This is a genomic window from Acidocella aquatica, assembly GCF_030160635.1.
In the GTDB taxonomy this organism is placed as follows: domain Bacteria; phylum Pseudomonadota; class Alphaproteobacteria; order Acetobacterales; family Acetobacteraceae; genus Acidocella; species Acidocella aquatica.
The window spans coordinates 55920-111045 of the sequence record NZ_BSOS01000005.1; the positions used below are offsets into that span (position 1 = coordinate 55920).

Below are 55126 nucleotides of genomic sequence, written 5' to 3' on the forward strand. Positions count from 1 at the left end.
CTGATGAAGAGACCGGCCTGGGCGCGCTGGAAGCCCTGTGGCGCGAGGCCCTGGCCGCCACCGAGGCGCTGGTCGCCGCCCTTAACAGCGCACCAGTCTCGCCCGCCACCCGCCAGCAAGCCACCCGCATTTTCTCCGCCTGGGAAGCCGGTGACCTCACCCGCCAAATGGACGCCCCGGTGCATAAAACCGAAGGCGCCACAAAGGAAGTTGACATCACCGCCGAGACCCTCACCGCCTACCTGCGCGACCGCTTCAACGAACCAACCCTCGAAGTCACCAGCCTCACCCCGCTCGCCGGCGGCTTTGGCAAGCAAACCACCATCTTCGCCACCAAGGGCCAAGCCCTCTCCGGCGAATTCGTCATGCGCCGCGACCTCGGTGAAAACGCCGGACTCGATAACGACTGCCATTTGATCGTGCGCGAATACCCCGTCATCCGCGCCGCCTTTGAGCGCGGTTTCCCCGCCCCCGACGCCCTCTGGCTCGACACAGAACACCGCCTCCTCCCCGGCGGAGATTTCATCATCATGCGCAAATCCGAAGGCGTCATCGGCGGCAATTTTTTCGGCGCCAGCACCGAAATCCCCGCCGGCCTCGCCGACGCTTTGGCCGATGAAATGGCCAAACTCCACAACCTCGAACCCCTGCGCGAACTCGGCAACCTCACCGATTCCATCCAGACCGATCTGTGGGACATGGACCTCACCGCCTGCATCACCCGCTACATCGCCAACTGGTACAGCTTCTACCTCGCCGAATCCCACATGCCTTCGCCCGCCATCACCGCCATCTACGGCTGGCTGCTCGAAAACGTGCCCCACCGCACCGGCAAACCCAGCCTCCTCCACGGTGACATCGGCTTCCACAACTTCCTCTTCCACGAAGGCAAAATGAGCTGCCTGCTCGATTGGGAATTCGCCCACCTCGGCGACCCCGCCGAAGAACTCGGCTACGTCAAAGTCACCGTAGGCGCCTCACTCGACTGGGAGCGCTTCATGGCCCGCTACCACGCCGCCGGCGGGCGCGAGGTCGACGCAAAAACCCTGCACTACTTCCAAATCTGGGCCTTCATGCGCAACGCCACCGCCGCCAATATCTTCGCCTCGCGCTTCAACGACGGCCTCGTCAACGACCTCAAATTAACCGTCCTGCCCTACCTCCACATCCCCAACTTCATCCGCGGCGCCCAAGCCCTCATCGACACCTACCCAGCCTAGATGAGCGCTGACTGGGGCTGGAAGTTTAGAAAGTGAGGCCAAGGGGCTTTGCCCCCAAGACCCTCACTAATGCCGATCGAAGGGCGCGGCCCTTCGCGGGGTTTCAAGGGGCAGAGCCCCTTGACCTTGCTTTCTTAAAACTCCCAGTCCCAGTCAGCGTTTATCAAAGGCCATGTAGATCCGGTCGGGGCCGTGGGCGATGTAGCTGGTCATCCACCGGTAGCTGGCGTCACCGCGTGTGGCGCGGAAGTTTTTCAGGTTTTTTGTCAGTGCCTGAAACGCGAGGCGCAATTCACCGCGCGCGAGCTGGTTGCCGATGCACAAATGCGGCCCGGCGCCAAACGCCAGGTGCGATTGCGCATTGGCCCGCTCCAGGTTGATGATCTCCGGCCGTGCGTATTGCGCCGGGTCGCGGTTGGCCGCGCCGTAGCGGACTTCGACGATCGAGCCCGCGGGGATGATCACGCCCTGAATTTCCACATCCTCGGCGGCCTTGCGGAAGAGTGTTTGCACCGGCGAGCGTGTACGCAACACCTCCTCCACGAACGGCTTCACCAGCTCCGGCCGCGCGTGCAGTGTTTCCGCCAGTTCCGGCTGTTCGATCAACACTTTCATGCCGCTGGCCAGCGTTGTTGTCGTGGTCTCGTTTCCCGCGATCAGCAGTTGGTGCAGAATCCCCAGCAGCTCCCGCACTTCCAGCCGCCGCCCATCTGTCTCGGTATTCGCCAGATGGCTGATCAGCGTCTCATTAGGTGTCTTGCGCACCTGTTCGATCACGCGCGCCAGATAATTCTGCATGTCGATGAGATGGCTGGCGATCTCGATCTCGCGCTCCGGCGTAATCAGCGGGCTCACCGATTCCACTGACACATCCGACCATATCTTGAAATCCGCCATGTCCTCCTTGGCGATGCCAAGCTGCTCGGCGATCACGAACATCGGGAGCCTGATGGCGAACGCCGCCAAAAACTCAATCTCGGTTTGCGCGGGCATCTCGCCGATCAGCGTAGCTATAATCTCCCCGATCCGCGGCTCCAGCCCGGCCACGCGCACCGAGGTGAACACCTTATCCACCAGCGTGCGGTAGATGCGGTGTTCCGGCGGATCATTGCTCACCAGCGTATCCATCGGCAGCCAGCCGCGCTCGGCATACATGCGGTTCACCTCTTCCATCACGCTGCTCTCGCGCGTGGTGTTCAGCCCGGTGCGGTTGCGCAGCGCCTTCACATTCATCAGCGCCTTGCGCACATCCTCGTAGCGCGTCAGCACATAATTGCCGGTCAACGGGTCTTTATAAACGGGCGTGCGCTCGCGCAGGCGGTCATAGGCGGCGAACGGGCAGAGCTGCACCGCCGGGTCGGCGAAGCTCACGGGTTGCGCTGTGGTGTCGGGCATGTTTTTTTCCTCCTCGATAGTCAGCGCGCTTACTATATTTCATTCCCCGCCGCCATCCCAATCCCCAGCCCGGCTGATCGGGAAAAATAATAGTATGCTAGGTAATAAATTTTATCTCCGCCGCCGCTTTAGCCATTGCCCGCCGGTGGCGGCCGTTTATGTTTGGTGCCAGAGGCAGCAAGGGGGAGTGAAACACCATGGCGAAAACAGAGCGCATACCGCAGCGCGACATCTATGACCTCCCTGATTTTCCCTCGCGCCGCACGGCTCCTTATCTCATCCAGCAACTCGCCCGGCTTATGGCCACCGACTACCACACCCGCGTCGCCGCCACCGGCGTCGCCCCCGCGCAGGCCTATGTGCTGCGCGAGCTCTGGCGCAACGAACCGCTCTCGCAGGTCGAAATCTCGGAGCGACTGGACATCGGCAAGGCCACGGTCGGCCAGTCGCTGAAGCGGCTGGAGCGCGCGGGCTTCATCGAGCGCAGGCGCAACCCTGAGGATGGCCGGGTCATCATGGTCCACCTCACTGAAAAGGGCCGTGGCGCGCGCGCCCCCCTGGCCGCCGCCGCGGTGCGGCAAGTCCAGGACATCGCCCAGGTGCTCGGCGCTGAAGCTGCCCGCGCCCTGGAAACCCAGCTCGAACTCCTGGTCACCGAACACCGCAACCGCCTGAAACGCTGAAGGGAGCTGGCGGCATGATCCAATTTCATTACTGGCCCAGCCCGAACGGCCAAAAAGTTCTTATATTTCTTGAAGAAACCCGAACCGGATACGAGCTGGCGCCGGTCAACATCATGCAGGGCGAGCAGTTCAACGCATCATTCCTCGCGATCTCGCCCAATAACCGCATGCCCGCAATTGTTGACACCACCCCCCTGGGCGGCGGCGGCCCGGTCTCCGTTTTCGAATCCGGCGCCATCCTGCTCTACCTCGCGCGCAAAACCGGCCGGTTCTGGCCATCCACCCCGGCGGGTGAGGCGGAGATGTTGCAATGGCTGATGTGGCAGATGTCCGCCCTCGGGCCGATGGCCGGCCAGGCGCATCACTTCAGCCATTCCGCGCCGGAGAAACTACCCTACGCCATCAACCGCTACATCACTGAAACCGCCCGGCTCTACGCGGTGCTCAACCGCCGGCTGGCCGGGCGCCCCTACGTCGCGGGCGCGGACTATGGCCTTGCCGACATGGCGATCTACCCTTGGGTCGTGTTCCACAAAATGCACAGCCAGAACCTTGATGATTTCCCCAACATCGCGCGCTGGTCAGCACTTCTTGCCGCCCGCCCGGCGGTCATCCGCGCTTATGAAATCGCAGCGCCCTATCTGGCCCAATCCGTCATGTCCGAAGACGCCAAAAAACACCTGTTCGGCCAGACCGCTGAATCAACCAGAGCCAGGAATTGAAGCAGCCAGAGGGAAGTTTTCACATGAGCTATTACACCGAACTGGAGACCGCGAAACACTGCGGCGGGTTGCGCCTCGTCACCACGCGCGGCATTCCCGGCCCCTGGGGCGAGGCCGCCAAGAGCATCATGCACGTCAAAAAAATCCCCGTCGTGCATGTCGCGCAAGATGGCGGGCAGGAAAACGCCGAACTCGCAGCCTGGGTTGGCGTCAACAACGCCCCTGTCGCCATCTGGGAAAATGAGCGCCCGCGCACCGGCTGGGCAGAAATCCTGCTCCTGGCCGAGCGCCTCGCGCCCGCGCCGCCGCTCATCCCGTCAAACGAAGCAGACCGCGCAACTATGTTCGGCCTCGCCCACGAAATCTGCGGCGAGGACGGCTACGGCTGGAACCGCCGCCTGATGTTTTTCGAGGGCTGGAGAGCCTTCATGCAGACCGAGGCAGGCACCCTGGGCCGCGAAAGCTTCGCGCGCATGTGCGCCAAATATGACCCCGGCACCGAAATCACCCGCGTCCGCCAGCGCCTTATTGACATTCTGGCGATGCTCTCCGCCCGTCTGGAGCAACAGAAATCCCTCGGCAGCCGCTACTACATCGCCAACCAGCTCAGCGCGGTGGACATCTACTCAGCCTGCTTCGCCGCGATGGTCAAACCGCTGCCCCTCGCGCAATGCCCCACTACGCCGGAGATGCACGCAGGCTACCACGAGCAAGACCCTGACATCCTCGCCGCCGCCGGCCCGCGGCTGCTCGATCATCGTGATTATATCTACAACACCTATCTCGAACTGCCGATGCGCTTCTGAGCGCCCCGCCCCTTCGCTCCACGCATCGCGAAAACTGTAGGAAAATAGGCATGAATGTTGAAGACGCCGTCGCCAGCCGCCACTCCACACGCGGCTTTCTGGAGCGCGAGGTGCCCCCGGCGCTGATCCGCAAAATCATCGCCGCCGCCACCCGCGCCCCCTCCGGCGGCAATCTGCAACCCTGGCATCTGCACATCCTCGGCGGCGAACCGCTGCAAAACTTCAAGGCGCTGATGCAGGAGCGGTTGGATGATAAAACCCTGCGCGAAGAGCCTGAATACCACGTCTACCCGCCCGCCCTGGTGCCGCCCTACACCGAACGCCGTTTCGCAGTGGGCGAGGCGCTCTACGCCCGCCTCGGCATCCCGCGCGACGACAAACCCGCCCGCCGCCGCTGGTTTTCCCGCAACTTCGCCTTCTTCGGCGCCCCGCTTGCGCTGTTCTGCACCGTGGACCGCCTGATGGGCCCGCCGCAATGGTCGGATCTGGGCATGATCCTGCAAACCATCATGCTGCTGCTGCGCGCCGAGGGGCTGGACAGCTGCGCCCAGGAGTGCTGGGCGCTCTACCCGCGCACCATCGCGCAATTTTTCAACCTGCCGCCCGAGCGCATGGTTTTTTGCGGCATGTCCATCGGCTACGCCGACCCGGCGCAGCCCGCCAACCAGCTCCTCACCTCCCGCGCGCCGCTTGATGAGGTCGCGCAATTCATCGGCATCTGAGCCAGAGCCTGATCGCTTTAAGTGCGATCAGGCTCTGGCTGTTTTTCTGAGGGCGATTCACGCTTTCGGCTCGCTCGATTGAGCGAACCTCAAACGATCGCACTTTAAGGGCGATTTCAGCCAAAACCCCTGAAGCGCGGGCATTGACTTTAAAACGTCATTTGCCGCGCTCGGAATCGCCGATTAAGGGCAGGGCATGAAAAAATTATTTTGCTCCGGACTCTTCGCCGCGCTGGTTTCCATGGCCCCCGCCGCCGCGCAGGCTGCGCCGCTTTATCACCTGGTGCAAACCGTGCCGCTGGGCGGCGGGATCAAATGGGATTATCTGCATTTCGATGCCGCCTCGAACCGCGTCTATATCTCGCACGGCACGGAGCTGACCGTGGTGAGCGCCGGCACAGGCGGCGTCATCGGCCATGTCACCGGGCTTTCGGGCAGCCATGGCGTCGCGATTGATACAGCATCAGGCTTTGGTTTTGCCGATAGCAGCAAAACGCGGACGATCAGCGTGTTCAGCCTAAAAACTCTGGCGGTGAGCAAGACCATTCCGGCGCTGGAAGATGCCGACGGCATGGTGTTCGATCGGCCGAGCAATCAGGTTTTCACCGTTGGCGGCGATGCCAATGCCCTGCTGGCGGTGGACGCCACCCATGACACGGCGCTCTCCACCATTCCGCTCGGCGGCTCGCCGGAATCCCAGGTAAGCGATCAGGCCGGTTCGATCTACGTCAACATCAACGACAAGAACGAGCTGGTGCGCATCAGCACCAAGACCGACGCCATAACCGCGCGCTGGCCGCTGCCCGGTTGCGAGGGGCCGGTGGGCCTTGCGATCGACACGGTGAACCATGTGCTGTTTTCCTCCTGCGCCAATGCGGTGATGGCGGTGGTGAACGGCGATACCGGCGCGATTTTGGCGACCCTGCCGATCGGCAAAGGGACGGATTCCGCGGATTTCGACCCCGCCCGCAAACTGGCGTTCTCCAGCAACCGGGACGGCACGCTCTCCGTGATCTCCGAGGTTTCACCAACGAAATTCGTGACGCTCCCCGCTGTGCAAACGGCGCCGGGCGCGCGCACGCTGGCGGTTGATGAGACCTCCGGGCGGATTTTTCTGGTGACGGCGAAAGTCGTATCCGCCGGTCCGCCCCGGCACCCGGGCGGCGCGCCTGACTACGCCTTCGCGCCGGGAAGCCTGAAGCTGCTGGTTTTCGCGCCGAATTCCTAGAGCCTGATCGCATTAAGTGCGATCAGGCTCTAGCCGTTTTTCTGAGGGCGATTCACGCTTTCGGCTCGCTCGGTTGAGCGAACCTCAAACGATCGCACTCTAGAGTGCCGCCGTTGCGTCCAAGCCGTCTTAGGTTCAGCGCCCAACGTCATAGGGATGGTCTTGCGCAATTACCCGCTCTCTCCTGATAATTCCTGGTCAGCCACGATGTGCAGCGCCGCGATATAGCCGAAGGTGAGCGCCGGGCCGATGGAGGCGCCGGCGCCGGGGTAGGTGCGCCCGCAGAGCGAGGCGGTGGCCGTGCCGGTGGCGTAGAGGCCCTTGATGGGGGTGCCGCCCGGTTGCAGCACGCGGGCGTGTTCGTCGGTCACCAGCCCGCCCCAGGTGCTGACATCGCCGGGGTAGATGGCGACGGCGTAGAAGGGCGGATTTTCGATGGCGCCGAGGTTGGGGTTGGGCGTTACGGTGGGGTCGCCGTGGCTGTTGTCAAAAGCCTTGGCGCCGCGCGCGAAATCAGCATCAATGCCGTCGCGGCAGAAGCCGTTGAAGCGGTTGACGGTGGCGCGCAGGCCGATGGGGTCGATGCCGCATTCGCGCGCGAGGGCATCGAGCGTGGCGGCCTTTTTCATGTAGCCGCTGCTGAGCCAGTTTTTTGGGGTTTTTCCAGCGGCGCTGCCCCATGGATAACGCTCGCGGTGGCGGCTCTCGATGATCGCCCAGGCTGGGATGCCTTTTCCGGTTTCGGCGTGGCGCCGGTAGAGGTTTTGGCCAACTTCCATGTAGGAGGCGGCCTCATTGGTGAAGCGCATTCCGTTTTGGTCGACCATGATGGCATGGGGCAGGCTGATGTCAAAATGATGCCCGAAGGGCAGGGGCGTGCCGTCGGCGGCGGTGGCGCCGGGGGGGAGCTGTTCGCCGGGGGTGAGCGAGGAGACGCCCCATAATGCTTCGTCCATGCAGTCCACCGCGGCGCCGAGGCTGATGCCAGCCTCGATCATTTCCCCGGTGTCGCCGGGGCCGGCGTTGGTGGTTTGCGGGTAGACGGGCTGGCGGCCATATTGCGCGCGCATCGCCGCGTTGCGGGCGAAACCGCCGGAGTTGAGCAGGACCCCGCGCCGGGCGTGGATGCGCATGGTGCGGCCCTGGTGCGTTGCCTCGGCGCCGATGACGCGGCCTTGATCGGTGAGAAGCCTGATGACGGGCGTCTCCGTCCAGATGGGGATGTTTTCGCGCACGGCGATTTGCAGCATCCGCCCCTGCCAGGCGGCTCCGCCGCCGCGCAGGTCCTGGCCGGTGAATTTCATGCGCAGCATGCGCAGGGCAAGGCGCAGGGCGGCGAGGCGCGAGGACCAGAGGCGTTTGACCAGGATGAGGCTGCTCAATTCATCCATGGTGAAGCGCACGGGCGGCATTTTGGAGAGGGCCAGCCGGGTTTTCCAGGGGCCGAGCTCGTTGAGGTCGAAGAGTTCGGCGAGGAGGGAGCGGCTGGTTTGTTCGGCGCCGGGAAGGTCGCTGTGATAGTCGGGCCAGAGTTTCGGGCGTTTGAGTTTCATGCCCTTGCGTTCGAGGTATTCGATGGCTTCGGGGCCGTGGCGGAGAAAAGCCTCGCGGCGGGCGGGGGTGGTGGCGGGGCCGTCGTGCCAGATCGCGGCGTCGAGATATTCCCTGGCGCGCTCATGTGAATCGGCGATGCCGGCGCGGGCCATGAGGTGGTTGCCGGGAATCCAGAGCACGCCGCCGGAGATGGCGGTGGTGCCGCCGATTTTGTCGCATTTTTCGACGATCAAGGGCTCCAGGCCATGATCCCTGGCCAGGAGTGCTGCGGGGAAGGACCCCGCGCCGCTGCCTACGATCAGCAGGTCAACGGTTTTGTCCCAAATCTCAGTTGTCATTGGCATCCCGCGATTGTGACGAGCCTTGGCGGGTAGGCTAGCGTACGATTGGCGGGAAGACCAGCGTGGTGTGCGGGGGGTGCTTCACGTGAAGCAGGGCGTGCGATTTCGTTATAACTTGTTGTTAGTATTATTAAATTTTTCGCTTGCACCCCAATTTGTGCGGGTACATTACGAAAAAACAACGAATTCCGGGTTGTGAGAGGTGTCTTGCTCTCTGGCCGCGGGGGGGACAGTATCGGCTGGAATCTATTCATTTCAGGCAGGTACGGGACCGGCGATGACCCTTGGCAATTATTATGAAGCGACGAAACGCGTCGAACTGAGCACAGGCCCGCTGGAGGGGGATCTCACGGCCGATGTGGCCATCATCGGCGGCGGGATCACCGGGGTTTCGGCGGCGCTGCATCTGGCGGAGCGGGGCTATAAGGTCGCGCTGCTGGAGGCGGAGCATATCGGCTGGGGGGCCTCGGGGCGCAACGGCGGGCAGGCGCTGCCCGGGTTTGCCGCCGGGCAGGGCAAGATAAAGGCGCTGGTGGGGGCGCAGCGCGCGAAAAGCCTCTGGGATATGTCAATGGAGGGCGTTGCGCTGCTGCATGAGCAGATCGCGCGGTTCGCCATCCCGTGCGATCCGGTGCGGGGGTATCTGCATGCGGCGATGAAGCCCCGGCAGGTGCGCGAGCTGGAGGAGACGCAAGAGGAGCTGGCCGAGCTGGGGGCGCCGGTGGGGCGGATTTTGCGCGGGGCGGATTTGCGGGCGCGCCTCGCCAGCCCGAAATATCTGGCGGCGCTGGAGGATGGGGTTTCGGGGCATATTCACCCGTTGAACTATACGCTGGGGCTGGCGGCGGCGGCGCAGGCGGCGGGGGCGCAATTGTTTTCGCAGACGCGGGTGACCAAAGTGGAGCCGGGCAGAACGGTGCGGGTGCATACGCCGCGCGGGGTGGTCCAGGCGGGGTTTCTGCTGACCGCCGGGGGGGCGTATCTGGGCGATTTGATGCGCCCGCTGGCCGGATACATCATGCCGGTGGGCACATATATCATGGCCACCGAGCCGCGCGCGGATGTGCGCGAGATGATCCCCGGCAATGAGGCGGTGGCGGATTTGAACTTTGTGCTCGATTATTTCCGCCGCTCGGCCGATGAGCGGATGCTGTTCGGCGGGCGGGTTTCATACTCGACGCTGCCGCCGCCATCGTTGAAGCATTCCATGCTGAAGCGGGCGTTGCGGGTGTTTCCGCAGCTGGCGGGGGCGCGCGTTGAGTATCTGTGGGGCGGGAATGTGGACATCACCCAGAGCCGGGCGCCGCATTTTGGCCGGCTGGCGGATAATATTTTATTTTGCCAGGGGTTTTCGGGGCATGGCGTGGCGCTGACCGGGCTGGCGGGCAAACTGGTGGCCGAGGCGATCGCGGGGCAGGCGGAGCGCTTTGATGTGTTCGCGGCGATTCCGCATGCGCGCTTTCCGGGCGGGCGGGCGTTGCGGGTGCCGGCGCTGTTGCTGGCGACCACATATTTCCGGCTGCGGGACATGTTGTAGGGCGCGGCGAGGCTAAATATACACATCCTCATGAATCCGATTTTAATTACCGGTGGCGCGAAACGATTGGGCGCCGCGATGGCCAGGGCGCTGGCGGCGGCGGGGTATCCCGTGATGATCCATGCTCACAGCTCCGGGGAGGAGGCTGATGCGTTGGCCGCGGAGCTGGGGGCGCGGGTGGTGCTGGGCGATCTGGCGGACCCGGAGGTGCCGGCGCGGCTGGTGGCGGAGGCGGGGCCGCTTGGCGGCCTGATCAATAATGCGTCGCGGTTTGTGTTCGATACGGTGGGCAGCACCTCGGCGGCGCAGATGGCGGCGCATCTGGGGCCGAATTTGGTTGCGCCGGTGCTGCTGGCGCAGGCGTTTGCGGCGCAGCGGCCCGAGGGCGGCGTGATTATCAATATGCTCGACCAGAAGTTGAGCAATCTGAACCCGGATTTTTTCTCCTACACCCTGGCCAAGGCGGCGCTGGCGGCGGCGACGGAGATGATGGCGCTGAGCCTGGCGCCCAATATCAGGGTCTGCGGCATTTCTCCGGGGCTGACGCTGCCGGGGCCAAAACAGTCAGCGGAGAGGTTTGAACGGGCGTGGCGGGAGAATCCGCTGCGCCGGGGGGCGGTGCCGGAGGATATTGCCCGCGCGGCGGTGTTTATTTTGCAAACCCCCTCGCTGACCGGGACTGTGATTACGGTGGATGGGGGAGAACACCTGACGCACCGGCCGCGCGACATCGCGTTTCTGGCTGTTGAGTAGAAATTAGTATATATACAAAACTAATTATCCAAGGAGGCTTCGATGTCGGTCCGCAAATTCCTGCTTCCGGTCAGTAGCTCGGCCTCGGCCGAGGCGGCGCTGCATGCGGGGTTGATGCTGGCCAAGATGTGGAACGCGCATCTGGAGGTGCTCTATATCAGCGCGGATTCACGCGAGATCGTGCCGATTGCCGGGGAAGGGCTGTCGGGGGCGATGATCGAGGAGATGATGAGCGCCACCGAGCGCGAAAGCGGCTCGCGGGCGGCCAGCCTGCGCGAATTGTTTTATGCGGTGACCGAGGAGCAGGTGGTGACCGTGGGCGATGCGCTGCCGGGGCGCAATGAGCCCAGCGCGAGTTTCACCACCATGACCGGGCGCGAGGACCAGGTGGTTGCGCATAGGGCGCGGCTCTCGGACCTGACGATTGTGCCGCACCCGCTGGCCGGGGAGGATGTGGCGGCGGCGGATGCGCTGCATGCGGTGATATTTGATTCCGGGCGCCCGGTGTTGCTGGCGCCCGTGGTGCCGCCGGAGAGCATTGGCAAGCGCATTGCCATCGCCTGGAACGGGACCGCGTTCGCGGCCTCGGCGCTGGCCTCGGCGATGCCCTTTGTGCGGCAGGCGGAGGCGGTGTGCATTTTGCACTCGCCGGAATATTTCCGCCCTGGCCCGAGTGCTGTGGAGGTGGCGGAATATATTTCCCACCATGGGGTGACGGCGGAAATACGGACGTTTTATCCGCGCAACCGCGTGGTGGGGGCCGGGCTGCTGGCGGGGGCGGTGGAGTTTGGGGCGGATATGATGACCATGGGCGCGTATTCGACGACCTCGCGGTTGCGGCAGTTGATTCTGGGCGGGGTGACGCGGCATGTGCTGGAGAACGCGACGCTGCCGGTGTTGATGAATCGTTAGATCAATCTTGGTTTAGCCTGAATCACCCGATTCAAGCTAAACCAAGATTGATCTAACGCATGGGCTGCGGGCAGGCCGGTGCTCCTGTTGCGTCAGTTTCGCTTCCGCGCCTGGACCAGGGCCAGTTGCAGGGCATTGTGCAGATGCGCGGCCGAGGCTGCTTGCGCGGCGGCGCCGTCGCGGGCTTCGATGGCATCGAGAATCGCCTGCATTTCGCCTGCCCCGTCCTTGTCGCGGCCGGGCGTGGCGATGGTGGTGGCGCGCAGATGGGTGATCCGCCCGTTCAGGGAGGTCACGACATCCCATGCGACATCCCGGCCGGCGGCGAGGAACATTGTCTCGTAGAATAAGGTCGTGGCGGCCAGCACGGCGGCGAAGCTGCCCGCCGCATAGCCCGCGCGCACGGCATCAAGCGCCTGGCGCATGCGGGTGATGTCGGCCTGCGTGGCCTGGGCGGCGCAGTATTTCGCGGCCATGGCTTCGAGGATCGAACGCAGCTCATAGATCTGGGAGATTTTTCCGGGGTCGGGGCGGGCGACAGCCGGGCCATGGCCGGGAATGCCCTCCACGAGCCCCTCCGATTCCAGGTGGCGCAGCACTTCGCGCACGACGCTGCGGCTGACCCCCAGGCGCTCGCACAGGGCGCGTTCCACCAGGCGTTCGCCGGGCTGGAATTTAAGCTCCAATATGGCGGTGCGCAGCTTCTCCAGCGCGAGCTGGCGCAGGGTTTTGGCCGAGCGGTCTACGAGCAGGGCGTCCGTGTTGTTATCCATACCCGATGTTACCTCCCTTTATCCGTTGCCGGGTATAATCCAAAATTAACAAATATCACTGCCGGTCACTTTTTGGCTTTACATCCGGATTGTCGTGAGATTATGGTATACCATAACATTGCAAGATAAAATAGGAGCCTGAGCGTGCCCCTCAATTTACGGAAAATTGTCACATATACCGAGGATGTCCACAGCGAGGGCGGCCGCCTGGCCGCGGCGCCGTTCCGCTTGTTCGGGGTTGCGGCCGTGCTGGCCAATCCCTGGGCCGGGCGGGGGTTTGTTGAGGATCTGGCGCCGGAGATCCGTGAGATCGCGCCGCAGCTCGGCGCCCTGCTCACCGGGCGGATTTTGGAGCTGGCTGGCGGCGGTGAGGCTGTGGAGGGTTATGGCAAAAGTGCTATCGTGGGCACCGGGGGCGAGGTCGAGCATGCGTCGGCCCTGATCCACACCCTGCGTTTTGGCAACCATTACCGCCGCGCGGTGGGGGCTAAATCTTACCTCGCCTTCACCAATACGCGCGGCGGGCCTGGCGCTTCCATCCAGATCCCGCTCATGCACAAGAACGACGAGGGCATGCGTTCGCATTATCTGACCGTGCAGTTCAGCATCGATGATGCCCCGGCGCCGGATGAGATATTGGTTGCCTTGGGCGCGTCCATCGGCGGGCGGCCGCATCACCGCATCGGTGACCGCTATCAGGACCTTGCCGAACTGGGCGATCTGAATGCTTGATGGTTTCAAGCTCGGCCGGGTGAACGGCACCAGCTATTACCGGACGGGACGCGGGCCGGTGCTTGTGCTGATCCATGGTGTTGGCATGCATGCCGGGTTCTGGGCGCCGCAACTGACGGCGCTGGCCGAACATTGGGATGTGATCGCCTATGACACGCTGGGCCATGGCGGCAGCCCGTTGCCGCCGGAGCATCCCACCCTGGCTGATTATAGCAACCAGCTGCGCGATCTGCTGGATGGTCTCGGGATTTTTCAGGTCTGTGTCGCCGGGCATTCGATGGGGGCGCTGATCGCCCTCGAGTTTGCCCTTAGCCACCCGGCCCGTGCCGGGGCCGTGGTGGCGATGAATGCTGTTTATTGCCGTACGCCGGCCCAGCGCGAGGCCGTGGTCCAGCGCGCGGCGCTGCTGCGGGGCGGGGGCATTGCCGATATGTCGTGGCGCCAGGCGGCGCTTGACCGCTGGTTCGGCGCGCCGGTGCCGCCGGGGCAGCTTGAGAATACCGCCTGGGTGGGCGCGTCGCTCGCCGCGGTTGACGCGGTTGGCTATGCCCGCGCCTACGCTTTGTTCGCCAGCGCGGATGCGGCGCATGCCGGGCGGCTGCGGCAGCTTGCGGTGCCGGCGTTGTTCCTCACCGGCGAGGAGGACCATAATTCCTCGGCTGAGATGTCGCGCGAGATGGCGCGCGAGGCGCCTTTTGGCAGCGCCGTGGCGCTGCCCGGCGAGCGGCATATGATGAGCCTTACGTCTCCTGGCGTGGTCAATGCCGCTCTCACCCATTTTCTCTCATCGCTTTCGCTGACGCAGGCCGCGCAATGATGCGCCACCCAAATAAAACTCTGAAACGCACGGAGCCTCTGACATGAAATTCTCTCTCTTTGTCCATATGGAACGCCTGACCCCCGGGCAGAGCCATACCGAGCTGTTTCGCGAGCTTGAGGAGCTGGTCTGTCTGGCGGAGGCTGGCGGCATGGAGGCCGCGTGGATCGGCGAGCATCACGGCATGGAGTTCACCATCTCGCCGAATCCGTTCATCCAGATCGCGTATCTGGCGGCAAAAACCTCGACGATCCGGCTTGGTACGGGCACGGTGATCGCGCCGTTCTGGCATCCGATCAAGCTTGCGGGCGAGGCCGCGATGACCGACGTGGCGACCGGCGGGCGGCTTGATCTTGGCATTGCGCGCGGGGCCTATAGTTTTGAGTATGAGCGGCTGCTCCCCGGGCTGGATGCGATGGGGGCCGGTCTGCGGATGCGCGAGCTGGTGCCGGCGGTGGAGAAACTGTTCGCGGGGGATTACGAGCATGATGGCCAGTTCTGGAAATTTCCCAGAACCAGCGCCGTGCCCAAGCCAGTGCAGGCGGGTGGTCCGCCGATCTGGGTTGCCGCGCGGGACCCTAATTCGCATGAATTCGCCGTGGCCCATGGGTGGAATGTGCAGGTGACGCCGCTGGCCGCGGGCGATGGCGAGGTGGGGAGCCTCATGGAGCGGTTCAACGCGGCCTGCGCCAACCATCCGGAGAGGGAGCGCCCGCGCATCATGCTGCTGCAACATACCTATGTGGCGGCCGATGCGGCTGATACCGTGCGCGGCGCCGAGGAGATGAGCCGGTTCTACTGCTATTTCGGCGCCTGGTTCCAGAACAGGAAACCCATCACGGAAGGGTTGATGGAGGAGCTCTCGCCCGAGGAAATGGCCGCTATGCCGCAATACGCGCCGGATGCCGTGCGCAAGGCGCTGGTGATCGGCACGGCGGATGAGGTGGTGGCGCGGCTGAAAGCTTATGAGGCGCTGGGTTATGACCAGTATAGCCTGTGGATCGACAGCGGCATGAGCTTCGCGCGCAAGAAGGCCTCGCTCACGCGCTTCATCGAGCAGGTGATGCCGCATTTTGCCGCCACCACCCAGCAAGCCGCCGCGGAATAAGGCCGATGCAGCGATTCCTCCAATATATCAACGGTGTGTTCGAGGAGGGGGCCAGCAGCTTTGAGAGTCTCGACCCGGCGAGCGGGCAGCCCTGGGCCTTGATGCCCGCCGCCGGCCCGGCGGATGTGGACCGTGCCGTGCGCGCCGCGCATGATGCGCTGCATGCCCCTGCCTGGGCGGGGCTCACCGCCTCGGCGCGCGGGGGGTTGCTGCGCCGGTTGGGCGATTTGCTGAGCGAGGCGGCGCCGCGCCTCGCCGCGCTGGAAACCCGCGACACCGGCAAGATCATCCGCGAAACCGGCGGGCAGATCGCCTATATCGCGCAATATTACCATTATTACGCCGGGCTGGCGGATAAGTTCGCGGGGCAGCATGTGCCGGTGGACAAGCCGGATATGGAGGTGTTTCTCCGCCGCGAGCCCATTGGCGTTGTCGCCGCGCTGGTGCCCTGGAATTCGCAGCTTTTTCTCTCCGCGGTGAAGCTTGGCCCGGCGCTGGCGGCGGGCTGCACGGTGGTGTTGAAGGCCGCCGAGGACGCGCCCGCCCCGCTGCTTGAATTTGCGCGGCTGGTGCATGAGGCCGGGTTTCCGCCCGGTGTTGTGAATATCATCACCGGCACGGGCGCCGATTGCGGCCAGGTGCTCACCAGCCATCCGCTGGTGGCGCGCGTCGCCTTTACCGGCGGGCCGGAAACGGCGCGCCACATCGTGCGCAACACGGCGGATAATCTGGCCTATGTAACGCTTGAGCTGGGCGGCAAATCGCCGGTCATCGCCTTCGCGGATGCCGATCTGGATAATGTCTGCAACGCCGTTATCTCGGGAATTTTCGCGGCCAGCGGGCAGAGCTGCGTGGCGGGGTCGCGCCTGCTGGTGCAGCGCCCGCTGCTGGCGCCGCTGCTGGCCCGGCTGTGCGAGAAGGCCGCCGCCATCCGCATCGGCGCGCCCGATGATACGGGGACACAGATGGGGCCGCTGGCCACCAGGCGCCAGCAGAGCCGCGCGCTTGCCCTCGTGCGCGAGAGCGTTGCGCAGGGGGCGCAATTGCTGTGCGGCGGAAGCGTGCCCGATGGGTTTGGCGGGGGCTTCTATTTCGCGCCGACCATTCTGTATTGCGAAAATTCCGATCTGCCATGTGTGCGCGAGGAGTTTTTCGCGCCCGTGCTGAGCGTGCTGGCGTTCGACACCGAGGAGGAGGCGATTGCGATCGCCAATGACAGCAAGTTCGGGCTTGCCGCCGGGGTGTTCACCCGCGACCTCGCCCGCGCGCACCGGCTTGTGCGAAGTGTCCGCGCCGGGGTGGTTTGGGTCAACACCTACCGCGCGATCTCGCCGATGGTGCCGTTTGGCGGTTTTGGCGAGAGCGGGCTGGGGCGCGAGGGCGGGGCGGAAGCCATCCTCGATTATACGCGCACAAAATCGGTATGGCTCAACCTCTCCGATGCGCCGCTGCCCGACCCATTTGTGATGCGTTGAGGAAAATGCAAAATGTCTTCTGAAATGCCGTATTATGAGATGCGCACCTACCGGCTGAAGACAGGCATGGTTCCCGCCTATCTCAAGCTGGTGGAGGAGGAGGGCATCGCGATCCAGGTGGCGCATCTGGGCCAGTTGGCCGGGTATTATGCCACCGAGATCGGGCCGCAAAACGAGGTGGTGCATCTCTGGGCCTATTCCAGCCTTGATGAACGTGAAACCCGCCGGGCCGCGCTGATGCGCGATGCGCGCTGGCTTGCGTTTATCCCCAAAATCCAGGCGCTGATCGAGACGATGGATACGAAAATCCTGCGCCCGGCTGCATTTTGGCCGTTGCCCGGTGCAAGCCCGGGCGCGGTGCCTGAACTAATCAACAAGGAGGCGTAATAATGAGACGTGTTTTAGGTTTGGGCGTGCTTATGGCTCTGGGGACCGCGCTTTCAGCGCATGCGCAAAACAGCATGGTGTTCACCAGCTGGGGCGGAACGACGCAGGATGCGCAGAAGAAGGATTGGGCTGTTCCGTTCACCGCCAAAACCGGCATTGCCGTGGTGCAGGACGGGCCGACCGATTATGGCAAGTTCAAGGCCATGGTGCAGAGCGGCAATGTCTCGTGGGATGTGGTGGATGTTGAATATGACTTCGCCGTGCGCGCCGCGCAGGATGGGCTGCTGACCCCGCTCACCCTCACCCCGGCCGAGACCGCGAGCATCGACCCGCGCTTCCTCACGCCCGATGCGGCGGGGTCGTTTTATTATTCGTTCGTCATCGGCTACCGCACCAACGCATTCCACGGCGCGCAGCCGAAGACGCTGCAGGATCTGTTTGACATCAAGAAATTCCCCGGCAAGCGCTGCTTCTATAAATGGTCGGCCGCCGGGGTGCTGGAAGCCGCCTTGCTCGCTGACGGCGTGGCGCCGGACAAGCTCTACCCGCTTGACCTGAACCGCGCCTTCCGCAAGCTGGACACCATCAAGAAGGATATCGTCTGGTGGGGCACGGGGGCGCAGTCGCAACAGTTGCTCGCTTCGGGCCAGGCGCCGATCGGCCTGGTGTGGAACGGGCGCGTGCAGGCGCTGGAGCAGGAAGGCGCGCCGGTTGCGATGAGCTGGGACCAGAACCTGACCACCGGCGACATGCTGGTGATCCCCAAGGGCGCGCCGGACACCGCGGCGGCACAGAAATTTATCGCCTTTGCCACCAGCGCCGGGCCGCAGGCGCAGTTCGCCACTGATACGGGGTATGCGCCGATCAACAAGGGGTCGCTGCCGCTGCTGGACAAGGCGGCCTATGCCGCGCTGCCGGATGCGCACGCGGCCACGCATATTGACCTCAACATGCAGTATTGGGCGGCTCATCGCGACGAGATCGCGGCGCGCTGGTACGCATGGCAGACGCAATAGCCGTGAAGGGGGTGAGGGCGGCGCAAGCCGCCCCGCCACCACCCGCGCCGCGCCGGCTGCGCAATGGCTTCGCGCCCGCGGTTCCGGGCCTTGCCTTTTTGCTGCTCTGTTTCATGCTGCCGGTTTTGGCGCTGCTGCTGCGCAGCCTCACCCAGCCGCAATGGGGCCTCCAGAATTATGCGGCGCTGCTCGCCACCAGCACCTACGCCAATGTGTTGTTCAATACGTTTGCCGTGGCGGGACTGGTGACAGGCATCAGCGCTCTGCTCGGCCTGCCGCTGGCGTGGTTTCTCGCCGTGGCGCCGCGTTTCTGGTCGCAATTGGTGTTCGGCATCGTCATCCTCTCAATGTGGACGAACCTGCTGGCGCGCACCTATGCCTGGATGGTGTTGCTGCAGGATACCGGGATTATCAATAATTTCCTGATCTGGACCGGGATCATTCAAAATCCGCTGCCGCTGTTCGGCACCATGGCGGGGGTGGTGATCGGCATGGTGTATATCATGCTGCCCTTCATGGTGCTCTCGCTGCGCGGCCCGCTGGCGGCGCTGGATGCCAGCCTGTTTCAGGCGGCCTCGCTCTGCGGCGCCTCGCGGGTGCAGGCGTTCACGCAGGTTTTTCTGCCGCTGCTGGCACCCGGGCTGGCGGCTGGCGGGCTTATCATCTTCGTCATGTCGCTCGGCTATTACATCACGCCATCGCTGCTGGGCGGCGCGCAGGATATGATGCTGGCCGAGCTTATCGCGCAGCTGGTGCAGACACTGCTCAACTGGGGTCTGGCGGGGGCGGCCTCGTTCCTGCTGCTGGTTCTCACACTATCACTCTACGCGGTGCAGATTCGCTATTTTTCGCCCCGCCGCGGCAAGGAGGGCTGACGCATGCTGATGGATTTCGCACGGCTGGGCTGGATGCGCTGGCTGCTCTGCGCGACGGCGGGGGCCTGCACCCTGTTTCTGCTGGCCCCGCTCGTTCTGCTCATCGCCCTCTCGTTCGATTCCTCGCCCTGGCTGCAATTTCCGCCGCCGGGGTGGACATTGCAATGGTACGCGCAGGTGTTCCACGATCCTGACTGGCTGGCCTCCTTCATCACCAGCCTGGAGGTGGGGAGCTGTGTCACGGTACTTTCGGTGTTGCTTGGCCTGCTCTGTGGTTTTGCCATCACCAGGGGGCAGTTCCGGGGCCGGGAGATCCTGCGGGGGTTTTTCCTCACGCCGATGATCCTGCCCAGCATCGTGCTCGGCATCGCGCTTTATTCGGCCTTTTTGTGGCTGCACATCGCGGGCAGTTTCGCCGGTTTTGTCATCGCGCATCTTGTGCTCGCCCTGCCGTTCTCGGTTGTCGCCATCACCGGCGCGCTGGAGCAGACTGATAAATCGCTTGAGGATGCCGCCATGCTCTGTGGCGCGGGATTGTGGGAGGCGCGCGTGCGCGTGATTCTGCCGGCGATTCGCCACGGCCTGTTCGGCGCGGCGCTGTTCTCGTTCCTCACCTCGTGGGATGAGGTGGTGGTGGCGATCTTCATGGCCAGCCCGACGCTGCAAACCCTGCCGGTGCGCATGCTGGGGGAACTCAGGCAGGATCTCTCGCCCGATATCGCCGTTGTCTCTTCCTTGCTTGTTCTGGCGACCGCCCTGCTGATGGGACTTGCCGCTCTGTTCCAAAAGGAATCCGCACGATGACCCAAGCGTTTCTCGAACTGCGCAATATCCGCAAGAATTTTGACAGCTTCACCGCGATTGATGGTGTCTCGCTGCAAATTCCGCGCGGCGAATTCGTTACGTTTCTCGGGCCCTCGGGGTCGGGCAAGAGCACCACGCTCTATGTGGTCGCGGGCTTCATCGAGCCCAGCGCCGGGGAGGTGTTGCTCAATGGCCGCTCGCTGCTCGGGGTGCCGCCGAACCATCGCGATATCGGCATGGTGTTTCAGCGCTACACATTGTTTCCGCATCTCACCGTGGCGGAGAATATCGCGTTTCCGCTGCGTGTGCGCAGGCGGCCGAAGGCCGAGATCGCGGCCAAGGTGGATGAGATGTTGCGGCTGGTGCATCTGAGCGCGATGCGCGATCGCAAGCCGGCGCAGCTTTCGGGCGGGCAGCAGCAGCGCGTCGCCCTGGCCCGCGCGCTTGCCTATGATCCGCAGATTTTGCTGATGGATGAGCCGCTCTCGGCACTCGATAAAAAGCTGCGCGAGGACCTGCAGAGTGAAATCAAGCGGATTCATGCGGAAACCGGTGTTACCGTCATCTATGTCACGCATGACCAGGAAGAGGCGCTGCGCCTGTCGGACCGGATTGTTCTCTTCAACCATGGCGGGATCGAGCAGATTGGCACCGGCGAGGATTTATACCAGCGCCCGGCCAGCGCCTTTGCCGCTGGGTTCATCGGCAATTCAAATTTCATCGATATCGAGGTGCTCGAGAATCGCAACAATATAGGGGACGTGCGCTGCCCTGATGGGTCGACCCTCTCTGGCGTGCCGCTCATGGGCCGCACGCAGACGGGCAAGGCCCAGATCATGCTGCGCCCCGAGCATATCCGGCTCACGGCGGAGGCTGAGGGGATTGGCGGGCATGTGACGGATGCGGCGTTTCTGGGGGATGTGATGGCCCATACGGTGCTTACGGGCTGGGGGCAGGAGATCATGGTCCGCACGCCGCGGCAGATGTTCATGGGCCCGCCGGCCGGTGTGGGCGATGCGGTGCGGCTTGGCTTTGCCCCGGCCGATGCGTTTCTGTTTGTTCCCCATTAGCCGCCTCGATGATTATGTCAGGATATAGCCATGATTGAATCCCGCACTCGTTTTCGTGAGGCCATGTCCCGCCTGGGGGCGGCGGTGAATATCATCACCACCACCGGGCCGCTGGGTGATACGGGCTTCACGGCCTCGGCTGTCTGCAGTGTCACCGATGACCCGGCCACGGTTTTGGTTTGTATGAACCGTGCCAGCCGGCAGCATGACATTTTCCAAAAATCCGGGGTGCTCTGCGTCAATATCCTGGCGCCCGCGGATGAGGACATGGCGGCGATTTTCGCGGGCCAGCCTGATTTGCCGATGCCGGAACGTTTCGCGCGCGCCAGCTGGCTCCGGCTGGCCACCGGCGCGCCGGTGCTGGAGAGTGCCGCCGCCGCGCTTGATTGCCGGATCAGCCAGGTGCTGGAGGTGGGATCGCATAGCGTGATATTCGGCCTGGTCCAGGCGATTCATCTGGGCCCCGCAACGTCCGGGTTGATTTATCACCGGCGGACATATCACCGGCTGGTCTCGGACAAATCAGCCTGAAATGCTCCGCAACGGCCGGTGCGCTTTTGGTTTGAGCCGCATTTCAGCGCCTTGACATGGCGGGGCGCGCGGGTTCAATCGCGGGTGAGCCGGGCGCCGATGAACCGGGGCTTTTCGCGGTGTATAAAAATATCCGGATTTTTTGAGGGAACCAGAGAGCGACATGACCAGCAAGGATTCCGTCCCCGTCCGGCAGGCCGCCACCGTGCTCCTGGTGCGTGACGATCCGTTCCAGGTGTTGATGGTCGAGCGCCATGCGAAGGCGTTTCATGGATCGGCCATGGTGTTTCCCGGCGGCGTGGTCGAGAAGGCCGACTGGGCGGAGGACTGGCTGCCCTATCTGCAGGGCGGGGAGGGCCTGGACGCCGCCGAGCGCGCCGCGCGCGTTGCCGCCTGCCGGGAGATGTTCGAGGAGGCGGCGGTTCTGCTCGCCACTGTGTCAGCGCAGGATGTTAACCCGGCACTTGGCTTTTTTGAGATGATCAGCGTCAGCGGCGGCAAGCTCCGGTTGGATGCGCTCACCCCGTTCGCGCATTGGATCACCCCCATCGGCGTGCCCAAGCGGTTCGATACGCGCTTCTATGTCTGCCATGCGCCAGAGGGGCACGATGCTGTGTGCGACGGTGTGGAGACCGTGAGCCTGGAATGGCTCACCCCCGCCGCGGCGGTTGAACTCCCGCTCTCCGGCCCGCGCATGATCGCCTTTCCCACCAAGCTGAACCTGCAACGCCTGGCCGAAAGCGCCAACGCCCAGGCGGCGATTGATGCCGCGCGCATGCGCCCGGCCTATGTTACCCAGCCGGTGATGCTGCAGACCGAGCGCGGCCCGCGCGTGCGCATTCCCGCCGAGGCCGGCTACGCCGTGACCGAGGGCCTGCCCATAGGGCACTGAGGCAGCCCGGCCACGGGAAAATTTAATGCGTTCCCGATTGCGCCAGCACATACTGGCAATCAGCCAGGGACGGATAAAAGGTGAAGTTCAGGAACCGGTCGCCGTTTGAATCGATGATGTGCATCACCACGATTGACGCGCCGTTTGCGTCGCTAACCCGGGTTGAGGTCACGGTTTCCCCGATTCCCTGGTAAGCGGCCTGTGTCCCCTCCGGGGTTGCCAGATAACCGATGCCGTCCGCCGGGGCGGCGACCGCCATATCGAGGCATTTGGTGTTGCTGGCGTTTACCTCGTACCAGTCAGCGGCGCGGGCCTGGCCTGCCGCCACCGCCAATAAGCCAGTCATAAGAAGATAACGGAGCATCCTCACCGCCTTTTATAAAATCCGAACCGCTCACTGGCCCATCTTCCGCAACAATTAGCCGCATTTTAACAATTTTGAAATGAAAACCTGCGCCTGCTACTGACTTGCCCAGACGATCCGGTGCATCCACAAAATTTCCTGCGTGGCAAAATGCAGGTCAGGATAGGCGGGGTTCAGGCTTGTCAGCTCTATGCGGCTGGCGGTGCGGCGCGAGAGCAGTTTTGCCATCACCGCCCCTGCCGCCGTGCGCGCTACCACCCGGTCGCCCACCCGCACCGGGGCGGCGGGGGAGACGATGATGGAATCGCCCTCGCGGTAGACTGGCTGCATCGAATCACCAGAGATGGAGAGCGCATAGGCATTGGCATCCGCCGTGCTTGGCAGTTCCACCTCATCCCACCCGGCGCCCGCCGGGTAGCCGCCATCGTCGAAAAACCCTTCCGCCCCGGCCTGGGCCATGCCGATCAGCGGGATTTTGTTGCGCGCTCTCGGCCGCGCCTCGGGCATTGCCCGCGCGCCCATCACCAGGGCGGTAAAATCCTCAAGCTTGGCGCCGGTCGCGAGGAACACTTTCGCCAGACTCTCGGTGGAGGGCCAGCGGACCCTGCCATCCCCGGTCCGGCGTTTGGAGAGGTTGAAACTGGTCGGGTCCAGCCCGGCCTTGCGCGCGAGGCCGGAAGGCGAGAGCCCGTGCTCAGCGGCCATTGTATCAATCGCGCGCCAGATATCCTCGTGCCGCATTCAAAAATTGCCAATGTTGTAACTTCAGAAGCTTACACATGTTTGTTGGGAAACCAATGGCGAAATAGGAATTTTATCCCTTTTTCATGTGAAAAAACGCTCATCGGAAGCATGTTGTTCTTGCTTTGTTCTAGCAATAGGAATATAAACCTTAATGAAACACAACCTTAAGTAACCACCACAAGGCACAAAGGAATATCGCCCATGGCTTTCACGCTGCGCAACCTCTCCGTCCTCGCCTATGCCAATGGCTTCACCCTGTGGCACTACAAGGCCGAGACCCTGGCCCGGGTCCGCCAGGCCGGGTTTTTCGCCGATGCGGCGGACCTGATCGCCGTGGGCGACATGGTGATGCTCACCGGCGCCGAGGGCGGCCCGATCGCCACCGTCACCGGTTCGGGCCGCCAGATCGCCCTCGCGCCGCTGTGTTAACCCTCGAAATGGTCGGCCACCAGCCGGTCGAGCAGGCGCACACCGTAGGCGGTGGCGCCCTTGGGGGTGGTGGGCTGGTCCTTCGCGGCCCAGGCCATCCCCGCGATATCAAGATGCGCCCAGGGTTTGCCGTTCACGAAGCGTTGCAAAAATTGCGCGGCGGTAATCGAGCCGCCGGCCCGCCCGCCGCCGATATTCTGTATGTCGGCAATCGCGGATTTCAGGTTTTTGTCATAGCTCTCGCCGGGGGCGGCCAGCGGCATGCGCCATAATTCCTCGCCGGTCGCCCGGCCCGCCGCGATCAGCTTTTCGCAAAGCTCGTCGCTGTTGCTGAACAAACCGGCATATTCATGCCCCAGCCCGACGATGATGGCCCCCGTCAGGGTTGCCAGATCAATCATGTATTTCGGGGCGAAACGCTCCTGCGCGTAGTAGAGCACATCGGCCAGCACGAGCCGCCCTTCAGCGTCGGTGTTCAAAATTTCGATGGTCTGGCCTGAATAACTCTTCACCACGTCACCGGGCCGCACGGCGCTGCCCGAGGGCATGTTCTCCACCAGCCCGACCAGCCCGACCGCATCCACCCGCGCCTTGCGCCCGGCCAATGCCGCCATGAGCCCGGCGACGGCGCCAGCGCCGGCCATGTCCCATTTCATATCTTCCATGCCGGCGGCGGGCTTTATCGAAATTCCACCGGTATCGAAGGTGACGCCCTTGCCGATGAAGGCAATCGGCTCCTTCGCCTTTTTCGGCTTCTTGCCATCCGCGCTCACGCCGCCTGAGGCCCCCAGCCATTGCATCACCACCATGCGCGGCTCGCGCGCGCTGCCCCAGCTCACGCTCAGCATCGAGCCGAAGCCCAGCTTCTCCAGGTCTTTGCGGTCGAACACCTCGACCTTCACGCCCAGCTTCTTCAGCCCCTCCAGCCGCTCGGCAAACTCCGCCGGGTAGAGAACATTGGCGGGTTCGGTCACCAGATCGCGCGTCAGCTCCACACCATCGGCCACGGCGGCCAGCGGCGCATAGGCCGCGCGGGATTTTACGGCATCCGCGGCGAGAATGGTCAGTTTGGCAAATTTCGCCTTCTCGTCATCCTTCAGCGTGGTGCGGTATTTTTCGAATTTATAAGCCCGCAGCCGCGCCCCCAGGCCGATATGCGCGGCCAGCGTGGGGTCAAGCGCCTCGCCCAGCACCACGGCCTCGGCCTCCTTGGCGAGCGAGGCGGCAATCGCCCCGCCCAACTCCTCGGCCCGGCGGGCGTTGAACGCATCGGCCTTGCCGGTGCCCAGCAGCAGCACGCGCTTAAACCCGGCTTTGGGCGCCAGCAGGCTCGCCTGGCTGCCCTTTTTGCCGGTGAATTCGCCTGCCTCCATCGCCCGCTTCAGCGCGCCGGAAAAGACCTTGTCCAGCGCCAGCGCCAGCCCGCTCAGAGCCGCTCCCTCCGCCAGCGGCACCACCACGACGCCCGTTTTCGGCAACACGGCTTTGGCAAACGCGATATCCAGCATTTCGGCTCCCCTTGTCATGCAATCTGCCCTGACCATAACTCTTTTGCGCTGCTTGGCCAGCACCCGTGCCAGGGCTACACCTGGGCGCATGAACGATAAACGCCTCCTCGACCTCGCCGTCTCCCTGACGGCCCAGGCCGCCGCCAAAATCCTGGAAGTCCGCGATGCGGGTTTCACCGTCAATGCGAAATCCGACGAGACCCCGGTCACGGTGGCGGATACCCAGGCCGAGGCGATCATCGTCGCGGGCCTGCGCGCCGCGGCGCCGCACATCCCGGTCATCGCGGAGGAAGAAGTTGCCGCCGGGCGCATCACCGCGCCAACATCCCAATACTGGCTGGTCGACCCGCTGGACGGCACCCGCGAATTCGCAGCCGGGCGGAGGGAATTCGCCGTCAACATCGGCCTCATCCGCGATGGCGCGCCGGTTTTGGGCGCTGTCGGCTCGCCGGCGTTGGGTGAGATCCACTACGGCCTGGTGGGGCTGGGGGCCTGGCGGCGGCGCGGCGGCGAGACCGTGCAAATCCACGCCCGCCGCCCGCCGCCCGAGGGCCTCACCGTGTTCGCCTCGCGCCATTACGCCGATGACCCGGCGCTGGCGGCACTCCTGGCGCAATATAAGGTGGCGGCGCTCACCAATATTGGCTCCGCGCTCAAGTTCCTGCGCCTGGCCGAAGGGGCCGCGGATTTTTACCCGCGCCTTGGCCGCACCATGGAATGGGACACCGCCGCCCCGCAGGCCGTGCTGGAAGCCGCCGGCGGCCATGTCATCACCGCGGATGGCCGGCCCCTGCGCTATGGCAAGCCCGGCTGGGAGAATTCTGTTTTTTATGCCTGGGGTTTGCGCTAGTCTGGCGCCGTAATGATGCCACGTTGCTGGCGTAGGAAATTTTCATCATGAAAAAAATCCTCCTCTCCACAGTACTTTCCCTCGGCCTCACCGGTTGCGTTTATAGCGGTGAAGGCGGCTATGGCGGCAATGGCTATTACAGCGGGGGGTATGCGCCGCAGCCTGAGTATTATCAGCCCGCCCCCGTTTATGCGCCGCCGCCGGGCATAGTCATCGGCGTTGGCGGTGGTTATGGCGACCATGATGAACATCACGACGGGGGTGACAGAAACAACGGCGGCCGTCCGCCGCCGCCGCCGGGCGATGGCTGGCAGGGCCAGCAGCGCGACAACGGCGGCGCGCCTCCTCCGCCGCCGCCGGGTGGCGGCTGGCAGGGCCAGCAGCGCGACAATGGCGGCGCGCCTCCTCCGCCGCCTCCGGGTGGCGGCTGGCAGGGCCAGAAAGCACCGCCGCCGCCGCAACCGCTCGATCAAGGCGACGGCCAGCATCCGAAGCATTGGCCGGATAGTAACGGCCAGAATTAGAGTCTCCGGGATGGTCCAGCGTATTTAGCACCCAACACCGCCCTGCTTTGAGTAGGGCGGTGTTGAGGACGGCGCGTTTTCGCATGATGGCGGCGTTTCACGCAGCTGGAACCTTCTGCCCCTGCGCCACCCGGGCGCAATATCAACAGCCTACGATGATGAGTCATCATCACATAGGCCATTGGGGCCATTGGGGCCATTGGTATCAGAGCATTGATTGCGCGCGCTGCAAAATCTGGTCGCAGATTTTTTGCGTTAACTGTGCCTTTAAGCCGCTGCCGCCCAGGGGCATCGAGTTGCCGTTGCCGGTATCCAAAATGCCGTTGCTGCCGGAGGTAAATCCGCTGTTGGACGAAGGGTCGCTCGAGGAGCCGGTGTATTTGCTCAGCAGCGACTGTTGAACCGACGAAGCCGAGGATTGGGAAGCCCCGCCGCCCAGATAATTGTTCTGGATACAATACTGCAGAATACCAGCGATATTGGCCGGCGGTGCCGCCCCGAGTGATGGCATGCCCATTCCACCCATTCCGGCGCCACCCATGCTGCCCATCCCGCCCATGCCGCCAAGACCGGGGGTGGCGGGCTCGTTCTGGCCGCCGCCCATGGCGCCTTGCAACATTCCAGATATCTGCGCCCGCGCCTGCGGTGCCGCAAAAATACCGGCAGCCAGCAGCAATCCGGCGGCGAAGCTGATTTTGCCTTTTCGCATAATTATCTCCTCTGGGTTTTATCTTATCCCCGATGAGCGCGCATCCCGGCTGTCTGGTCAAGAGCGGCAACCGGCGGGCCTGGCCTGTGGAAATCACCGCGGATGGGGATAAGTTAACTTTATCGCCATCGATTGCGCGTTGTTATGGCCTGGGGCCGGGACCAGATTCAAATCATGAAAATTTCCCGCGCCGCTCCTGCATTGCTATTTGTTCTCATCCTCGGCCTCGCTGGTTGTGTCTGGTACGGCCCGGATGGCGGTTATGGCGCCTATGGCTGGGGCGGGGGCGGCTGGGGCGAGCACGGGGGCGGCCATGAGCATGGCGGCGGCGAGGAGCATTAGAGTGCGATCGTTTGAGGTTCGCTCAACCGAGCGAGCCGAAAGCGTGAATCGCCCTCAGAAAAACGGCTAGCTCCGGGGTGGAATCGCCTTGCGATTCCACCCCGGCTCTGAACCGGTTGCGCTCTATATTATAAAGTTGGCGCGTGCGCCTTCCCGGCGCCGCGAATGCCAGCCGACAGCGCCGCCACATCCTTCAGCACAGTCTCGACATCGCTCTTGCATAGTTTTTCGATCAGCGCCGAGGCCACAATCGCCGCGTCGGCATATTGCGCCACCACGGCCGCCTGTTCTGGCGTACGCACGCCAAAGCCGACCGCGATGGGCAGGTTGGTCACGGCGCGGATGCGCGGAATATCGCGCGCCAGATCAGCCGCCGAGGCCGTGCGCGTGCCGGTGATCCCGGTGATGCTCACATAATAAACAAACCCTGATGACCCGGCCAGAACCAGCGGCAGGCGCGCGTCCGATGTCGTCGGCGCGATCAGCCGGATTACGTCCAGTTCGTTTTTCGCGGCATCTGGCAGCAGCAAATCCGCCTCCTCGGTCGGCAGATCGACCACGATCAGCCCATCCACCCCGGCGGTTGCGGCATCGGCGCAGAACCGCGCCACCCCGTAGGAGAGGATGGGGTTGAGATAGCCCATCAGCACCAGCGGCGTATGCGCATTGCCGGCGCGGAATTCACGCACCAGCCCCAGCACCCCGGCCAGGCTCGCGCCAGCCTCCAGCGCGCGGCGCCCGGCTGCCTGAATCGTCGGCCCGTCGGCCATCGGGTCGGTGAACGGCACGCCGATTTCGATGATATCGGCGCCGTTTTCCGCCATGCCGCGCAATAGCGCCAGCGAGGTTTCGCGGTTGGGGTCATAGGCTTCCACAAAGGGGATCAGCGCCGCCCGGCCCTGCGCGCGCAGGTTGGCGAATACGCCCGCGATCCGGCTCACAGCTCCACCCCCAGGTGCTGCGCGACGGCGAAGATATCCTTATCCCCCCGCCCGCACAGGTTCATCAGCACAATTTCATCCTTGCTCATCCCGCCTGCGATCTTGGCGACATGCGCGAGCGCGTGGCTCGGCTCCAGGGCGGGGATGATCCCCTCGGTGCGCGTGCAGAGCTGGAAGGCGGCCAACGCCTCCTTATCCGTTACCGCCACATATTCCACGCGGCCGATGTCATGCAGCCAGCTATGCTCCGGCCCGATGCCGGGATAATCCAGCCCGGCGGAAATCGAATGCGCCTCCTGGATCTGCCCGTCCTCGTTTTGCAGCAAATAGGTGCGGTTGCCGTGCAGCACGCCAGGGCGCCCGCGGCTCAGGCTGGCGGCATGCTCGCCCGAATCCAGCCCATGCCCCGCCGCCTCCACGCCGATCAGCCGCACCCCGGCATCATCGAGGAACGGGTGGAACAGCCCGATGGCGTTGCTTCCGCCGCCGATGGCCGCGATCGCGACATCGGGCAGCCTGCCTTCAGCCTCCTGCATCTGCGCCTTCGCCTCATTGCCGATGACGCACTGAAAATCGCGCACCATGGCCGGGTAGGGGTGAGGCCCCGCGGCGGTCCCGATAATATAAAAAGTGTCGCTCACGTTTGCCACCCAGTCGCGCATGGCATCGTTCATGGCGTCCTTCAGTGTCCCCGCGCCGGAGCTTACGGGGATAACCTCCGCGCCCAGCAGCTTCATGCGGAACACGTTCGGCTTTTGCCGCTCCACGTCCACCGCGCCCATGTAGACTGTGCAGGGCAGGCCAAAGAGCGCGCACACCGTCGCGGTCGCCACGCCGTGCTGCCCGGCGCCTGTCTCCGCGATGATCCGCGTCTTGCCCATCCGCCGCGCCAGCAGAATCTGGCCCAGGCAGTTGTTGATCTTGTGCGCGCCGGTGTGGTTCAGCTCGTCGCGCTTGAAGTAGATTTTCGCGCCGCCAAGCTCCTTGGTCAGCCGTTCGGCGAACCAGAGCGCGCTCGGCCGCCCGACGTAATGTTTTAAGTAATAATCCAGCTCGGTCTGGAACGAGGGGTCGGCCTTGGCCGCCTCATACGCCGCCTCAAGCTCCAAAATCAGCGGCATCAGCGTTTCGGCGACAAAGCGCCCGCCAAATTCGCCAAACCGCCCGCGCCCATCCGGGCCATTACGCAAAGAATTGGGGATGATCTCGTTCATGCCCCGCTTTAGCTGAACCCGGCAGCGGGATAAAGGCCGGAACCCAGAAACAAATGGACCGTCTCCCTTGCGCGGAAGACGGTCCAGCCAAGGTTTTGGCTTGTATTTAGGCGCCCTGCGGCCGCTCGAAGGCATCCTTGCCGTCAAAGCGTTGCAGCTTCTCGATATGCATCCAGGTGAATTTCGCGCCGATGCGCTGCACCAGATAGCTGATCTCCGGCTGGCCCTCGGATTTTGAGGCCGAGAGCGGGATCGGTTTTTTGAACATGAAGCGGCTGGCGAAATGGTCGACCAGGAAGGTCTGCTGCCCCTCGTTGGGCGGGTACACCTGCACGCCGCGGTTGGAAACGCCGTTCAGCACGAAGGGGCTGTCCTGCGCGATGGCTTCCAGCGCCTTGCCCAGCTCCTCGGCGCCGAGATCGGTTTCCAGGAACACATCGATGCCCACCAGCTCGCGCGTGCCGGGTTCACTATGCGCGGTGAGTTCCGGCCAGGTCTTCAGCTCCAGTTTTTTGTAGCTGCGCGAGGGCAGGTTGGAGGCGCGGCCCAGATTGGCGATGATCTGGTCGGTATAGGCCTGCGTGCCCACGCCGTGCCCGCGCGGCGAGAGATCACCCGTGAGGTTTTTGCCCTCGGCCAGGGTGATGAACAGCGCCTGCTCCACCGTTGCGGCCACGTCGAACGCGCCGATATGGCGCAGCAGCATGATCGCGGCGGAGAGCAGCGCGGTCGGGTTGGCCAGCCCCTTGCCCGCGATATCGGGCGCCGAGCCATGCACGGCCTCGAACATGGCGGCGTGGTCGCCCAGGTTGGAGGAGGGGGCGATGCCCAGCCCGCCCACCAGCCCGGCCGCGAGGTCGGAGATGATGTCGCCATTCATGTTGGAGGTGACGATCACATCGAACGCTTCGGGCTTGACGACCAGCTGGTGTGCGCAATTGTCAATAATAATATGGTCGGACTTGAGGCTTGGAAACTCCGGCGCGACCATTTCAGCGACCCGCTTCATCAGCCCTTCGGTGAGCTTCATGATGTTCGCCTTGGTCGCGGTGGTCACCTTTTTGCGCTCTTCCGCCAGCGCCAGCCCGTAGGCGGCGCGGATGATGCGCTCGCAACCAGGGGCGGTCATCAGTTTGAGGCACTGCGCTACCGTGGTGGTCTGCATATGCTCGATGCCGGCGTAAACATCCTCCACGTTCTCGCGCACGATCACCATGTCGATCCCACGGCCGGTATAAGGCGTGGTGATGCCGGGCAGCTCGCGCACCGGGCGGATGTTCGCATAAAGCTCGAAATGCTTGCGCAGCGTCACGTTGGCGGATTTGCCGCCGTAGCCCACCGGCGTCTCCAGCGGGCTTTTCAGCGCCAGGCCGTTGCGGGCGATGCTGTCCAGCGTTTCGCGCGGCACGCCGGTGATGATGCCTTTTTTGAAGACCTCGGCCCCGCCCTCGGCCATTTCCCATTCAACCGGGGCGTTGGCGGCCTCCAGAATCCGCATCGTGGCGGCCATCACCTCGGGGCCGATACCGTCCCCCGGCAATGCTGTTACCTTGGTTTTCGTGACGGTCGCGGCGGTGGCATTCATGTCTAGGTTCCCAGAATGTGGCGGAAAATCTATAGCCGGTTATCGCAGCGCGGCATACACGGCGCGCTCGAAGCCGATGAGGGTTTTCATCGCGCCGGCGTCGCCTGAGGGCAATATCTGCATCATAATGACTGCCGCCCGGTTAACCACCGGGTCCACCCAGAAATAAGTGTTCGCCATTCCCGCCCAGCCAAAACTCCCTGCATTGCGGCCGAACCTTCCCTTCCCCGGATAGATGATGAAACCCAGCCCCCACTGGTTATGCTGCCCCGGATTCACATCCGCCCCCACGAACAATGCTGGATTCGCAGAGGGGAGATACCCGGCCCGCAACCCTCCGATATGGTTGCGTGACATATTGGTGACAGTCCCGGGCGCGATGATGCCCGCGCCGTGGTTCAGGAACACGCGCATGAATTTCTGGTAGTCGCGCAGGGTGGAAAACAGCCCGCCGCCGCCGGAGAACACCTCGGGCACCGCCAGCGGGGCAGCGGGCTGAGCCGCCAGGCTGCCATCCGTCTGGCGCTGATGCAGCGCGGCGCGGCGGGCCAGTTGCTCCGCCGTGGGGAGAAAACTGGTGCTGGCCATCCCCAGAGGGCCAAAGATGTGCTTCTGAAAATACGCCTCCAGGCTCAACCCGGAGGCCGCCTCCACCGCCAGCCCCGCCCAGTCCACGCCCAGCCCGTATTCCCAGCGCTCCCCCGGCTCAAAGAGCAACGGCGCATCCAGCGCCGCGCGCGTGCCAAAGGCCGGCGGGTTGGGTTGCGCCGCCAGATAAGCGGCATATTCCGCGCTGGCGAAGGCGTAGGAGAACCCCGCCGTATGCGTGAGCAGATGTTTTAGCGTGATCGGCTTGCGCGCGGGGCGCAGTTTTCCGCCTTCCAGAATCTGTGGATTTTTCAACTCCGGCAGCAAATCCCCCACCGGCGCATCCAAATCCAGCAGCCCCCGCTCCACCAGCTGCATCGCCGCCAGCGAGGTCACTGGCTTGGTCATCGAGGCGATCCAGAACAACGTGTCCGCATCCATCTTTTGTTCACCGCCCAGCGCGGTCACGCCCGCCGCACCCTCAAACACCGCTCCGCGCGCATCGCTCACCGCCGCCGCCACGCCGGGCGCCTCGCCCGCGGCCACGGCCTCGTTCAGCATTTTCTGGATGGCATCGGGGTTCAATGCGCATCCCCCCAGTTCTTGCCGATCCCCGTTTCCACTGTCAGCGGCACGGAAATTTCGGCGGCGCCCTGCATCACCTCGCGCGCCAGCTCAGCCGCCGCGCGGGCCTCATCGTCAGGTGCCTCCAACAGCAACTCGTCATGCACCTGCAGGATCAGCGTTGCCGAAAGTCCGGCCCGCGCCATCGCCTTCGGCAATTTCACCATCGCCTGCTTGATGATGTCGGCAGCCCCGCCCTGCAACGGCGCGTTGATCGCCTGCCGCTCCGCATAGGCGCGCAATTGCGGCATTTTGTCCTTTATGCGCGGCACCCAGCAGCGCCGCCCGAACGGTGTCAGCACATAGCCCTGGCTCCGCGCCTCCTCTTTCGTGGCTTCCATATACGCGCGGATTTCTGGATAGCGCTTGAAATATGCATCGATATAGGCTTTCGCCTCGCCGGCGCCCACGCCCAACTGCCGGCCCAGCCCGAATGCGGAAATTCCGTAGATGATCCCGAAGTTGATCGCCTTCGCGCGGCGGCGGGTGGCCGCATCCATTCCCGCCATCGGCACGCCGAACACTTCCGAGGCGGTGCGTGCGTGGATATCCTCGCCCCTGGCGAAACTCTCCTTCAGCGCCGCGATATCCGCGACATGCGCCAGCAGCCGCAGCTCAATCTGCGAATAATCCGCCGAGACCAGGCTGCACCCCGGCGCCGCGATGAACGTCTTGCGGATGCGCGCGCCTTCCACGGTTCTGATAGGTATGTTCTGCAAATTCGGGTCGGTTGAAGACAGCCGCCCGGTCGCCGCCACCGCCATCTGGAAGCTGGTATGCACCCGCCCGTTTTCATCCGCCTGGCCGATCAGCGCATCGGCATAGGTTGACTTCAGCTTTGCCAGCTGCCGCCAGTCCATCACCCGTTGCGCCACCTCGATCCCTTGTTCGGCCAGGCCTTCCAGCACGGATGAATCCGTCCCCCACGCGCCCGCCTTACCGCGCTTGCCGCCTGGCAGGCCCATGCGCTCGAACAAAATCTCGCCCAGCTGCTTGGGGCTGCCGACGTTGAATTCCTGCCCTGCCAGCCGTTGGATATCGGTCTCGATCTCCGCCATCCGGCCTTCAAACTCCACCGACATCGCGCGCAGGTCCGCGCGGTCCACCATCACGCCATGCAGCTCCATGGCGGTGAGCACCGGGATTAGTTTTTTTTCCACCAGCTCATACAGCGCCAGGGATTTGTTCACCCGCAGCAGCGGCTTCAGCATCGCCCACAGCCGCAGGGTCACATCCGCGGCCTCGGCGGCAAAGGCGCTTGCCCCGGCCAGCGGCACGTTGGCGAAACTCAGCCGCGCCCGCCCGCTGCCCGCCACCGAATCGAAACTCTTCAGCTCATGGGCCAGATGTTTGCGCGCGAGTGTTTCGCGGTCATGGCTGAAATTTCCCGCGTCCTGCGCGTAGGAGATCAGCATCACATCATCCAGCGGCGCCACCTGCGCCACCCCGGCGCGCGTTAAAACTTCCAGATTATACTTCGCGTCATGAAAAATCTTCAGCACCGCCACATCGGTGAACAATGCGCCAAGCGCGCCCAGCGCATCGGGCCACAACAATTGCGGCGTATCCTCCAACCCCAGATTATGCCCCAGCGGCACATAGCCCGCCCGCCCGGGCGCCACCGCCAGCGCGATGCCCAGCAAATTCCCATGCAGCGAGTTGCGGTCATCTGTCTGCACATCGACGGCGACAAACCCGGCCTGCCGCGCCGCCTCGATCAGCGCCGTCAGCGCCGCCATCGAGGTTATGGTCTCATAACCGCCAAATGCCGCCGCCTCGGCTTTGGGTGCCGCCGCCTCGGCGCGCGGCGCATCGCTCAGGGCCAGCCGCTGCTTGATGCTTTTGAAATTATTGGTGTCGAGAAACGCCGAGAGCACCGCATCGTCCCAATGGCGCAAGGCCAGGTCCTCAACCGGCTCGGGCAATGGCGCATCATCGCGCAGCTTCACCAGCTCCTTGGAAATCCGCGCATTATCGGCAAACTCCACGAGCATGTCGCGCCGCTTGCCGGGCTTCATCGCGCCGGATTTGGCAGCCTCCAGCACGGCTTCCAGCGTGCCATACTGCCCGATCAGCTCCGCCGCCCCTTTTGGCCCGATCCCGCGCACCCCCGGCACATTATCCACCGCATCGCCGATCAGCGCCTGCACCTCGATCACCTTATCGGGCGTCACGCCGAATTTGGCCGCGACCTCCGCCTCGCCGATGGGCACGTTCTTCATCGGGTCGAGCATGGTCACGCCGGGGCGGATCAGCTGCATCAAATCCTTGTCGGACGACACGATCACCGCCTCCCCCCCCGCCTGGAGCGCCGCCTTCGCATAAGCCGCGATCAGATCGTCAGCTTCCCAGTCATCCAGCTCGATGCTGGGCAAGCCAAAAGCCCGCGCCGCCTCGCGGATGAGCGCGAACTGGGGCACCAGCTCCGGCGGCGCCTCCGGCCGGTGCGCCTTATAGGGCTCATACATCCGGTTGCGGAACGTCATCCGCCCGGCATCGAAAATAACCGCCAGATGCGAGCCGGTATGCTCCTTCATCAGCCGCGCGATCATGTTGCAGAAGCCGAACACCGCGTTCACATGCACACCGTCCGGCCGCGTCATGTCCGGGATCGCGTGGAACGCCCGGAAGATGAACCCCGAGCCGTCGACGAGTACGAGCCTCATGCGCCGGGCTTTCAGTGCCCGTCATCCCGCGCGCCCGGCGCCAGCACGAAGAGGCGCGAGCAATAGGGGCATATGATTTGTGTTCCGGTGATCTTCAGATACACCTTGGGGTGGCCGAGCGGCCCAACGCCGCCATCGCAGGAGACGGCATGGGTTTTAACGTGGATGATTTCGGCCGGGGTCTTGGTTGTGGCGCTGTCCATGGGTCTTGCCTTGCTGTGTTGGATACCGCGCGATGATAGCTTCATTCATGCGTAACCCCAAGCTCTGGCCCCTGCTGCTGGCGTTGAGCCTGTCCGGCTGCGCGGCGCTCCCCTACGGCGTGCCCAAGGCGTCCGCAAACCACCCGATCATCACCAGCGGCGTCTTCACCCTGCCGGACGGCGCGCGTCTGCCCTACCGGCTCTACCCCGCTCAAGGGCCGCTCAAAGCCGTGGTCCTGGCGCTGCATGGCTATACCGACAGCCGCGATGCCTGGGTGTTGCTGGCGCAAACCCTCAACGCGCGGGGCATCGCGCTCTATGCGCCGGACCAATCAGGCTTCGGCGCCACCGCCAACCGCGGCGCCTGGCCGGGCACCGCCACGCTGGTTGATGAAGCGCGCGCCATGGCGGTGCAGCTGCACGAAAAATATCCGCATACCCGGCTGGTGCTCATGGGCGAGAGCATGGGCGGCGGCATCGGCCTGCTGCTCGGCGCCTCAAACAACCCGCCGCCGGTGGATGCCTATGTCCTCTCCGCCCCGGCCGTCTGGCGGGTGGGTATGCTTTATCGCACCGCGTTGTTCATGGCCGACGCGGTGGCGCCGCAGATGCGCCTCACCGGCCGCGCGGTCAGTGTCCGCGCCAGCGACAATACCGCAGCCCTCATCGCCTTCGGGGAAGACCCGCTCACCATCCGCGCGCCAAATGTGCGCAGCATCACCGGGCTCACCAGCCTCATGGCCCAGGCCCAGGCCGCCTGCGCCAACTTCCGCCAGCCGACGCTTATACTCTACGGCGGGCATGACCAGCTGATCCCCAAGGCGGCGATGCGCCGCTGCTGGCGCGCGCTGCCGCCGGGCGCCCCGGTCACCCTGGCCTATTACCCGCCGGATTATCACATGATCCCGCGTGACCTGGAGCGGGCCACGCCCAGCGCTGATATTCTCGGCTACATACTGGGCACGGGGCTGGATTCCTCGGCCCCCAGCGCAGCTACGGTGTTTCTGGCGGACTGAACGGGCGCGGCTTGCCCTCGGCATCGATAGCCACGAAGGTGAACACCGCCTTGGTCACGCGGTATTCCTCATGCGTGTTGCGCCGCCGCCGCCAGGCTTCTACGTTTATTTTCAGCGAGGTCCGCCCGGTGGAGAGCAGCTCGCAATAAACGCTCACCTCATCGCCGATTTTCACCGGACGCAGAAAGCTCATCGCATCGGCCGAGACCGTCACGCAGCGCCCGCGCGCCACCCGCGCCGCCAGATTGCCGGCCGCCAGATCCATCTGGCTCATCAGCCAGCCGCCGAAAATATCGCCATCCGGGTTGGAGTCGGCCGGCATAGCGATGGTGCGGATCATCGGCACCCCGGCCGGCGGCGTCTCGCCCGGCACGCCCTGCGTCATGCTACAGGCTCTTCTCGATCCACGCCTTCAGCGCCGATTTCGGCGCCGCGCCCACCTGGCTGGCCGCCACCTTGCCGTCCTTGAAGATCAGCAGCGTGGGGATGCCGCGCACGCCAAACTGCGAGGGGGTCATCGGGTTCTCGTCGATGTTCACCTTCACGATCTCAAGCTTGCCCTCATATTCCTTGCTCAGCTCCTCGAGCGAGGGCGCGATCGTCCGGCACGGGCCGCACCATTCGGCCCAGAAATCCACCAGCACCGGGGCGCCGGATTTCAGCACATCCGCATCGAAGGTCTCGTCGGTAACAGCCTTGCTCATGATATCTTCCTAAAGTTGGTTGGGGGAGAACATGGCGGCGAAACCCGCCCTAATCAAGCCGGGGCATGCGCGTCCAGCATCGCGTCCGGCACCTGCATCGCCACCGCGCTCTGGGTCCATATCAGCAAACACACCACGGCATGGCGCGGATAGATCTGCGCCAATATCGCCCGGTAGGCCGCTAATTGCCGCAGATAACCTGGGGGAATCAGCTCTGCCGTGTCCGGCGGGGCGCGGTCGGTCTTGTAATCGGCGATGATCACCCGCTGCTCCGTCACCGCCAGACGGTCTACCAGACCGCCGATTTCCACATCCCCAATCACGCCCGCGAGCGGCACCTCCGCCCGGCTGCCTGGCCCGAACAGCGCCGCCAGCGCCGGGTTTTGTAAAATCGCCAGCACCGAATCGTAGGTTTCCGCCGCGCCGCCCGCCAGCTCCGGCACGCTGGCAATGAACCGCGCCGCCGCCGCCGCGCGCGCTGGCGGGGGCAGCTCCGGCAGATGCTGCAACAGCGCATGCACCGCCTGGCCGCGCGCCATCGCCGCCGCGCGCGCCGCGCGGGCCTGCGCCACGCCAGCCCCCAGCGGACTGGCCGCCAGCGCCTGCCGGGTGATATCCTCCACCCCCCGGCTTGGCGCCAGGCGCTCGGGCCGCGTCGTCTCGGCCCCCGGCGGCGATGCCACCCAGCCCGGCGCCGCGCCCGCCCAGGCGGGCAGAGCCGCTTCATGCGTTAGCTTATGCGCCGCCTTGTCATCCGGCCTTGCGGTCTGCGCGCAGGCATGAACCAGCCGCCCGCCCAGCTGCGCCACCTCGGGCAACCGCGCGAAGCCGGCCCGTACCAACTCATACCAGCTCGCCTCCGCCACATTGTTCCGCCCCTTGGCGCCGCATATAATCAGCCCATCCTCGGCGCGCGTGAGCGCGACATAGAGCAGGCGGTTATATTCCTCACCTTGCGCGGCGGCGGCGCGCGCGGCGGCGCTGGCCACCGCCTCGGAGCGTAGCGCGGTGCGGGGGCAGAAAATCGGCACGCTCATATCCGGCTGCCCCGGCACCGGCAGCCAGAACAAACTCTCCTTCTGCGCGCCGGTGGGCAGCGCCGTGGTATCAGGCAGAATCACAAGCGGCGCCTGCAAGCCTTTCGCCCCGTGCACGGTCATGATCCGCACGACATCGCCGCCCGCATCCGCCTCGCGCTTGATCTGCGCCCCGGCCTGGCGCAGCTGATGCACGAATATCTGCAAAGCGCCTGGCTCACTCTGGGTAAATTTCAGCGCCTCGCTCAAAAGCTCATCCACCGGCTCCGCGGCCTCGGGCCCGAGGCGGCGCAAAATCCGGCTCCGCCCGCCAAGCGTGCCCAGGGCTTCGCTCAACAGTGCAAACGGCGAGAGAAAATCCACCTTGCCGCGCAATGTCTCGAAAAACGCTTTCGCCGCCGCCCACTCCGCCCGCTCACCATGGCGCGCATACAGCGCCGCCAGCAGGCTCCCCCGGCGGCCCATCGCCAGCGCCATCAGGCTCTCATCGCTCAAGCCCCCCAGCGGCGAGACCAGATATTGCGCGAAGGCCAGATCGTCATCGCCCAGCAGCAGCGCATCGCACAGCGCCAGCAGGTCGCTCACCGCCAGCTGCTCGGTCAGCACCATGCGGTCCAGCCCCGCCACCGGCACCCCGCGCGCCTTGCACTCGCGGGTGATGGCGCTCACCAGCGCATCGCGCCTGCGCACCAGGATCAAAAAATCCCCCGGCCGCACCGCGCGGCCCCGGCTTTGCAAAATCTCGCCGCCATCCAGACGTTTTTTAATTTCCAGCACAATCTGGCGGGCCAGCAGCCCCCGGGCCGACTCCGCGCCCTCATAATCCTCCGGCACTGCCCAGGGCGGCAGCTCCGCCGGGGGCGCCGCCTCGCTCAGCGGCCATAATTCCACCCATCCGGCCTGCCCCGCGCGGCTCACCTCGTGTTTGAGCACCTCCGTGCCCTGGCACACCCCCGCCCGCGCCGGGCCGGAGGCAAACACCGCATCCACCAGCGCCAGCACGGGCGCCGCGGAGCGGAAGGAGACGGAGAGTTTTCCATCCACCCAGCGCTGCCCCGCCGCCTTCACCTTTTCGCGAAACTTCGCCTGATACACTGTAAAACTTTCCAGATCCGCGCCCTGGAACGAGAAGATCGACTGTTTCGCATCGCCCACCGCGAAAATCGTCCGTCCGCCCTCGCGCGCCCCCGCCCCGGCAAAAAATTCATCGGCGATCTTCGCGGCGATCTCCCATTGCGCCGGCGCGGTATCCTGCACCTCGTCGAGCAGCAAATGCTCGATGCCGCCGTCCAGCTTATAAAGAATCCAGGTGGCGCCGGGGTCTTCGAATAATTTCTCGGTATGGCGCACCAAATCGGCATAGCTCAAATGCGCCGCCATCTGCTTCTGCGCCGCATCGTCCTTAACGATTGGCGCCACCAGCTGCACCAGATTTGCATTCAGCGCCGCCAGCCTGGCCGCGTTGATTTGCTCCTGCGCCGCCTCGATGCGGCGGCACTCGGCATTAATCACATCGCGGATTTCAGCCTCTTGCGCCGCCAGCCCCTTGCCGAAAAAATTATGCAGCTTGTTCTGCGTGCCTTTGCCATTTCCGGTAAAATGCACAGCCAGCCAGTCATCCCAATTCGCCGCGCGCGCCGCGTGCGGTTGCGCCAGCCAGTCCAGCGCCCGGTGCGCCCAGCCTTGCCCAAGCTTTGGCGTGCCGCGTTCGGCCAACAGCTTCAGCCCCGCGCGCAGCTTTTCCTCGCGCGGCAACACCACGGCCTGCGCGCGCAACATCTCCTCGCTCTCATCCCCCGCGCCCAGCGCGGCACGCTGCATCCCGGCAATGGCGCCCGGTTCTCGCCCATGCAGAACGGCGCCAGGCCCTTGCGCAAATTTTTGCGTCAGTGCCGCAAACGTCGTCTCGTCGGTCTCCGCCGCCAGCGCATGGACCGCGCCCTCGTGCCCCGCCTGCGCCAGCACCACTTCGCGCGCCTCGCGCAGCCGCCGCCCTTCCTCCACCTCGTCAGCCACCTCAAAATGCGGCGAAAGCCCCGCCTCCAGCGGAAAGCGCCGCAACAGCGACTGGCAGAAGGCATGGATCGTCTCGATGCGCATGCCACCCGGCAAATCCAGCACATCGGCGAAGAGCTTGCGCGCCAGAGTCAAATTGGCATGGTTCACCGTCACATCCAGCGCGCGCAACGCCGCTTCCAGATCAGGCTTATCCATCACCACCCAATCGCCCAGGCGCTTGTTCAGCCGGATTGTCATTTCCGCCGCCGCCGCCTTGGTGTAGGTCAGGCACAATATCTTATCCGGCGCGCTTCCCGCCAGCATCAAACGCAACAGCCTGTCGGTCAGCAGTTTGGTCTTGCCGCTTCCCGCCGAAGCCGCGACAAAGGCCGATATTTTAGGGTCGGAGGCTTCGCGCTGCTGCGCGTTGGCAATTTCAATCACCGTCATTGGCGTCATCCTCCCCGGCCCATTCCGCGCGGCGGGAAACACCGGCGTAGACATCGTATTTATTCACCCGTTTGGGGTGCGGGCTTGCCAGATACGGCGTTTTTTCATCCGCGAATTTTGCGAACGTCTGGGGCAGCGCGTGCGCCGCATCCTCGATCATCTCGCGCAGCACCCTGGGCTTTTTCGGTTTCACCTCGCGCACCTCGCCCGCCTCGTGCCGTCCGGAAATTTTCCAGTAGGCGAGTTGCGCCACCTCGCCGCTGAATTCGTCACCAAAGCATCCGGCCTGCGCCATTACCGCCTCAAGCGGCAACTGCGGCGCGCTCCCGGCTTCCACCTCCGGGCTGGCCGGCGCCGCGCCGGTTTTGTAATCCAGAATGGATACTGTTCCATCCACACGTTTTTCAATCCGGTCGGCCCGCCCGCTCAACACAAAGCCGCCCGGAACGGCCAGCTCCGCCTTCACCTCCGAAGCCAGATCAACTGGCGCGCCATGCGCGCCCCGCCGCGCGCGCTCGCTCTCCAGCACCCAGTCCGCGATGCGCGCCAGCCGCGCCATCCACCAATGGTCCAGCGCCGCGCGCGGGCGTCTCTCGCGCATGGCGTTCTGCAATGCGCTCACCAGCCGCGCCCGTGCGTCCGGTGCCGCGAAATTCTCCGGAATATCATAGAACTCTTCCAAGCCCTTATGCACGATCTCACCGAACAGGCTTTGGTCGCTCTCCTCGTCAAGCGGGTCAATTTCGTGAATCCGAAGAATTTTTCTGGCATAAATCGCATATGGATCGGCCATCAGCGTCGCGAAATCCGAAATGCTCAACCGCGTGGGCCGCGCCGCCGCGGGGGGGCGCGGATATGGCCTCTCGCGCCGCTCCAGCCGCACGGGCTGGTCAAGCTGCAACGACCATGACGCAGCGGGATGCGCCGGCAATCCCTGGCCATGCAACATCGCCTGCAAGCGCGTCAGCCAGCGCGCGGGCACCGCCGGGGCGCGCTCGCGCCGCGCCGGGGCGGCCAACACCACGGTCTCGCAACATGTGGCCAATGAGAAAAACCCGTGTGCCGCCATGCCGATTTTCTGTTCCGGCGAGGGTAGTTTCGCGGCGCGGCGCATCGGGCGGCTCAGCCATGGCCCAGGCTCCGCCGGCGCGGGCCATACACCCTCTACCAGCCCGCCCAGCACCGCCACATCCACGCTCTGCAGCGCCGCTTCCTGCAAACCCCATATCGCCACGCGCGGATGCCCGTCCTTGGTGCGTGGTTTGCGCACCACCGCGCCGCTCAACAGCGCATCGAGCAGGTCGGCCGCCTCGCTGCCCGCGATGTCCGGCAGGTCCTCAAAAACCTCCAGCGCCTGCAAAAAGATTTCTGAAAGTGCGATCCCCGCCTCGCCCGGCCATAACCGCGCGGCGCCGGGTTCCTCCGGCGTCGCGCACAGCGCCTCGGCCACGGTGAGCAGGTGGCGCAGCACCTGCGCGGGGTTACTGCGTTCGGGCAAACCCGCCGGGCGCAGCATTGCCTCCAGCCGCTCCAGAAACACGATCACCGCGGGAAGCTTTGCCTGCTCCAGGCGGAATTTTATGTCATCGAACCCCGGACCCGGCCGCGCCCCGCGCAAAGCGTGGATTTCGAGATTGCGCGCGTGTGCGCGGCACATTTCCGGCGGCAACCCCGCCGCCGCCAGCGGATGTTTCAGCAGCGCCAGCAGCGGCAGCGGGGCAAATCCGCTCACCACCGCACGGGCCAGCAGGCGCAGAAAAATCGCGGGCGGGGTCTGTGAGAGCGGCTCCCCGGCGCTGTCGTCGGCGGTGATGCCAAAGCGTTTCAGCGCCGCGGTCACGCGCGCCGCCAGCCCCCGGTCAGGCGTTATCAACGCGGCCGTGCGCCCGGGCACCTCCAGCGCGTCGCGCAGGATCATCGCGATCGCGGTGGCGTTCTGCGCTTCCTCCTGCGCCTCCAGCCGGCTCAACCCCGCGAGCTGAAACGCCGCCGTATTCTGCCACGCCTCCAGGCAGGCCGCCGGGAGCAATGCGCGCGAAAACACCAGGCTGCGCCCGGCCGGCACGGGCGATGCCGGGGCAGGCAGGCGCGTTACCTCGGCAGGGCGCGCGCCGATTTCCGCCAGCAGCCGGGCGATGCCGCCTTGGGCGTGGCTGTCATCCAGCGCCTCCCAGGCGGCCTCGCTCAGCTCAAAATCATAGCCCGGCAGAAGCAGCAGCCCCTCCGGCAGGCCCGCCACCCGCCGGGCCAGCCGCCCGATCGCCGGGTTGCCCTCGGCGGCGACCATCCATACCCGGTGCGGCGGCGGATTTTCCCCCCAGGCGGCGGTTTGCGCGTCCAACAGCGCCACCAGCCGCGCCGCCGGGTCCATCCCGCCCATCCCGGCCACAATCCCCGGCCAGAGATGGGTGATGATCTCCAGAAATTTCAAGGTGGTCTGCCAATGGCTGGCGAGCTCCGCGGCGACCACATTGGGCAGGGTGGCGGCGAGATCAACCTCGGCATAGGCCGCTTCGTCCAACAGCCCCGCCAGCTCGGCGGCAAGCTGCCAGGCGGCATGGAGCTTTTGCGGCGCGCCGTCTTGTCCGTTCATGCGCAAAATCAGCCGCGCCAAAACCGCCTGGCGCTGCATGGGGGGGATTGCGGGTGGCAGGTCCAGCGCCCCGGCCAGCGTGAGCCCGGCTTCATCGATGGCGCCAAGGGCGACGATGCGCGGCAGCAACAGCGCCTTGCCCTGGTTTTGTTCCAGAAACGCCCCGGCCAGCGCCTGCGCCGCGCGGCGGCTGGGCAGCAGGATCAGCCCATCGGCCGAGTCGCCGCCCGTCTCCAGCCAGCGTTTCGCCAGCGCCGGCAAAAACGCCGCTTCCGCCGTGAACGCGCCGAGCCTCATGGTGTATCCTCCGCCAGCTCGGCGCTTCGGCCCGTGCCTTCATGCGAGAAGCTCAGCCGCAGGGCGCGCGGCGGTGTCAGCGGCCCCAGCCGGTCGGGCCATTCCACGATGACGATGCCATCCAGCGCTTCCTCCCACCCCAGCTCCTCCAGCGCATGATGGTCCTGCAGGCGCCACAGGTCATAATGCCAGATGGTGGTCCCCCGGGCCTCGTATTGCTGCACCAGGGTGAAGGTGGGGGAGGGGACGGTGAGGTCCGGCTCGCCGGTCAACGCGCGGATGAACGCGCGGGCGAAGCTGGTTTTCCCGGCGCCCAGCGGGCCGCAGAGCAGCAAAACATCCCCGGCGCGCGCCCGGGCGGCGAGTTCCTGGGCCAGGGCGATGGTCGCGGCTTCATCGGGGAGGAAGATCTGCATGGCACTCTTTTTAGGGCATGCGCTTGATTGTGGAAGGGCGGTGCGGCAAAGCCAGGGCATGGAAAAGCTGACAACGGATGTTGCGATCATCGGTGCTGGCCCGGCCGGGCTGTTTGCGGTGTTTGAGTGCGGGATGCTCAAAATGTCCTGCGTGTTGATTGACGCTCTGGGCGAGACCGGCGGGCAATGCGCCGCGCTCTACCCGGAGAAGCCGATTTACGACATTCCGGCCCACCCCGGCATTGAGGCGTCTGAGTTGATCGCCCGGCTCGAGCAGCAGATTGCGCCCTTCGCGCCGCAACGGCTGCTCGGGCGGCGGGTGGAAAAACTGCATGGCAGCCAGGGGGCGTTTACCCTCACCACCGATGCGGGCGATGAAATCGCGGCCAAAGCGGTGATCGTCGCGGCCGGGGCCGGAGCCTTTGGCCCCAACCGCCCGCCGCTGGAGGGTCTGCCCGCCTATGAGGCCACCGGGGCGGTGCAATATTATGTGAAGCGCCGCGAGGCGCTGCGGGGCAAGCGCGTGGTGATCGCCGGCGGGGGCGACTCGGCGGTGGACTGGGCGCTGGCGCTCAACGGCATTGCCGAGAGTATCCATGTCATCCACCGCCGGCCAAAATTCCGCGCGGCGCCCGAAAGTGCGGCGCAGCTGGATGCGGCGGCGGCGCGCGGCGAGATCGACATGGTGATCCCCTATCAGCTGCACGCGCTGCACGGCGCGGCCGGGGTGCTGGAGGCGGTGGAAGTGGCTGATCTGGACGGCGCCACGCGGCTGATTGGGGCGGATGTGCTGCTGCCGTTTTTTGGCCTGGCGATGGAGCTGGGGCCGCTGGCGGACTGGGCGTTTCAGCTGGAGCGCAACCATGTGGTGGTGAACCCGGCGCGGATGGAAACCACGGTGCCGGGGATTTTCGGCGTGGGGGATATCGTGACCTATCCGGGCAAGCTGAAGCTTATTTTGCAGGGGTTTGCCGAGGGCGCGGTGGCGGCGCATGCGATCCACCCGATTGTGTATCCCGATGTGGCGCTGCATTTTGAGTATTCGACCAGCAAGGGCGTGCCGGCTTAGAGCGTGATTGCCTTACGTCAATCACGCTCTACCCTTACTTTGCGATCAATTTCATTGGTTTAGTTTGAATCTGGCGATTCAAGCTAAACCAATATTGATCTAAGCCCGGGCGGCCCGCAACGCTGGGTTAGCTGCCCTTTTTCAGCACCGCGTTGGCGATCACCTGCTGGATGCCGGTCGCGGCCTCGGTCGCGGCGGCGGCGGCGACATCGCCCCAGTAGGGGGTGATGTCCGCCAGGGCGAGCGGGTGCAGCTGCGTGACCTGGCCGATTTTGCGGTGGTTGGCGTCCTGCACGCTCCAGTCCAGCTCAACCATGACCTGGCCGTTTTGCCCTGGTGTCACCACGATATTGCCGGTGACGGTGAAATCCGCCTGGGCCGGGTTGGTCACCACCACATCGTCAGGGCCGGGCAGGTCGCGCCCGAGGTTGAGCGGCAGGGAGTGGTTGCCATCGCCCGGCGCGCCGGTGACGGGGCCAATAAAAATCCGCGGCGGGCGGTTTTCCAGCGATTGCGGGTTGCTGCCCTGGATGCGCGCGTTGATGGCGGTGAGCGTTTTGGAGAGCGCCTGCGCATCGGTGGTGGCGGCATTGTTGAGGGCGGCGGGGTCGCCCTGGCTCCAGGCGGCGGCGGCGATGGGGGCGCCGTTCTGGTTGCCGTAGGTTTTGCCGTCCGGCCCGGTGATGACATAGGCGGGGGTGATGGTATCGCCGTTGCGGCTGGCCGAGGTGGTGAGCAGCCAGCCGCCCTTCATGGGCGCCCCCGCGATGCTCGGGATGTCATAATTCACCAGCGCGGCGGCGAGGTCCTTGGCATAAATGGGGGCGGATTTGGCATCCAGCAGCGAGGCGGCGGCGGGGGGCGGCACCATGAGCACCGGCGCCGGCGGGATGGACAGGCGCGCGCCCTCCGGCCCGGGATTGCCGTAAAACGGTTCAGGCAGGGTGCCGCAGGCGGCCAGCGCCAGGGGCAGTAACACGGCCAATCGTTTTATCATGTGCGGATCACGGAGATCTGATGCCCGGTGGCGGCCTCATGGCGCAGGGTTTTGCGGCGGTAGGAGAAGAAATTTTCTTCCTCCGCGCAGGTGTCGTTGGGCAATATATCGGTGGCCACGCCCGCGGCTTTGAGGCGGGCGGCGCAATAGCCGGGCAGGTCGAACTGCCAGCGTTCCAGGCGTCCGGGCGTGAAGAAGCGCGCGGCGGCGGCGTCATCCTCGATGAGGGGCGTGCGCAGATCGGCGCTCACCTCATAGCTTTTTTGGTGGATGCAGGGGCCGATGGCGGCGTGGATGCCCTCTGCGCCCAGCGCGCGCATGGCCTCCACGGTCACCTCCAGAACACCCAGGAACGCGCCGCGCCAGCCGGCATGGGCGGCGCCGATGATGCGCCCGGTGGCATCGGCGAAGAGCACGGGCGCGCAATCGGCGGTGATGACGCCAAGGGCGAGGCCGGGGCGGTTGGTGACCAGTGCGTCAGCCGCCGGCCCGGCGCCGATGGCCCAGGGGGTGGTGACGGTGATGACCTCGGTGCCATGGACCTGTTTGAGGCCGAGCAGGGAATCGGGCGCCACATCCAGGGTGCGGGCCACGCGGGCGCGGTTTTCGCGGATGTTGGCCACCTCGTCAGCGCCGGAGAAGCTGCAGTTCAGGCTGGTGTAAGCCCCGGTGGAGACGCCGCCGTTGCGGGTGAAGAAGCCGTGGCGGGCTGGCAGGCCGCCGGTGAGAAAATCCATTATTCGAATCCTGGCAGGGTGGGGAAACCCTTAGGGCAAAGGGCGAGGCATTTGAACAGGCTGCCCATGGCCTCCGGCGCGGTGAGGCGCCGGGCCGCCAGCTTCAGCGCCTCGGCCCGCGCGGGGTTTTTGCGGGCGAGGGCGTCACTGCGCTGGAACAGGCCGAGGGCTGTGAGAAATTCGTTCTGCTTCACCGGCCCCTGTGCGTTGTGACGCGCCTTGATGGCCGCGAAATCAACATGCGCGGTGAGATCGGCGGTGCCGGGGGTGGTCAGGGGATCGGCGTATTTACCCCCGGCGATGGCCTGCACGCTCTCGCCGGGAGCGGATTGGGCGGGGCCATAGTCGATAAACAAGGCGATGGCGCCGCGGACCGCCAGGGCGGCGCAGAAATCCAACGCCGCCTCGTTCACCTCGCGCACGCTGCCCTCGGGGTCATCAGGGAGCGGATAATCGGTGGGGATTTCCACATAGGCGCCGTGGCTCACATGGCGTTCCACCCAGCCGGTGGGGCGGCGGACGAACTGGCGCACGGGCAGGGCGTCCAGAAATTCATTGGCCAGCAATATCAGCGGCCCGGGCGGGATGGTGGCCAATGACTCATGCCAGGTGGCGCGGGGCACGCGGGCCGCCTGCTGCGCGCGCAGGCGGGGCGAGGTCTCCAGCAGATGCACATTGGCGGCAGGCCAGACGCGCATTGCATCGGCCATCAGCACGCCGCGCCCCGGCCCGGCCTCGGCCAGCATGATGCCCTCCGGCGCGCCCATCATGGCCCACACGGTTTTGGCCCAGGCGCCCAGCAGCTCACCGAAAACCTGGGTCAGCTCCGGCGCGGTGGTGAAATCCTGGGAGAAGTCATGCGTGGCGTAATAGGCGGCATTCGCCCGCGCCATGAAATGGTCGAAACGTTCAGGCTGCACGCGGGGTCTGGCGGGCGGCCCAGACCAGCATCACCAGCCCGGCGAAAAGCACGGGGAGGGAGAGGATCTGGCCCATGGTGGTGCCGAAGGGGAGAAAGCCGAGGAAATAGTCCGGCTCGCGGAAACACTCGGAGATGATGCGCGCGATGGCGTAGCAGATGAGGAACAGCCCGGTGAGCATGCCCGGCCGCTGGCGCCATTTGTCCGAGCGGACGGCCAGGATCATGATGAGGAACAGCACCACGCCTTCGAGCAGAGCCTCGATCAGCTCCGAGGGGTAGCGCGGCCTGAGGGCGTTCGTGGGGTCCACGCTGGCTGATTCGGGGTAGATGATGAGCAGCGGGAACCAGTGCGTGGCAACCCGGCCCCATAGTTCGCCATTGATGAAATTGGCGCAGCGGCCAAGAAACAGCCCGATGGGCACGACGGTGGCGATGCGGTCGGCGAAGGCGAACATATTGAGCCCGTGTTTCCGGCAGAACCAGATGATGGCGATGGCCACGCCGATGAACCCGCCATGCGAGCTCATGCCGCCCTGCCAGACCGCGATGATCTGGATGGGATGCGCCAGCAGGTAGGAGAGCGGCTCCTGATAGAGCTGGTAGAACAGCACATAGCCGAGCCGCCCGCCGAGCAGCACGCCGAGCACCGCCCAGGTAAGAAAATCGTCCACCTGTTGCTGCGTGGCGGCGAAGGGCGAGAGTTTAACCAGCCGCTGCGCCAGCCACCAGCCGCCCAGCAGCCCGGTGATGTAGGCAAGGGCGTAATAATGCACGGCCAGCGGGCCGATGCTGAACAGCACGGGGCTGAAATGGGGCCAGGTGAAAATCATCAGCGGTACATGTCCCCTTGAAGGAGGAAGTCCTGAATATAGGCGCCCACCCCCTGTTCCAGCGTGTGAAACTGGTGGTTGAACCCGGCGGCGCGCAGCCGGTGCATCGGAGCCTGGGTGAAGGATTGGTATTGCCCGCGCAGGTTGGCCGGCATGTCGATATATTCAATGCTGGGCGGCACGTTATGGGCGGCGCAGACCGCGCGGGCGAGGTCGGCATAGGTGCGTGCCAGACCGGTGCCCAGATTATACAGGCCGGAGATTTTTGGCGCGGCGAGCAGGAAGGTCAGCGCCGCGATCACATCGTCAATATAGATAAAGTCGCGCTGCTGCGCGCCGTCGGCCATGCCCGGCTGGTCAGCTTTGAACAGCCGCACCGGGCCGCCGGCGGCGATTTCATCGTGTTTGACCTTCACCACCGAGATCATCTTGCCCTTGTGGTACTCGTTGGGGCCGTAGACGTTGAAGAACTTCACCCCGGCCCAGGCGGGCGGGGCGGGGGCGCCGGCCGCGACCTGCCCGGCCACCCAGAGGTCGAAGGCGTGCTTGCTCCAGCCGTAGAGGTTGAGCGGCTGGAGTTTTTGCAGGGCGGGGATGGACATGTCATCCTCAAACCCGGCGGCGCCATTGCCGTAGGTGGCGGCCGATGAGGCGTAGATGAAGCGCGTGCCATGCGCGGCGCACCAGTGCCAGAGGTATTGGCTGAGTTCCACGTTGGTTTTCCAGACCAGATCGCCATCGGTCGCGGTGGTCTCCGAGATTGCGCCGAGATGCACGATGGCGGTCAGTTCAGGGGACCGGCTGAGGAATTCCGCCAGGTTTTCCGGCGCGATCACCTGCAAGGGCGGGGTGTGGCGCAGGTTGCGCCACTTGGCCTCGTGGCCCAGCCAGTCAGCAATGATACACTCCTGGCCGTTGGCGCGCAGCGCCGCGTGCAAGTTGGAGCCAATAAATCCCGCGCCACCCGTGACCAATATCATGCGGGTGCTTATATGCAGATGCACCACTGTAGAGAAGGCCCACCGCCATGAACGAACGCCCTAAATTTTTTGACGATATCGCCGGTGTTGCCGGTGGCGCGATTTCCGCTCTCGCCGGGCTGCGCGAGGAAATGGCCTCGCTGGTGCGCGCGCGGGTTGATGAGGCGGTGCGCCGGTTGGATCTGGTGAAGCGCGACGAGTTCGAGGCGATGGCCGAGCTTGCGCGCCGCGCCAAGGCCCAGGTGGAGGCGCTGGAGACCCGCGTGGCCCAGTTGGAGGTGCAGAAGCCCGACCGGCCTGAGCCGGAAGACATCGTCGGCTGAAATAAGGCGCGCGCCGAGCTGGCCTCTGCGTAAAACGAGCGGCGAGGCGCGTTTGTTCCGCTTTGGCCGCGCGTTACGCGCCGAATCAGGGCTGGTTTCGTAGTATTTTGGCAACGCCAGGAAAAAAATATTATACTAAAAACTTAATGGTTTACGGTGCTTTGTGCGTAATTTCCCGAGAATCTGGCATCAGATTGTTCCAATAAACGAGATTATAATTATAAATTATAAGCTTGTTAAATTTTAATGAATTTATTTGGTTTGGCGATATTCTTCGGTCTGTTTTGAAAAATAAATATCCTTGACGCATGGTTCGGGGGGGGGCACACATTTTAGAGTTGTGATGCCTATTTTAGGAATCTCTCCATGATTTCACCGAAGTCGAGCGCTCTGATGCCATGCACCGCCTTTTTCACCGAGGGGCGCGTTTTCGCGGGAATTACGGCTCTTTTCATGCAGTTGACCCTGATTCTCTGGCCTGTGGCCGCCCGCTGGGCCCGCGCCACGGGTGAGCAGACCGGTATGGAAAAGAAACTGGCGGAACTCTCGGAGACGCATCGCGTGCATACCGACCCCTATGCCAAGCAGCCGGAGAAGAAATTCCGCCAGCTTGCCTGAGTTTGGCGGCCGCGGCTTCGCCGGATTTATCCGCGCCAACACGGCGCTGGGGGCTTCCCGGCTGGTTCCGGGCATAAAGATTTATCTTGCTTGCGAGATCACGCCGCTGTGGCAGGCGAGTGAAGAATTTTTGCAACACCACGGCATGGCGCCGCCCTTTTGGGCCTTTGCCTGGCCGGGTTCCGAGGCGCTGGCCCGCCATATCACCGATCATCCAGAGCTGGTGCGCGGCTTGCGCGTGCTCGATTTTGCCGCCGGTTGCGGCCTCGCGGCGCTGGCGGCGCGCAGGGCTGGCGCCGCGCAGGTGGATGCCGCTGAGATCGACCCGCTGGCCGGGGCGGCCATCAGCTTGAACGCGGCGGAAAATGGCTTGGCGGTGAATGTGCTGCAGGGGGATATCGTGGGCGCGGATTGCCGCTGGGATGTCATTCTGTGCGGAGATGTCTGCTATGAAGCGCCGATGACAAGGCATATTTTGCCCTGGCTGCGCCGCTGCGCGGCGGCGGCGGTGGTGGTCATCGCGGATCCGGGGCGCAAATACGCGCCGGACGAGGGCGAGCTGCTGGCCCGCTACGAGGTGCCGACCAGCCTGGCGCTGGAGGATTCGTGCTCACGCCAGGTGAAATTGTTTCGCCTGTTAGCCACGCCTTAAGCCATGACGTGGCAGCGTATCTAACCATTTGCCTGTTCACGAATTGGTACGTTGACCCTGCGAAATCCGGGGACTAAGCAACTGCAGCATAAAAGAACCTGAATGACCCGTTGAGAGAGGTTTTCCATGAAGGATGTCCGCGAAGCCCTGATGGTAGGGCGTAACACGGAGGGCAAGCTGGTGCGCCGGCCGCTCTCCCCGCATTTGCAGGCCTATAATATGATGCAAATGTCCTCCGCCACCTCCATTTTCCATCGTGCCACCGGCATCGCCCTGGGGGCCGGCACGCTGCTGCTCACCGCCTGGCTGGTCAGCGCCGCCGCGGGGGATGAAGCTTTCTCCGTCGTGCAGGCGCTTCTTGCCTCCTGGATCGGGGTGCTGGTCCTCATGGGCTTTACGTTCGCCCTGTTCTACCATTTCTGCAACGGCATCCGGCACCTGTTCTGGGATACCGGCCGCGGGTTCGAGCTTGAAGCCATGCACCGCAACGGCCGCATGGTGATCGCCGGGGCAGTGGTTCTCACGGTGGCGTTCTGGATTGTCGGCTTTTTGGTGTGGTGAATGACATGAACAAAGACAGCGCGCCTTCCATTGATATCATGCGCAGCCAGCTCGGCCGCGCGCGCGGCCTTGGCGCCGCCAAATCCGGCCTGCACCATTGGTGGACGCAGCGCGTCACCGCGATGGCGCTGCTGCCGCTCTCGCTCTACTTTGTGCTCTCGGTGCTGATGCTTGCGGGCGCCGGCCGCGCGCAGATGGCCGCCTATATCGGCGAGCCGTGGAACACGGTGCTGTTCCTCTGCCTGATCGCGGCGCTGTTCTCCCACCTCAGCCTCGGCATGCAGGTGGTGATCGAGGATTATGTGCGCAGCGACGCCAAGCGGATGGTGACACTCCTGGTGGTCAAGGGGGGCATTGTTGTGCTCGCCCTGGCCTGCGCGGTGTCTGTCCTTAAACTCGCCTTTTAAGCAAAACGGATTTTGCCCTCATGAACGCGTTTTCAAAACCTTCACTCGGCGCCTATAATGTTATTGACCACACCTATGATGTCGTGGTCGTTGGCGCGGGTGGTTCCGGCCTGCGCACCACGCTTGGCATGGGCGCCGCCGGCCTCAAAACCGCCTGCATCACCAAGGTCTTCCCCACCCGCTCGCACACGGTGGCGGCGCAGGGCGGCATTTCCGCCGCGCTGGGCAACATGGGCGAGGACGATTGGCGCTGGCACATGTACGACACCGTAAAAGGGTCGGACTGGCTGGGCGACCAGGATGCGATCGAATACATGTGCCGCGAGGCGGTGCCCGCGATCTATGAGCTGGAGCATTACGGCATGCCCTTCTCGCGCACCGAGGACGGCAAGATCTATCAGCGCCCGTTCGGCGGCCATATGAAGGAATACGGCAAGGAACCGGCGATGCGCGCCTGCGCCGCGGCTGACCGCACCGGCCATGCCATGCTGCATACCCTGTACCAGCAGAGCTTGAAGCACGAGGTCGAGTTCTTCGTCGAATATTTCGCGCTCGACCTGATCATGGACTCCGAAGGCGCCTGCCGGGGCGTGATGGCCTGGAACCTTGAGGACGGCACCATCCACCGCTTCCGTGCGCAGCAGGTTGTGCTGGCGACCGGCGGTTATGGCCGCGCCTTCCTCTCCTGCACCTCCGCCCACACCTGCACGGGCGATGGCGGCGGCATGGTCATCCGCGCCGGGCTGCCGGTGCAGGATATGGAATTCGTGCAGTTCCACCCGACCGGCATTTTCCCCGCCGGCTGCCTCATCACCGAGGGTGCCCGCGGCGAAGGCGGCTACCTCACCAATTCCGAGGGCGAGCGCTTCATGGAACGCTACGCGCCGACCGCGAAAGACCTCGCCTCGCGCGATGTGGTGTCGCGCTCGATGACGGTCGAGATCAACGAAGGCCGTGGCGTGGGCCCGAACAAAGACCATATCCTGCTGCATCTGGAGCATCTGGGCGCGGATATCCTGCATGAGCGCCTGCCCGGCATCTCGGAGACCGCGCGCGTGTTCGCAGGCGTGGATGTGACCAAGGAAGCCATCCCCGTGCTGCCGACCGTGCATTATAACATGGGCGGCATCCCGACCAATTACCGCACCGAAGTGCTGCGCCCCACGGCCTCCAACCCTGATGCCGTGGTCCCTGGCTTGATGGCCGTGGGCGAGGCTGCTTGCGTCTCCGTGCATGGCGCCAACCGGCTTGGTACCAACTCCCTGCTCGACCTCGTGGTGTTCGGCCGCGCCGCCGCCCACCGCGCCGCCGAGATCGTGAAGCCAGGCGCCAGCCAGGCGCCACTGCCCGCCGGTGCGGGTGAGGCCTCGCTGGCCCGGTTTGATAAAACCCGCCACGCCAAGGGCGGCACCACCGTCGCCACGCTGCGCGATACGCTGCAGCGGACCATGCAGGGCCACGCCGCCGTGTTCCGTAACTCCAAGAGCCTGACCGAGGGCGTGGAGAAGATGACGAAGCTCTGGGGCGGGCTTGAGGATATGCATGTCTCCGACCGCAGCCTGGTGTGGAACTCCGACCTCATGGAAGCGCTGGAGCTCGACAACCTCATGGGCAACGCGATGACCACCATGGTCAGCGCCGAAGCCCGCAAGGAAAGCCGTGGCGCCCAGGCGCATGACGACTTCCCGGATCGCGATGATGCGAACTGGATGAAGCACACGATTTCATATTGCGACGACAAGGGTGCGGTGAAACTGGAATACCGTCCGGTGAAAATGCAAACCCTCACCAATGAAGTTTCCGTATTCCCGCCCAAGAAGCGCGTATATTAAGGGGTCACGAACATGGCAGAATTTACGCTTCCTGCGAATTCCAAGGTCGGCACCGGCAAAACCTACAAGGCCCCGGCCGGCGCCAAGCGCGTCAAGGAATTCAAGATTTATCGCTGGAACCCCGATGACGGGAAAAATCCGGTCACCGATACCTATGAGATCGACCTCGACGCCTGCGGCCCGATGGTGCTCGACGCTATCATCAAGATCAAAAACGAGGTCGATAGCTCGCTGACCTTCCGCCGCTCCTGCCGCGAAGGCATCTGCGGCTCCTGCGCCATGAATATCGACGGCACCAACACCCTGGCCTGCCTCAAGCCGATTGATGATGTGAAGGGCGCCGTCGCCATCAGCCCGCTGCCGCATATGCCGGTGGTCAAAGACCTGGTGCCCGACCTCAGCCTCGCCTATGCGCAATACCGCTCCGTCGAGCCCTGGCTGCAATCAGACTCCGCCCCCCCGCCCGATGGCGAACGCCGCCAGAGCAAGGAGGAACGCGCCGAAATCGATGGGCTGTGGGAATGCATCCTCTGCTTCTGCTGCTCCACCTCCTGCCCCAGCTACTGGTGGAATGGCGATCGCTATCTCGGCCCGGCCGTGCTCATGGCCGCCTATCGCTGGATCGCCGATAGCCGCGACGAACACACCGGCCAGCGCCTCGACGCGCTGGAAGACCCGTTCAAACTCTACCGCTGCCACACCATCATGAACTGCACCCAAACCTGCCCCAAAGGCCTGAACCCGGCCAAGGCGATCGGCAAGGTCAAGCAGTTGATGCTGGAACGGCAGGGTTAAGGGATAGTAGGTCCAGGGGGTTTCACCCCTGGACTCCCGGCAGCGGCGCACCTTTAAAAACCAGTTTTCCTGAGGGCGAGCAACATTTTGGCACGCTCGGGTGAATGAGCCTCAAACAATCGCGCAAAGGTGAGCGTATGTTGAATGATGGCGGTGGGCCAATATTCGGTAGCAAAGCCAAGCTTGGAGTATCCGTTGTGGTCAAGCGGCTTTCGGCGCCCAGTTTCGCCCTGCTTTGAGTCGTGCAT

At 64.4% G+C, this 55126-nt stretch carries 56 protein-coding genes (1 of these 56 running past the window's edge); 33 read left to right on the forward strand and 23 right to left on the reverse strand.

What is annotated here, in order from left to right; all coding sequences use genetic code 11:
• Positions 1 to 1220, forward strand: partial view of a phosphotransferase family protein gene (locus QQJ84_RS00790; RefSeq protein WP_284255987.1) — the 3' portion only. 268 nt of this gene lie to the left of the window's left edge; 1220 of the gene's 1488 nt are visible here — the last part of the coding sequence; the start codon falls outside the window, past its left edge; the stop codon is at positions 1218 to 1220.
• Positions 1221 to 1373: 153 nt separating this feature from the next.
• Here the strand turns inward: QQJ84_RS00790 and QQJ84_RS00795 are convergent, their stop codons facing one another.
• The gene (locus QQJ84_RS00795; protein WP_284255989.1) at positions 1374 to 2615 is read right to left on the reverse strand and encodes a cytochrome P450; all 1242 of its coding nucleotides are present in this window, start codon (positions 2613 to 2615) and stop codon (positions 1374 to 1376) included.
• 197 nt (positions 2616 to 2812) lie between these two features.
• Between QQJ84_RS00795 and QQJ84_RS00800 the strand changes: the two genes are divergently transcribed.
• From QQJ84_RS00800 to QQJ84_RS00820, 5 genes are all read left to right on the forward strand, one after another.
• Positions 2813 to 3298, forward strand: a complete 486-nt coding sequence (locus QQJ84_RS00800; RefSeq protein WP_284255990.1) for a MarR family winged helix-turn-helix transcriptional regulator — start codon at positions 2813 to 2815, stop codon at positions 3296 to 3298.
• Positions 3299 to 3312: 14 nt separating this feature from the next.
• A complete protein-coding gene (locus QQJ84_RS00805) occupies positions 3313 to 4020 on the forward strand; it encodes a glutathione S-transferase family protein (RefSeq protein ID WP_284255992.1) in 708 nt (235 codons plus the stop codon).
• A 23-nt stretch (positions 4021 to 4043) separates the two neighbouring features.
• Entirely contained in the window at positions 4044 to 4826 is a 783-nt protein-coding gene (locus QQJ84_RS00810) for a glutathione S-transferase family protein (protein ID WP_284255993.1), read from the forward strand.
• A gap of 50 nt (positions 4827 to 4876) precedes the next feature.
• The gene (locus QQJ84_RS00815) at positions 4877 to 5548 is read left to right on the forward strand and encodes a nitroreductase (protein ID WP_284255994.1); all 672 of its coding nucleotides are present in this window, start codon (positions 4877 to 4879) and stop codon (positions 5546 to 5548) included.
• 196 nt (positions 5549 to 5744) lie between these two features.
• A complete protein-coding gene (locus QQJ84_RS00820) occupies positions 5745 to 6776 on the forward strand; it encodes a YncE family protein (RefSeq protein ID WP_284255995.1) in 1032 nt (343 codons plus the stop codon).
• A 170-nt stretch (positions 6777 to 6946) separates the two neighbouring features.
• Here the strand turns inward: QQJ84_RS00820 and QQJ84_RS00825 are convergent, their stop codons facing one another.
• Positions 6947 to 8668 carry an FAD-binding protein gene (locus QQJ84_RS00825; RefSeq protein WP_284255996.1) on the reverse strand — a complete coding sequence of 574 codons (1722 nt, stop codon included), beginning with the start codon at positions 8666 to 8668 and terminating at the stop codon, positions 6947 to 6949.
• Positions 8669 to 8948: 280 nt separating this feature from the next.
• Here QQJ84_RS00825 and QQJ84_RS00830 point away from each other — a divergent pair, with 280 nt between their 5' ends.
• The 3 genes from QQJ84_RS00830 to QQJ84_RS00840 are packed head-to-tail and all read left to right on the forward strand — an operon-like array spanning position 8949 to position 11873.
• Positions 8949 to 10208 carry an NAD(P)/FAD-dependent oxidoreductase gene (locus QQJ84_RS00830; RefSeq protein WP_284255997.1) on the forward strand — a complete coding sequence of 420 codons (1260 nt, stop codon included), beginning with the start codon at positions 8949 to 8951 and terminating at the stop codon, positions 10206 to 10208.
• 30 nt (positions 10209 to 10238) lie between these two features.
• Positions 10239 to 10961 (forward strand): SDR family oxidoreductase, encoded by a 723-nt coding sequence (locus QQJ84_RS00835; RefSeq protein ID WP_284255998.1) that lies wholly within the window; start codon positions 10239 to 10241, stop codon positions 10959 to 10961.
• A 42-nt stretch (positions 10962 to 11003) separates the two neighbouring features.
• Entirely contained in the window at positions 11004 to 11873 is an 870-nt protein-coding gene (locus tag QQJ84_RS00840) for a universal stress protein (RefSeq protein WP_284255999.1), read from the forward strand.
• Between the two features lie 92 nt (positions 11874 to 11965).
• Here the strand turns inward: QQJ84_RS00840 and QQJ84_RS00845 are convergent, their stop codons facing one another.
• The gene (locus QQJ84_RS00845; protein WP_284256000.1) at positions 11966 to 12646 is read right to left on the reverse strand and encodes a GntR family transcriptional regulator; all 681 of its coding nucleotides are present in this window, start codon (positions 12644 to 12646) and stop codon (positions 11966 to 11968) included.
• 144 nt (positions 12647 to 12790) lie between these two features.
• On the opposite strand from QQJ84_RS00845, the gene QQJ84_RS00850 reads away from it, so the two are divergent.
• From QQJ84_RS00850 to QQJ84_RS00900, 11 genes are all read left to right on the forward strand, one after another.
• On the forward strand, positions 12791 to 13378 hold the full coding sequence (locus tag QQJ84_RS00850; RefSeq protein WP_284256001.1) for an amino acid synthesis family protein: 588 nt from the start codon (positions 12791 to 12793) through the stop codon (positions 13376 to 13378).
• Entirely contained in the window at positions 13371 to 14195 is an 825-nt protein-coding gene (locus QQJ84_RS00855; RefSeq protein ID WP_284256003.1) for an alpha/beta fold hydrolase, read from the forward strand. The genes QQJ84_RS00850 and QQJ84_RS00855 overlap by 8 nt, the downstream gene beginning before the upstream one ends.
• A 43-nt stretch (positions 14196 to 14238) precedes the next feature.
• Positions 14239 to 15303 carry an LLM class flavin-dependent oxidoreductase gene (locus tag QQJ84_RS00860; protein WP_284256004.1) on the forward strand — a complete coding sequence of 355 codons (1065 nt, stop codon included), beginning with the start codon at positions 14239 to 14241 and terminating at the stop codon, positions 15301 to 15303.
• Between the two features lie 5 nt (positions 15304 to 15308).
• On the forward strand, positions 15309 to 16778 hold the full coding sequence (locus QQJ84_RS00865; RefSeq protein WP_284256005.1) for an aldehyde dehydrogenase: 1470 nt from the start codon (positions 15309 to 15311) through the stop codon (positions 16776 to 16778).
• Positions 16779 to 16790: 12 nt separating this feature from the next.
• Entirely contained in the window at positions 16791 to 17165 is a 375-nt protein-coding gene (locus QQJ84_RS00870) for an NIPSNAP family protein (protein WP_284256006.1), read from the forward strand.
• A 2-nt stretch (positions 17166 to 17167) separates the two neighbouring features.
• The gene (locus QQJ84_RS00875; protein WP_284256007.1) at positions 17168 to 18181 is read left to right on the forward strand and encodes an ABC transporter substrate-binding protein; all 1014 of its coding nucleotides are present in this window, start codon (positions 17168 to 17170) and stop codon (positions 18179 to 18181) included.
• Complete coding sequence (locus QQJ84_RS00880) at positions 18166 to 19056, forward strand: ABC transporter permease (RefSeq protein WP_284256008.1); 891 nt, start codon at positions 18166 to 18168, stop codon at positions 19054 to 19056. The genes QQJ84_RS00875 and QQJ84_RS00880 overlap by 16 nt, the downstream gene beginning before the upstream one ends.
• Positions 19057 to 19059: 3 nt before the next feature.
• Positions 19060 to 19860 (forward strand): ABC transporter permease, encoded by an 801-nt coding sequence (locus tag QQJ84_RS00885; protein ID WP_284256009.1) that lies wholly within the window; start codon positions 19060 to 19062, stop codon positions 19858 to 19860.
• Positions 19857 to 20930, forward strand: coding sequence for an ABC transporter ATP-binding protein (locus tag QQJ84_RS00890; protein WP_284256010.1), 1074 nt, complete (start codon positions 19857 to 19859; stop codon positions 20928 to 20930). The genes QQJ84_RS00885 and QQJ84_RS00890 overlap by 4 nt, the downstream gene beginning before the upstream one ends.
• 30 nt (positions 20931 to 20960) lie before the next feature.
• Positions 20961 to 21461: a flavin reductase gene (locus QQJ84_RS00895; protein WP_284256012.1), complete on the forward strand. Its 501-nt coding sequence runs from the start codon at positions 20961 to 20963 to the stop codon at positions 21459 to 21461.
• Between the two features lie 163 nt (positions 21462 to 21624).
• On the forward strand, positions 21625 to 22353 hold the full coding sequence (locus tag QQJ84_RS00900) for an NUDIX hydrolase (RefSeq protein WP_284256013.1): 729 nt from the start codon (positions 21625 to 21627) through the stop codon (positions 22351 to 22353).
• 22 nt (positions 22354 to 22375) lie between these two features.
• Here the strand turns inward: QQJ84_RS00900 and QQJ84_RS00905 are convergent, their stop codons facing one another.
• Both QQJ84_RS00905 and QQJ84_RS00910 read right to left on the reverse strand, forming a co-directional pair.
• On the reverse strand, positions 22376 to 22717 hold the full coding sequence (locus QQJ84_RS00905) for a hypothetical protein (RefSeq protein ID WP_284256014.1): 342 nt from the start codon (positions 22715 to 22717) through the stop codon (positions 22376 to 22378).
• A gap of 96 nt (positions 22718 to 22813) precedes the next feature.
• Positions 22814 to 23458, reverse strand: coding sequence for a S24 family peptidase (locus QQJ84_RS00910; protein WP_284256015.1), 645 nt, complete (start codon positions 23456 to 23458; stop codon positions 22814 to 22816).
• A gap of 204 nt (positions 23459 to 23662) precedes the next feature.
• On the opposite strand from QQJ84_RS00910, the gene QQJ84_RS00915 reads away from it, so the two are divergent.
• A complete protein-coding gene (locus tag QQJ84_RS00915; protein ID WP_284256016.1) occupies positions 23663 to 23890 on the forward strand; it encodes a hypothetical protein in 228 nt (75 codons plus the stop codon).
• Here the strand turns inward: QQJ84_RS00915 and QQJ84_RS00920 are convergent.
• The gene (locus QQJ84_RS00920) at positions 23887 to 25398 is read right to left on the reverse strand and encodes a leucyl aminopeptidase (RefSeq protein WP_284256017.1); all 1512 of its coding nucleotides are present in this window, start codon (positions 25396 to 25398) and stop codon (positions 23887 to 23889) included. The two genes, QQJ84_RS00915 and QQJ84_RS00920, sit on opposite strands and share 4 nt — an antisense overlap.
• Before the next feature lie 88 nt (positions 25399 to 25486).
• On the opposite strand from QQJ84_RS00920, the gene cysQ reads away from it, so the two are divergent.
• Together cysQ and QQJ84_RS00930 are read left to right on the forward strand one after the other, a co-directional pair.
• Positions 25487 to 26248 (forward strand): 3'(2'),5'-bisphosphate nucleotidase CysQ, encoded by a 762-nt coding sequence (gene cysQ / locus QQJ84_RS00925; protein WP_284256018.1) that lies wholly within the window; start codon positions 25487 to 25489, stop codon positions 26246 to 26248.
• Between the two features lie 47 nt (positions 26249 to 26295).
• Positions 26296 to 26772, forward strand: coding sequence for a hypothetical protein (locus QQJ84_RS00930; RefSeq protein WP_284256020.1), 477 nt, complete (start codon positions 26296 to 26298; stop codon positions 26770 to 26772).
• 205 nt (positions 26773 to 26977) lie between these two features.
• Here QQJ84_RS00930 and QQJ84_RS00935 read toward each other — a convergent pair whose 3' ends face one another.
• Positions 26978 to 27481 carry a DUF2501 domain-containing protein gene (locus QQJ84_RS00935; RefSeq protein WP_284256022.1) on the reverse strand — a complete coding sequence of 168 codons (504 nt, stop codon included), beginning with the start codon at positions 27479 to 27481 and terminating at the stop codon, positions 26978 to 26980.
• Positions 27482 to 27655: 174 nt separating this feature from the next.
• Between QQJ84_RS00935 and QQJ84_RS00940 the strand changes: the two genes are divergently transcribed.
• Positions 27656 to 27823 (forward strand): hypothetical protein, encoded by a 168-nt coding sequence (locus QQJ84_RS00940; RefSeq protein WP_284256023.1) that lies wholly within the window; start codon positions 27656 to 27658, stop codon positions 27821 to 27823.
• A gap of 128 nt (positions 27824 to 27951) precedes the next feature.
• On the opposite strand, the gene trpA is transcribed toward QQJ84_RS00940, so the two are convergent.
• From trpA to QQJ84_RS00970, 6 genes are all read right to left on the reverse strand, one after another.
• A complete protein-coding gene (gene trpA, locus QQJ84_RS00945) occupies positions 27952 to 28764 on the reverse strand; it encodes a tryptophan synthase subunit alpha (protein ID WP_284256024.1) in 813 nt (270 codons plus the stop codon).
• A complete protein-coding gene (trpB, locus tag QQJ84_RS00950; protein WP_284256025.1) occupies positions 28761 to 29978 on the reverse strand; it encodes a tryptophan synthase subunit beta in 1218 nt (405 codons plus the stop codon). The genes trpA and trpB overlap by 4 nt, the downstream gene beginning before the upstream one ends.
• Before the next feature lie 106 nt (positions 29979 to 30084).
• Positions 30085 to 31563, reverse strand: a complete 1479-nt coding sequence (locus QQJ84_RS00955) for an NADP-dependent isocitrate dehydrogenase (RefSeq protein ID WP_284256026.1) — start codon at positions 31561 to 31563, stop codon at positions 30085 to 30087.
• A 39-nt stretch (positions 31564 to 31602) separates the two neighbouring features.
• Positions 31603 to 32736, reverse strand: a complete 1134-nt coding sequence (locus QQJ84_RS00960; protein WP_284256027.1) for a serine hydrolase domain-containing protein — start codon at positions 32734 to 32736, stop codon at positions 31603 to 31605.
• Positions 32733 to 35441 carry a DNA polymerase I gene (gene polA / locus QQJ84_RS00965; protein ID WP_284256028.1) on the reverse strand — a complete coding sequence of 903 codons (2709 nt, stop codon included), beginning with the start codon at positions 35439 to 35441 and terminating at the stop codon, positions 32733 to 32735. Before polA ends, QQJ84_RS00960 begins: the two co-directional genes overlap by 4 nt.
• An 11-nt stretch (positions 35442 to 35452) precedes the next feature.
• Positions 35453 to 35644, reverse strand: a complete 192-nt coding sequence (locus QQJ84_RS00970) for a zinc-finger domain-containing protein (protein WP_284256029.1) — start codon at positions 35642 to 35644, stop codon at positions 35453 to 35455.
• 32 nt (positions 35645 to 35676) lie between these two features.
• On the opposite strand from QQJ84_RS00970, the gene QQJ84_RS00975 reads away from it, so the two are divergent.
• On the forward strand, positions 35677 to 36660 hold the full coding sequence (locus QQJ84_RS00975; RefSeq protein WP_284256030.1) for an alpha/beta fold hydrolase: 984 nt from the start codon (positions 35677 to 35679) through the stop codon (positions 36658 to 36660).
• Here QQJ84_RS00975 and QQJ84_RS00980 read toward each other — a convergent pair.
• From QQJ84_RS00980 to tsaE, 5 genes are read right to left on the reverse strand one after another with little or no spacing between them, the layout of a single operon-like run.
• Positions 36638 to 37045, reverse strand: a complete 408-nt coding sequence (locus QQJ84_RS00980) for an acyl-CoA thioesterase (RefSeq protein ID WP_284256031.1) — start codon at positions 37043 to 37045, stop codon at positions 36638 to 36640. The two genes, QQJ84_RS00975 and QQJ84_RS00980, sit on opposite strands and share 23 nt — an antisense overlap.
• A 1-nt stretch (position 37046) precedes the next feature.
• A complete protein-coding gene (gene trxA, locus QQJ84_RS00985) occupies positions 37047 to 37364 on the reverse strand; it encodes a thioredoxin (protein WP_284256032.1) in 318 nt (105 codons plus the stop codon).
• A gap of 53 nt (positions 37365 to 37417) precedes the next feature.
• Entirely contained in the window at positions 37418 to 40849 is a 3432-nt protein-coding gene (gene addA, locus QQJ84_RS00990; protein WP_284256033.1) for a double-strand break repair helicase AddA, read from the reverse strand.
• The gene (gene addB, locus QQJ84_RS00995; RefSeq protein ID WP_284256034.1) at positions 40836 to 43739 is read right to left on the reverse strand and encodes a double-strand break repair protein AddB; all 2904 of its coding nucleotides are present in this window, start codon (positions 43737 to 43739) and stop codon (positions 40836 to 40838) included. Before addB ends, addA begins: the two co-directional genes overlap by 14 nt.
• Complete coding sequence (gene tsaE / locus QQJ84_RS01000) at positions 43736 to 44155, reverse strand: tRNA (adenosine(37)-N6)-threonylcarbamoyltransferase complex ATPase subunit type 1 TsaE (protein ID WP_284256035.1); 420 nt, start codon at positions 44153 to 44155, stop codon at positions 43736 to 43738. Before tsaE ends, addB begins: the two co-directional genes overlap by 4 nt.
• 58 nt (positions 44156 to 44213) lie before the next feature.
• On the opposite strand from tsaE, the gene QQJ84_RS01005 reads away from it, so the two are divergent.
• Complete coding sequence (locus QQJ84_RS01005; RefSeq protein ID WP_284256141.1) at positions 44214 to 45224, forward strand: NAD(P)/FAD-dependent oxidoreductase; 1011 nt, start codon at positions 44214 to 44216, stop codon at positions 45222 to 45224.
• Between the two features lie 127 nt (positions 45225 to 45351).
• On the opposite strand, the gene QQJ84_RS01010 is transcribed toward QQJ84_RS01005, so the two are convergent.
• The 5 genes from QQJ84_RS01010 to rfaD are packed head-to-tail and all read right to left on the reverse strand — an operon-like array spanning position 45352 to position 49690.
• A complete protein-coding gene (locus tag QQJ84_RS01010) occupies positions 45352 to 46221 on the reverse strand; it encodes a hypothetical protein (RefSeq protein ID WP_284256037.1) in 870 nt (289 codons plus the stop codon).
• Positions 46218 to 46958, reverse strand: a complete 741-nt coding sequence (gene pgeF / locus QQJ84_RS01015; protein WP_284256038.1) for a peptidoglycan editing factor PgeF — start codon at positions 46956 to 46958, stop codon at positions 46218 to 46220. Before pgeF ends, QQJ84_RS01010 begins: the two co-directional genes overlap by 4 nt.
• Positions 46958 to 47851, reverse strand: a complete 894-nt coding sequence (locus QQJ84_RS01020) for a class I SAM-dependent methyltransferase (RefSeq protein ID WP_284256142.1) — start codon at positions 47849 to 47851, stop codon at positions 46958 to 46960. The genes pgeF and QQJ84_RS01020 overlap by 1 nt, the downstream gene beginning before the upstream one ends.
• 16 nt (positions 47852 to 47867) lie before the next feature.
• The gene (gene lgt / locus QQJ84_RS01025) at positions 47868 to 48710 is read right to left on the reverse strand and encodes a prolipoprotein diacylglyceryl transferase (RefSeq protein WP_284256040.1); all 843 of its coding nucleotides are present in this window, start codon (positions 48708 to 48710) and stop codon (positions 47868 to 47870) included.
• Positions 48710 to 49690, reverse strand: a complete 981-nt coding sequence (rfaD, locus tag QQJ84_RS01030) for an ADP-glyceromanno-heptose 6-epimerase (protein WP_284256041.1) — start codon at positions 49688 to 49690, stop codon at positions 48710 to 48712. Before rfaD ends, lgt begins: the two co-directional genes overlap by 1 nt.
• Before the next feature lie 47 nt (positions 49691 to 49737).
• On the opposite strand from rfaD, the gene QQJ84_RS01035 reads away from it, so the two are divergent.
• From QQJ84_RS01035 to QQJ84_RS01065, 7 genes are all read left to right on the forward strand, one after another.
• Positions 49738 to 50013 carry an accessory factor UbiK family protein gene (locus QQJ84_RS01035; RefSeq protein WP_284256042.1) on the forward strand — a complete coding sequence of 92 codons (276 nt, stop codon included), beginning with the start codon at positions 49738 to 49740 and terminating at the stop codon, positions 50011 to 50013.
• Positions 50014 to 50379: 366 nt separating this feature from the next.
• Entirely contained in the window at positions 50380 to 50631 is a 252-nt protein-coding gene (locus QQJ84_RS01040) for a hypothetical protein (RefSeq protein WP_284256043.1), read from the forward strand.
• Complete coding sequence (locus tag QQJ84_RS01045; protein WP_284256044.1) at positions 50624 to 51283, forward strand: class I SAM-dependent methyltransferase; 660 nt, start codon at positions 50624 to 50626, stop codon at positions 51281 to 51283. The genes QQJ84_RS01040 and QQJ84_RS01045 overlap by 8 nt, the downstream gene beginning before the upstream one ends.
• Positions 51284 to 51409: 126 nt before the next feature.
• Entirely contained in the window at positions 51410 to 51844 is a 435-nt protein-coding gene (gene sdhC / locus QQJ84_RS01050) for a succinate dehydrogenase, cytochrome b556 subunit (RefSeq protein ID WP_284256045.1), read from the forward strand.
• A 5-nt stretch (positions 51845 to 51849) separates the two neighbouring features.
• Positions 51850 to 52251, forward strand: a complete 402-nt coding sequence (sdhD, locus tag QQJ84_RS01055) for a succinate dehydrogenase, hydrophobic membrane anchor protein (RefSeq protein ID WP_284256046.1) — start codon at positions 51850 to 51852, stop codon at positions 52249 to 52251.
• 20 nt (positions 52252 to 52271) lie between these two features.
• On the forward strand, positions 52272 to 54083 hold the full coding sequence (gene sdhA / locus QQJ84_RS01060) for a succinate dehydrogenase flavoprotein subunit (protein ID WP_284256047.1): 1812 nt from the start codon (positions 52272 to 52274) through the stop codon (positions 54081 to 54083).
• Between the two features lie 12 nt (positions 54084 to 54095).
• Positions 54096 to 54878, forward strand: coding sequence for a succinate dehydrogenase iron-sulfur subunit (locus QQJ84_RS01065; RefSeq protein WP_284256048.1), 783 nt, complete (start codon positions 54096 to 54098; stop codon positions 54876 to 54878).
• Positions 54879 to 55126 lie beyond the last annotated feature (248 nt).

Excerpts from the sequence above, each read along its gene's own strand:
- QQJ84_RS01010 (WP_284256037.1), bottom strand. The coding sequence starts at position 46,221 with ATGATAAAACGATTGGCCGTGTTACTGCCCCTGGCGCTGGCCGCCTGC.
- QQJ84_RS00955 (WP_284256026.1), bottom strand. The coding sequence starts at position 31,563 with ATGAATGCCACCGCCGCGACCGTCACGAAAACCAAGGTAACAGCATTG.
- QQJ84_RS00935 (WP_284256022.1), bottom strand. The coding sequence starts at position 27,481 with ATGCGAAAAGGCAAAATCAGCTTCGCCGCCGGATTGCTGCTGGCTGCC.
- QQJ84_RS01065 (WP_284256048.1), top strand. The coding sequence starts at position 54,096 with ATGGCAGAATTTACGCTTCCTGCGAATTCCAAGGTCGGCACCGGCAAA.
- QQJ84_RS00930 (WP_284256020.1), top strand. The coding sequence starts at position 26,296 with ATGAAAAAAATCCTCCTCTCCACAGTACTTTCCCTCGGCCTCACCGGT.
- QQJ84_RS00825 (WP_284255996.1), bottom strand. The coding sequence starts at position 8,668 with ATGACAACTGAGATTTGGGACAAAACCGTTGACCTGCTGATCGTAGGC.
- QQJ84_RS01005 (WP_284256141.1), top strand. The coding sequence starts at position 44,214 with ATGGAAAAGCTGACAACGGATGTTGCGATCATCGGTGCTGGCCCGGCC.
- QQJ84_RS00885 (WP_284256009.1), top strand. The coding sequence starts at position 19,060 with ATGCTGATGGATTTCGCACGGCTGGGCTGGATGCGCTGGCTGCTCTGC.
- QQJ84_RS01040 (WP_284256043.1), top strand. The coding sequence starts at position 50,380 with ATGATTTCACCGAAGTCGAGCGCTCTGATGCCATGCACCGCCTTTTTC.
- QQJ84_RS00860 (WP_284256004.1), top strand. The coding sequence starts at position 14,239 with ATGAAATTCTCTCTCTTTGTCCATATGGAACGCCTGACCCCCGGGCAG.
- trpB (WP_284256025.1), bottom strand. The coding sequence starts at position 29,978 with ATGAACGAGATCATCCCCAATTCTTTGCGTAATGGCCCGGATGGGCGC.
- QQJ84_RS00910 (WP_284256015.1), bottom strand. The coding sequence starts at position 23,458 with ATGCGGCACGAGGATATCTGGCGCGCGATTGATACAATGGCCGCTGAG.
- QQJ84_RS00835 (WP_284255998.1), top strand. The coding sequence starts at position 10,239 with ATGAATCCGATTTTAATTACCGGTGGCGCGAAACGATTGGGCGCCGCG.
- QQJ84_RS00895 (WP_284256012.1), top strand. The coding sequence starts at position 20,961 with ATGATTGAATCCCGCACTCGTTTTCGTGAGGCCATGTCCCGCCTGGGG.
- QQJ84_RS00840 (WP_284255999.1), top strand. The coding sequence starts at position 11,004 with ATGTCGGTCCGCAAATTCCTGCTTCCGGTCAGTAGCTCGGCCTCGGCC.
- QQJ84_RS00880 (WP_284256008.1), top strand. The coding sequence starts at position 18,166 with ATGGCAGACGCAATAGCCGTGAAGGGGGTGAGGGCGGCGCAAGCCGCC.
- QQJ84_RS00855 (WP_284256003.1), top strand. The coding sequence starts at position 13,371 with ATGCTTGATGGTTTCAAGCTCGGCCGGGTGAACGGCACCAGCTATTAC.
- rfaD (WP_284256041.1), bottom strand. The coding sequence starts at position 49,690 with ATGATATTGGTCACGGGTGGCGCGGGATTTATTGGCTCCAACTTGCAC.
- QQJ84_RS00800 (WP_284255990.1), top strand. The coding sequence starts at position 2,813 with ATGGCGAAAACAGAGCGCATACCGCAGCGCGACATCTATGACCTCCCT.
- QQJ84_RS00975 (WP_284256030.1), top strand. The coding sequence starts at position 35,677 with ATGATAGCTTCATTCATGCGTAACCCCAAGCTCTGGCCCCTGCTGCTG.
- QQJ84_RS00915 (WP_284256016.1), top strand. The coding sequence starts at position 23,663 with ATGGCTTTCACGCTGCGCAACCTCTCCGTCCTCGCCTATGCCAATGGC.
- QQJ84_RS01020 (WP_284256142.1), bottom strand. The coding sequence starts at position 47,851 with ATGGCGCGGGCGAATGCCGCCTATTACGCCACGCATGACTTCTCCCAG.
- QQJ84_RS00865 (WP_284256005.1), top strand. The coding sequence starts at position 15,309 with ATGCAGCGATTCCTCCAATATATCAACGGTGTGTTCGAGGAGGGGGCC.
- cysQ (WP_284256018.1), top strand. The coding sequence starts at position 25,487 with ATGAACGATAAACGCCTCCTCGACCTCGCCGTCTCCCTGACGGCCCAG.
- QQJ84_RS00890 (WP_284256010.1), top strand. The coding sequence starts at position 19,857 with ATGACCCAAGCGTTTCTCGAACTGCGCAATATCCGCAAGAATTTTGAC.
- lgt (WP_284256040.1), bottom strand. The coding sequence starts at position 48,710 with ATGATTTTCACCTGGCCCCATTTCAGCCCCGTGCTGTTCAGCATCGGC.
- QQJ84_RS00940 (WP_284256023.1), top strand. The coding sequence starts at position 27,656 with ATGAAAATTTCCCGCGCCGCTCCTGCATTGCTATTTGTTCTCATCCTC.
- QQJ84_RS00805 (WP_284255992.1), top strand. The coding sequence starts at position 3,313 with ATGATCCAATTTCATTACTGGCCCAGCCCGAACGGCCAAAAAGTTCTT.
- sdhA (WP_284256047.1), top strand. The coding sequence starts at position 52,272 with ATGAACGCGTTTTCAAAACCTTCACTCGGCGCCTATAATGTTATTGAC.
- addA (WP_284256033.1), bottom strand. The coding sequence starts at position 40,849 with ATGACGGTGATTGAAATTGCCAACGCGCAGCAGCGCGAAGCCTCCGAC.
- QQJ84_RS00980 (WP_284256031.1), bottom strand. The coding sequence starts at position 37,045 with ATGACGCAGGGCGTGCCGGGCGAGACGCCGCCGGCCGGGGTGCCGATG.
- QQJ84_RS00845 (WP_284256000.1), bottom strand. The coding sequence starts at position 12,646 with ATGGATAACAACACGGACGCCCTGCTCGTAGACCGCTCGGCCAAAACC.
- pgeF (WP_284256038.1), bottom strand. The coding sequence starts at position 46,958 with ATGGATTTTCTCACCGGCGGCCTGCCAGCCCGCCACGGCTTCTTCACC.
- QQJ84_RS00875 (WP_284256007.1), top strand. The coding sequence starts at position 17,168 with ATGAGACGTGTTTTAGGTTTGGGCGTGCTTATGGCTCTGGGGACCGCG.
- QQJ84_RS00820 (WP_284255995.1), top strand. The coding sequence starts at position 5,745 with ATGAAAAAATTATTTTGCTCCGGACTCTTCGCCGCGCTGGTTTCCATG.
- sdhD (WP_284256046.1), top strand. The coding sequence starts at position 51,850 with ATGAACAAAGACAGCGCGCCTTCCATTGATATCATGCGCAGCCAGCTC.
- QQJ84_RS01035 (WP_284256042.1), top strand. The coding sequence starts at position 49,738 with ATGAACGAACGCCCTAAATTTTTTGACGATATCGCCGGTGTTGCCGGT.
- QQJ84_RS00920 (WP_284256017.1), bottom strand. The coding sequence starts at position 25,398 with ATGCTGGATATCGCGTTTGCCAAAGCCGTGTTGCCGAAAACGGGCGTC.
- polA (WP_284256028.1), bottom strand. The coding sequence starts at position 35,441 with ATGAGGCTCGTACTCGTCGACGGCTCGGGGTTCATCTTCCGGGCGTTC.
- QQJ84_RS00795 (WP_284255989.1), bottom strand. The coding sequence starts at position 2,615 with ATGCCCGACACCACAGCGCAACCCGTGAGCTTCGCCGACCCGGCGGTG.
- QQJ84_RS00870 (WP_284256006.1), top strand. The coding sequence starts at position 16,791 with ATGTCTTCTGAAATGCCGTATTATGAGATGCGCACCTACCGGCTGAAG.
- QQJ84_RS00905 (WP_284256014.1), bottom strand. The coding sequence starts at position 22,717 with ATGCTCCGTTATCTTCTTATGACTGGCTTATTGGCGGTGGCGGCAGGC.
- QQJ84_RS00970 (WP_284256029.1), bottom strand. The coding sequence starts at position 35,644 with ATGGACAGCGCCACAACCAAGACCCCGGCCGAAATCATCCACGTTAAA.
- QQJ84_RS00810 (WP_284255993.1), top strand. The coding sequence starts at position 4,044 with ATGAGCTATTACACCGAACTGGAGACCGCGAAACACTGCGGCGGGTTG.
- QQJ84_RS00815 (WP_284255994.1), top strand. The coding sequence starts at position 4,877 with ATGAATGTTGAAGACGCCGTCGCCAGCCGCCACTCCACACGCGGCTTT.
- addB (WP_284256034.1), bottom strand. The coding sequence starts at position 43,739 with ATGAGGCTCGGCGCGTTCACGGCGGAAGCGGCGTTTTTGCCGGCGCTG.
- QQJ84_RS00830 (WP_284255997.1), top strand. The coding sequence starts at position 8,949 with ATGACCCTTGGCAATTATTATGAAGCGACGAAACGCGTCGAACTGAGC.
- sdhC (WP_284256045.1), top strand. The coding sequence starts at position 51,410 with ATGAAGGATGTCCGCGAAGCCCTGATGGTAGGGCGTAACACGGAGGGC.
- QQJ84_RS00900 (WP_284256013.1), top strand. The coding sequence starts at position 21,625 with ATGACCAGCAAGGATTCCGTCCCCGTCCGGCAGGCCGCCACCGTGCTC.
- trxA (WP_284256032.1), bottom strand. The coding sequence starts at position 37,364 with ATGAGCAAGGCTGTTACCGACGAGACCTTCGATGCGGATGTGCTGAAA.
- tsaE (WP_284256035.1), bottom strand. The coding sequence starts at position 44,155 with ATGCAGATCTTCCTCCCCGATGAAGCCGCGACCATCGCCCTGGCCCAG.